Consider the following 53,709-nt stretch of genomic DNA (forward strand, 5'->3'; position numbering starts at 1 on the left):
TGGGGTTGACCTTCATGATGTTTCCTGTTCGCTGTCTTCGTACCGCCCCGATGCCGAGGCAGGCCGTTACTTCTCGACCGGTTAGCGGTAGCGGTAGACGATACGGCCGCGGGTGAGGTCGTAGGGGCTGAGCTCCACGACCACGCGGTCTTCGGGGATGATACGGATGTAGTTCTGCCGCATCTTGCCGGAGATCGTTGCCAGGACCTTGTGTCCGTTGCTGAGCTCAACGCGGAACATCGCGTTGGGCAGTGCTTCGGAGATCACGCCCTCGATCTCGATGACACCGTCTTTCTTAGCCATAGCCTCGCTGACGCTTCTGCAGACCGGTCGATCTGCGGTGGGTGAATGGATTGTGGTGCTGCGCCGCCGGACACGCCGAATCAAGGCACAAAGCACCAAAGATCTATATTAGACGCTCCGGAGCCATCCGGCAACTTGAGCGCCGGCGAACCAGCGGGGTCAGCCGATGAGATCGGTGAGCTTCTTGAGATCCGCGGAATCCTGCAGATTCAAGCGCGTGCCGTTGACGTCGACCGTCGGCGTGCCGTTGATGTCATTGGACTTGGCCTGCGCGACGCCGAACTTGCGGTATGTCTCGTCGTTGATGCACGACACGGCGTCGTCCGCACCGACCTGCGTCGCGAAGTCGGCGAGCTGCTCGTTGGTCAGCCCCGACGAGTTCTCCGCCGGCTGGTTGGCGAACAGCGTCTTGGCGTAGTCCAGGTACAGGTCCGGGTTCGACTCTGCGACGCAGACTGCAGCGCCTGCGGAGCGAGAGGAGAAATCGGTCCCCTGCGAGAAGCGGTCCAGGATCGCGATCGGGTGATACTCGAGAGTGATACGCCCGTCCGCCGCGGCTGCCTCCAGCTGCGGACCGAACTGGTCTTCGAAGCTCTTGCAGACCGGGCACTGGAAGTCGACGAACACCGCCACGGTGTCCTCGCCATCACCGAACGAGATGGCGCCCGTGTCCGCGTTGAACGCCTCGTTGCTGCTGGGCGCGACGCCGGGAGCGGTGGCCTGGTTGTTCAGGAACACCACGAGTCCACCCAGGACCACCAGTACGACGACCACGGCGGCGGAGACGCCGATCGCGAACCAGTTGGTGTTGCTCTTCGCCGCTGCCATTGTGTTCCGTTTCTCTCGGTCTCGCCGCACATCATGCAGGCGCATGTACCTTTTGATTTTGCCGTATCAGCCTATGCAGTTCGTGTGAGGGACGCGCGGCGGATCAGGGCACGGGAACGGGAACGATGCCGAACGGCGCGAGACCGGCCGCTCCACCGTCCACGGCAGTCAGCACCCAGATGCCGTCCGCATGACGTGCGACGCTGTGCTCCCAGTGCGAGCCGTCCGTGCCGTCGACGGTGGTGACGGTCCAGTCGTCGTCCTCGATGTAGGTCGCCTCGCCGCCCGCGGTCACCATCGGCTCGATCGCCAGGACGAGACCGTCCTTGATCTCGGGGCCAGGGTCCGGCGTGCGGTAGTTGAAGACGCTCGGAGCCTCGTGCATCTTGCGTCCGATGCCGTGGCCGACGTATTCGCGGAGGATGCCGTAGGTCTCCCCCGACACGGCCGACGGGCCCTGCGCCTCGATGTACTCCTGGATGGCGGCGCCGATCTCGCCGATGTGGGTTGCCGTGGCCATGGCCGCGATACCGGCCCACAGGGAGCCCTCCGTGACGCGCGAGAGCTCCTCACGACGGGAGACGAGCTCCGGCCGCTCCGGGTCGGGCACCACGAACGTCACGGCGCTGTCGCCGTTCCACCCCTCGAACTGCGCACCGCAGTCCACGGACACGATGTCACCCGGCTGCAGCACCAGGTCACCGGGGATGCCGTGGACGACCTGCGCGTTCACCGACACGCAGATCGTGTGGTGGTAGCCGCGCACGAGCTGGAAGTTGGACTCCGCGCCGCGCCCGATGATCACGCGATTGGCGGCCTGATCGAGCTCGAGCGTCGTGACGCCGGGCTTGATCAGGGGCCGGACCGCATCCAGTGCTGCCGCGGTGATGAGCCCCGGCTCGACCATGGCTCGCAACTGAGCCGGGGTCTTGTAGATCGACCGGCGGAACATGCTCGGCCCCTCAGGCTGCGAGACGCAGACCGCGAGCGGTCAGCGCGGCGAAGACACGAGAGGTGATCTCCTCGAGCGAGCCGACGCCGTCGATGCGGTCGACGATGCCCTTGGCGCCGTACACCTCGATGATCGGAGCAGTCTCGCGCTCGTAGATGTCCAGACGGTGACCGATGGCCTCGGGGGTGTCATCCGAACGCCCCTGCTCCGTCGCACGCAGCGTGAGCCGGGACAGGCTCTCCTCACGCGGGACGTCGAGCAGGATCACGGCGTCGAGGGCCTCGCCGCGCTCGGCCAGGAACGCCTCGAGGTGCGCCACCTGCGCCGTGTTGCGCGGGTAGCCGTCGAGCAGGAAGCCGTTCGCGGCATCCTCCTGCGACAGACGGTCGCGCACGATCTCGCTGGTCAGCTCGTCCGGCACCAGATCGCCCTTGTCGAGGATCGCCGTGACCTGCTGGCCGAGCGGCGTCCCCTCCTTGATGTTCGCGCGGAAGATGTCTCCCGTCGACACCACGGGGATGCCGTACGACTCGGCGATGCGCACACCCTGCGTGCCCTTGCCGGAGCCCTGAGGGCCGACGATCAGGAGGCGTGCGGATGCTGTCATCGAAGAAGCCCTTCGTAGTGGCGCTGCTGCAGCTGCGCGTCGATCTGCTTGACCGTCTCGAGACCCACACCCACGATGATCAGGATCGAGGCGCCACCGAACGGGAAGTTCTGGTTGGCGCCGACGGTGGCGAGAGCGATGAGCGGAATCAGCGCGATGAGACCCAGGTAGATGGAACCGGGGAGCGTGATACGTGTGAGCACGTAGTCGAGGTACTCGGCGGTCGGGCGTCCGGCACGGATGCCCGGGATGAAGCCGCCGTACTTCTTCATGTTGTCGGCGACCTCGACCGGGTTGAACGTGATCGCGACATAGAAGTACGTGAAGCCGATGATGAGCAGGAAGTACACGGCCATGTAGACCGGGTGGTTTCCCGTGGTGAAGTTCGCGCTGATCCAGGAGACCCATGCCGGCGGCGTCGAGCCGTCCTGCGGGGTGTTGAACTGAGCGATCAGCGCCGGGATGTACAGCAGCGACGACGCGAAGATCACGGGGATCACACCCGCCATGTTCACCTTGATCGGGATGTAGGTGTTCGTTCCGCCGTATGTCCGGCGTCCGACCATGCGCTTGGCGTACTGCACCGGGATGCGTCGCTGGGACTGCTCGACGAACACGACGAGCCCCATCACGATGATGCCGACCAGCAGCACGAGCAGGAAGACCTCGAAGCCCTTGCTCTCCCAGATCATCCACATCGCTCCGGGGAACGTGGCGGAGATCGAGGTGAAGATCAGCAGGGACATGCCGTTGCCGATGCCGCGCTCGGTAACGAGCTCAGCGAACCACATGATGAGGCCGGTACCGGCGGTCATCGCCATGATGATGAGCAGCTGCGCCCACCACACGTCATTCGTCAGCAGGTTCTGGCAGGCCGCGACATCCGTCGTGCCGAACAGCTGGCCGCTGCGGGCGACCGTGACCAGCGTGGTCGACTGCAGCAGCGCGAGGGCGATCGTGAGGTACCGCGTGTACTGGGTGAGGCGGGCCTGACCGGCCTGCCCTTCCTTGTGCAGCGCCTCGAAGTGCGGGATGACGACGCGCAGAAGCTGCGTGATGATCGTCGCGGTGATGTACGGCATGACGCCGAGCGCGAAGATCGACAGCTGCAGGAGCGCACCGCCGGAGAAGAGGTTGACCAGACCGAGCAGTCCGTCGGTGCCCGCATTCTGAGCGAGGCACTCCTCGACGTTCGGGAAATGCACGAACGGAGCCGGGACATTGGAACCGAGCCGGTAGATGGCGACGATCGCCAGAGTGAAACCGATCTTCCGACGCAGGTCGGGCGTGCGGAAGATCCGCGCGATGGCGCTAAACAAGGACGTTCCTCCTGAAAGGGTTGCCGAATCCCGAAGGGCGGCTGAAAGACCAGGGTAACCTACCCGGACGAGCCGGAGAGACTAACCACAAGAGGGGCCGGAGAATCTCCGGCCCCTCTTGCGTAGTGGTTACTTGACGGATCCGCCCGCGGCCACGATCTTCTGCTCGGCAGAACCCGAGACCTTGTCGACCGAAACAGTGAGCTTCACGGCGATGTCGCCGTTTCCGAGAACCTTGACCTTCTCGTTCTTGCGAACGGCACCCTTGGCGACGAGGTCGCTGATGGTGACGTCGCCACCCTTCGGGTACAGCTCCGCGAGCTTCTCCAGGTTCACGACCTGGTACTCCACGCGGAACGGGTTCTTGAACCCGCGCAGCTTCGGGGTGCGCATGTGCAGAGGCATCTGCCCACCCTCGAAGCCGACGCGAACGGTGTTGCGAGCCTTGGTGCCCTTGGTACCACGACCAGCGGTCTTACCCTTGGAGCCCTCACCACGACCGACACGGGTCTTCGCGGTGTTGGCGCCGGGGACCGGACGCAGGTGGTGCACCTTCAGCACGCCGGGGCGGGACGCCGGAGCATCCTTCTTCGGCGCAGCCTTCTTGGCAGCGGGCTTCTTGGCCGGAGCCTCAGCCTTGGCGTCGGAGGCGGCGGCCTTGGCCGGTGCCTTCTTCGCTGCGGGCTTCTTCTCGGCGGCAGCCTTGGGAGCGGCAGCCTTCTTCGGGGCCTTCTCGGCCTCGACGGCGTCGTTCTTCTCAGCCATTAGTCGATCTCCTCAACCTTGACGAGGTGGGCGACGGTCTTGACGTAACCGCGCGTCTGCGCGTCGTCGGGGCGAACGGTGCTGTCGCCGATTCGCTTGAGACCGAGGCTGCGCAGCGTGTCACGCTGGTTCTGCTTCTCACTCACCTTGGACTTGACCTGCGTGACCTTGAGGCGCGAAGCCATCAGGCACCTACCTTCTGTGCGGCGATGGCCTCGGCCTCCGCGCGGACGAGACGCGCCGGAGCCACCTGGTCGAACTCGAGGCCACGACGTGCGGCGACCGCACGGGGCTCCTCGAGCTGCTTCAGGGCAGCGACGGTCGCGTGCACGATGTTGATCGTGTTCGACGAGCCGAGGGACTTCGACAGGACGTCGTGGATACCGGCGCACTCGAGCACGGCGCGGACGGGACCACCGGCGATAACACCGGTACCACCCGCGGCCGGACGGAGCAGAACCACACCGGCGGCCGCTTCACCCTGCACCGGGTGCGGGATCGTGCTGCCGACGCGCGGAACGCGGAAGAAGTTGCGCTTGGCCTCTTCGACACCCTTCGAGATCGCGAGGGGAACCTCACGAGCCTTGCCGTATCCGACGCCGACCAGACCGTTGCCGTCACCGACGACCACGAGGGCGGTGAAGCTGAAGCGACGTCCACCCTTCACGACCTTCGAGACACGGTTGATGGTGACCACGCGCTCGAGGAACTGGTTGTCCCCACGGTCGCGCGAGTTGCGGTCACGGCCGCCACCCTGGTTGCGATCGCGACCGCCGCCACGGCGGCCCTCGCGAGCCGGCTCGGCCTGGGTCGTACCGGCGGCCGTCTCAGAGACGACCGCGGCCGTCTCAGGAGCGGCAGCAGCCGTTTCGGTCACTTCGTTCTCCTTGTTGTCACTCACAGTGCCAGCCCCCCTTCGCGGGCGCCATCGGCGATGGCTGCGACACGACCGGCGTAGCGGTTGCCGCCACGGTCGAACACTGCCTCGGAAACGCCGGCAGCCTTCGCGCGCTCGGCGAGAAGCTCGCCGACCTTGCGGGCCTTGGCGGTCTTGTCACCCTCGAGCGAGCGCAGGTCGGTCTCGAGCGTCGAAGCCGACGCGACGGTGTGACCCTTGCTGTCGTCGACGAGCTGCACGAAGACGTGGCGAGCCGAACGGTTGACGACGAGGCGCGGACGCACCTCGGTGCCGACGACCTTCTTGCGAAGGCGGGCGTGACGACGCGCGCGGGCGTCAGACTTTGACTTGAGAGCCATGGTTACTTACCACTCTTTCCGGCCTTGCGACGCACGTTCTCGCCGGCGTAGCGCACACCCTTGCCCTTGTACGGCTCAGGCTTGCGGATCTTGCGGATGTTGGCAGCTGCCTCGCCGACAGCCTGCTTGTCGATTCCGCTGACGGTGAGCTTGTTGTTGCCCTCGACCGTGAGCGTGATCCCGGCGGGCGGGTCGATCAGGACCGGGTGCGAGAAGCCGAGTGCGAACTCGACCGAGCTGCCCTTCTGAGCGACGCGGTAACCGGTTCCGACGACCTCGAGACCCTTGGTGTAGCCCTGGGTCACGCCGATGATGTTGTTGTTGATGAGCGTGCGGGTCAGGCCGTGAAGCGACCGCGACGCGCGCTCGTCGTCGGGGCGGGAGACCAGAACCTGGTTCTCCTCGACCGCGACCTCGATGGGGCTGGCCACCGTGAGGGTGAGTTCACCCTTGGGGCCCTTCACCGCGACCTCACGGCCGTCAACCGAAACGGTGACGCCCGCAGGCACGTCGATGGGAAGTCGTCCAATACGCGACATTTCGAATTACCACACGTAGGCGAGAACTTCTCCGCCCACGCCCTTCTGCTCTGCCTGACGGTCGGTGAGAAGACCGGAGGAGGTGGACAGGATGGCCACGCCGAGGCCGCCGAGGACCGTGGGGAGCTCCGTGGACTTCGCGTACACGCGGAGGCCGGGCTTCGAGACACGCTTGATGCCTGCGATCGACCGCTCACGGTTCGGGCCGTACTTCAGCGTCAGCGTCAGGTTCTTTCCGACGCGAGCGTCAGAGGTCTCCCAGCCGGCGATGTAGCCCTCCTGCTGGAGGATGGCGGCGATGTTCGTCTTCAGCTTGCTCGACGGCAGGGTCACGGAATCGTGGTGCGCCGAGTTCGCGTTACGCAGACGGGTCAGCAGATCTGCGACCGGGTCTGTCATTGTCATGGTTTTGTTCCTTTGTTCATGAGGTTCCGGCTGCCGTTACACGACAGACGGCCTGCGATGAGCACGCAATCTTCAATTGTACGTGCACATTGGCGATGAGTTCGACAGGCTCAGAAACCCGAGGGTTCCTGAGCCTGTCGAAGCATCACGCCTGTGCGTCTTCCGAGCGGAACGGGAAGCCGAGGTGACGGAGAAGTGCCCGACCCTCGTCATCCGTCTTCGCGGTGGTGACGACGGTGATGTCGAAGCCGCGAACCCGGTCGATGCGGTCCTGATCGATCTCGTGGAACACGCTCTGCTCCTGGAGACCGAAGGTGTAGTTGCCGTTGCCGTCGAACTGCTTGCCCGAGAGGCCGCGGAAGTCGCGGATACGGGGCAGTGCGAGCGAGACGAGGCGGTCGACGAACTCCCACGCGCGGTCACCACGGAGGGTGACGTGCGCGCCGATGGCCTGACCCTCGCGCAGCTTGAACTGCGCGATGGACTTGCGAGCCTTCGTGACGATCGGCTTCTGGCCGGTGATCTTGGTGAGGTCGTCGACCGCGCCATCGATCACCTTGCTGTCGCGAGCTGCCTCGCCGACACCGGTGTTCACGACGACCTTGACCAGTCCGGGGATCTGCATGACGTTCGCGTAGCCGAACTCTTCCTGCATCGCCTTCTTGATCTCGGCGTTGTACTTCGCCTTCAGGCGGGGCTGGATCTTGCCAGCCACCGCGGCATCGGTGCTTGCCATCAGAGGTCCTTACCTGACTTCTTCGCGAAACGCACGCGGACGTTGCGCTTGACGCCGTCCTTCACCTGCTCCTCGACCCGGTGGCCGACCTTGGTCGGCTTCTTGGTCGAAGGGTCGACGAGTGCGACGTTCGAGATGTGGATGGGGGCCTCGACAGTCTCGAGGCCACCCGTCTTGGTGCCACGCTGCGTCTGACCGACGCGCGTGTGCTTGGTGACGTAGTTCACGCCCTCGACGATGATGCGGTTGCGCTCGGACAGGATCTCGAGGACCTTGCCCTGCTTGCCGCGGTCTCCGCCGCGCTCCTGCTTGGCTCCGGTGATGACCTGAACCAGGTCACCCTTCTTGATCTTCGCCATGATTAGATGACCTCCGGCGCCAGCGACACGATCTTCATGAACTTCTTGTCACGAAGCTCACGACCGACCGGTCCGAAGATACGGGTGCCGCGGGGCTCCCCGTCGTTCTTCAGGATCACTGCGGCGTTCTCGTCGAACTTGATGTAGGAGCCGTCCGGACGACGGACCTCCTTCTTGGTGCGGACGATGACCGCCTTGACGACGTCGCCCTTCTTGACGTTTCCACCGGGGATCGCGTCCTTGACGGTCGCGACGATGGTGTCGCCCAGGCCGGCGTAACGACGCTTGGAGCCACCGAGCACACGGATGGTGAGCAGCTCCTTGGCACCGGTGTTGTCGGCGACCTTGAGTCGGGATTCCTGCTGAATCACTTGGCCTTCTCCAGAATCTCCACCAGACGCCAGCGCTTCGTGGCGCTCAGCGGGCGGGTCTCGTTGATGAGGACCAGGTCGCCGATGCCGGCAGAGTTCGCCTCATCGTGCGCCTTGACCTTCGAGGTGCGGCGGATGACCTTGCCGTAAAGCGGGTGCTTCACGCGGTCCTCGACCTCGACCACGATGGTCTTGTCCATCTTGTCGCTGACGACGTAGCCACGACGCGCCTTGCGGTACCCACGGGCATCCGCATCGCGGACGTCGTGAGCGGCGTGCTCAACCTCGACGGCTGCTTCCTTCTTGGTGGCCATCACTCAGCCTCTTCCTTCACGGCGTCGTCGGCGGAGTCCGCCTTCTTCGCCTTCGACTTGGTCGCCTTCTTCGCCGGGACCTCGACCGGAGCGGGCGTCGCACGGATGCCCAGCTCGCGTTCACGGATCACGGTGTAGAGACGCGCGATGTCGCGCTTGACGGCGCGGATGCGGCCGTGGCTCTCCAGCTGGCCGGTGGCCGACTGGAAACGGAGGTTGAACAGCTCCTCCTTGGCCTTACGCAGCTCCTCGACGAGGCGCTGGTCTTCGAACGTGTCGAGCTCTGTAGGAGCGAGCTCCTTGGTGCCGATCGCCATTACGCGTCGCCCTCCTCGCGCTTGATGATGCGTGCCTTGAGAGGCAGCTTGTGAATGGCACGGGTCAGTGCCTCGCGAGCGAGTTCCTCGCTCACGCCGGCGACCTCGAAGAGGACGCGACCCGGCTTGACGTTGGCGACCCACCACTCCGGCGAACCCTTACCGGAACCCATGCGGGTCTCAGCAGGCTTCTTCGTGAGCGGACGGTCAGGGTAGATGTTGATCCACACCTTGCCGCCACGCTTGATGTGACGGGTCATGGCGATACGAGCGGACTCGATCTGACGGTTCGTCACGTAAGCGGGCGTGAGCGCCTGGATGCCGAAGTCTCCGAAGGAGACCTTCGTGCCACCAGTAGCCTGACCCGAACGACCGGGGTGGTGCTGCTTGCGGAACTTGACCTTACGGGGGATGAGCATTATGCCGACGCTCCTTCTGCAACAGGTGCCTCGTTACGCGGCGCGCGGCGGCGGTCGCCACCACGGTCGTCGCGACGGGCCTTCGGTGCGTTGGCCTGCTCGCGAGCGAGCTCCTTCGCGGTGAGGTCGCCCTTGTAGATCCAGACCTTCACGCCGATGCGGCCGAAGGTGGTCTTCGCCTCGTAGAAGCCGTAGTCGATGTTCGCGCGCAGCGTGTGCAGCGGCACACGACCCTCGCGGTAGAACTCCGAACGGCTCATCTCAGCGCCGCCGAGGCGGCCGGAGACCTGGATGCGGATGCCCTTGGCACCAGCGCGCTGCGCGCCCTGGAGACCCTTGCGCATCGCACGACGGAACGCCACACGAGCAGAGAGCTGCTCGGCGATGCCCTGCGCGACGAGCTGAGCGTCAGCCTCGGGGTTCTTGACCTCGAGGATGTTCAGCTGGATCTGCTTGCCCGAGAGCTTCTCGAGGTCGCCACGGATACGCTCTGCCTCTGCACCACGGCGACCGATCACGATGCCCGGACGGGCGGTGTGGATGTCGACGCGGACGCGGTCACGGGTGCGCTCGATCTCGATGTTCGAGACACCGGCGCGGTCGAGCTGCGTCTTCAGCAGGTTGCGGATCTTGATGTCCTCGGCGACGTAGTCGGCGTAGCGCTGACCCTTCTTCGTCGAGTCCGAGAACCAGCGCGACACGTGGTCCGTGGTGATACCGAGACGGAAGCCGTACGGGTTTACCTTCTGTCCCATTACTTGCTCGCCTTCTTGTTGCTGTCGCCCGTTGCGGCCGGAGCTGCTGCAGGCGTGGAGAGCACGACCGTGATGTGGCTCGTGCGCTTCTTGATCTGGAAAGCGCGACCCTGTGCACGGGGCTGGAAACGCTTGAGCGTCGTGCCCTCGTCTACGTACGCGTTAGCCACGTACAGGTCCTGCTCGTCGAGGAACTCGCCGTCGCGATCTGCCTTGACCTGCGCGTTGGCCATGGCCGACGCGACAAGCTTGTAGATCGGCTCACTGGCGCTCTGCTGTGCGAACTTCAGGATCGCCAGAGCCTCCTGGGCCTGCTTGCCCTTGATGAGCGCGACGACACGACGAGCCTTCTGAGGGGTCACGCGGATGTGTCGCACGCGTGCGATCGATTCGACCATTAGCGGCGCCGCCCCTTCTTGTCGTCCTTCTCGTGGCCGCGGAAGGTGCGGGTGGGCGCGAACTCGCCCAGCTTGTGACCGACCATGGTCTCGGACACAAACACAGGGATGTGCTTGCGACCGTCGTGGACCGCGATCGTGTGACCCAGCATGGCCGGGATGATCATGGACCGGCGAGACCAGGTCTTGATGACGTTCTTCGTGCCCTTTTCGTTCTGACCGATCACCTTGCGAAGCAGGTGCTCGTCGACGAAGGGGCCCTTCTTAAGACTGCGAGGCATCTTCTCTTACTCCTACTTACGCTTCTTGCCGGCGTTACGACGACGCACGATGTACTTGTCGCTTTCCTTGTTGGCGTGACGGGTACGCCCCTCAGCCTGGCCCCAGGGGGAGACGGGGTGACGACCACCGGAGGTCTTACCCTCACCACCACCGTGCGGGTGGTCGACCGGGTTCATCGCGACACCACGGACGGTCGGGCGGACGCCCTTCCAGCGCATGCGGCCGGCCTTACCCCAGTTGATGTTCGACTGCTCGGCGTTGCCGACCTCGCCGATGGTCGCGCGGCAGCGCGCATCGACGTTGCGGATCTCGCCCGAGGGCAGACGCAGCTGGGCGTAGGGGCCATCCTTGGCGACGAGACGGACGGAGACTCCGGCCGAACGTGCCATCTTCGCGCCGCCACCGGGGCGGAGCTCGATTGCGTGGATGACGGTACCCGTCGGGATGTTCTTCAGCGGGAGGTTGTTGCCCGGCTTGATGTCAGCCCCGGCGCCCGACTCGACGATGTCGCCCTGCTTCAGCTTGTTCGGCGCGATGATGTAGCGCTTCTCGCCGTCGAAGTAGTGCAGCAGCGCGATGCGTGCGGTGCGGTTGGGGTCGTACTCGATGTGAGCGACCTTGGCGTTGACGCCGTCCTTGTCATTGCGACGGAAGTCGATGACGCGGTACTGGCGCTTGTGGCCACCACCGATGTGACGGGTCGTGATGCGGCCCTGGTTGTTACGACCACCGGTCTTCGAGAGCGGGCGCAGCAGCGACTTCTCCGGCGTCGATCGAGTGATCTCGGCGAAGTCAGCCACCGACGAGCCGCGACGGCCCGGGGTCGTGGGCTTGTACTTGCGAATAGCCATTATTGTCCTTATCCCCCGGATCAGCCGATTGCCGTGAAGATGTCGATGGTGCCCGACTTCAGGGTGACGATGGCGCGCTTGGTGTCCTTGCGCTTGCCGGTTCCGAAGCGGGTGCGACGAGCCTTGCCGACGCGGTTGAGGGTGTTGACCCCAGCGACCTTGACGCCGAAGATCTTCTCGATGGCGAGCTTGATCTCGGTCTTCGAAGCGCGCGGGTCGACGAGGAAGGTGTACTTACCCTCATCGATGAGACCGTAGCTCTTCTCGGACACGACCGGCTTCAGGATGATGTCGCGCGGGTCCTTGTTCAGGGCCGTCTGGAGAACAGATGCCTGCTCGCTCATGCGGAGACCTCCTGGTTGGCGCCGGACTTCGAGGCGATGAAGCCCTCGAGCGCGGCCTGGGTGAAGACGATGTCGTCGGAGACGAGCACGTCGTAGGCGTTGAGCTGGTCGAACGTCAGCACGTGCAGGTTCGACAGGTTGCGGATGCTCTTCAGCGTCACGTCGTCGTTGCGCTCGATGACGACGAGCACGTTCTTCGACGAGACGACGTTGGTGAGGAAGCTCACCGCGGACTTGGTCGAAGGCGTGCCGTCGATCCCGAAGGACTCGATGGCGTGGATGCGGTCACCACGGAAGCGGTCGCTGAGCGCACCCAGGAGGGCGGCGGCGATCATCTTCTTGGGGGTGCGCTGCGAGTAGTCACGCGGCTTCGGTCCGTGGACGATGCCACCACCGGTCATGTGCGGCGCGCGGATGGAACCCTGACGGGCGTTACCCGTGCCCTTCTGCTTGAAGGGCTTGCGGCCGGCACCGGAGACCTCGCCACGACGCTTGGTCGAGTGCGTGCCCTGGCGTGCCGCCGCGAGCTGCGCGACGACGACCTGGTGGATGAGCGGGATGTTCGTCTTGGCGTCGAACAGCGCGGCGGGAAGCTCGATCGAGCCTGCCTTCTTGCCGTCTGCCTTGAGGACGTCGAGCGCGAGAGTGGAGTCAGCCATGTTCAGGCACCCTTCACTGCGTTGCGGACATAGACGATGCGGCCACGAGCACCGGGGACGGCGCCCTTGACGAGCAGCAGACCCTTCTCGATGTCGACGGCGTGCACCGTGAGGTTGAGGACGGTCACGCGCTCGCCACCCATACGGCCGGCCATGCGCATGCCCTTGAAGACGCGGCTCGGGGTCGACGATGCGCCGATGGAGCCGGGCTTGCGGTGGTTGCGGTGCGAACCGTGCGATGCCGAGACGCCCTTGAAGTTGTGACGCTTCATGACACCGGCGAAGCCCTTGCCCTTGCTCGTGCCGACGACGTCGACGAGCTGACCGGCTTCGAACGTGCCGTCGACCGTGAGCTCCTGACCGAGTGAGTAGTCAGCAGCATCCGCGGTGCGGATCTCGGTCACGTGGCGACGCGGCGTGACGCCGGCTGCCTCGAAGTGAGCCGTGAGGGGCTTGTTCACCTTGCGCGGGTCGATCTGGCCGTACGCGATCTGCACGGCGTTGTAGCCGTCCTTCTCGGGGGTACGAACCTGAGTCACCACGTTGGGTGCGAGTTCGATGACGGTGACGGGGATGAGCTTGCCGCTCTCGTTCCACACCTGGGTCATACCGAGCTTCGTGCCCAGCATGCCCTTGGAAATCTTTGCGTTGATGTCAGCCATGTCGAACCTCAGAGCTTGATCTCGATGTTGACATCGGCCGGGAGGTCGAGACGCATCAGCGAGTCGACGGCCTTGGGCGTCGGGTCGACGATGTCGATCAGACGCTTGTGGGTGCGCATCTCGAAGTGCTCGCGGCTGTCCTTGTACTTGTGGGGCGACCGGATGACGCACACGACGTTCTTCTCGGTCGGAAGCGGCACGGGGCCGACGACGGTCGCGCCCGCACGGGTCACGGTGTCGACGATCTTGCGTGCCGACGAGTCGATGACCTCGTGGTCATACGACTTCAGGCGAATGCGGATTTTCTGTCCCGCCATTGTCTGCTCACTCTCTTTAAGCGTCTTACCGACCTGGGCCGGGTGACCCAGGGGCATTGGACGCACGTCGGCGCTGTTCGCGCCTCGGCACTCGAACGGCTCTCGCGAGTCGATCTGCTGCACCACTGTTCTTCTGTCAGCCCGGACACCTCTCAGCGACCGGGATGCCGACGTCTGCCGCACATGGCGGAGCCCTCATCATGAAGGTGTCGGGGGTTGTGTTCTGCTACCCGCGGCCTAGAACCCTGCACTCTCCCGGAGGAGAAGCCGCCTATGCACTGCCCTGGTAGTGATCCGGCAACGCACAGCGCGCCGAAATGTCGAACCTGTCTATTCTGCCATGCCTGATTTCACTTGCGCAAACCCGGGCGTGTCGCGCTCCGGATCCGCGTCCGGGAAGGGGCGCAGGAAGCGCGTCAGACTGCAGGAGATAGCGGGGCGAGGCATCCCCATGCCTCGCCCCGCTTGGGGAGGGCGTTCAGTGCGAGGGGGCACACCGAACGCGAGGAATCCGGCGTGAAGGGACGCCAGGATCCTCGTTCGAGGGCGCGACGGAGGACCCGCCGCGCAAGCGGGACGGAACGGCGGCGCACAGACGGCGCGCAACGCACGATGATCCCCAAAATCAATTCCCCAGTTGTGAGCACGGCCACAGCCGTGCAGCTTCGATACTTCGAACCCCTTCGAAGTACCAGGTCGCAAGATCCCCAGGCGACTCAACACAGTCTACGGGTTCGACATCCCGGATGCGAGCATCCCGAGCCACGATTCTCCTGCAAGAATGCCGAAACGGCGACCCACCGCAGTGGATCGCCGCTTCTGTGACGCGCTGTCGTGCGCCTACTCGTTGCCGACGGCCTTGTCGGCGCCGTCGCGGATCTCGTCGATCTTGTCCGCCGCACCCGGAGCGATCTTCTTGGCGAAGTCGGCGACGCCATCGAGCACCTTGTCGCTGATGTCCTCGGCCTGGTCGCTCTTGACGGCCTCGGCGATCTTGTCCTTGTTCTGCTCGAAGAGATCCTTGCCCTTGTTGACGGCGTCCTCGATACCCATGGTGTTCCCCTTCAGAGGTGTGTGCTGACGACCGGTGCGGTCGATCACCCTCATTGTGCAGGTCTGCGCTGGCGAACGGAACCCTCAGACGTGATTGATACCGCAGAAGTCCCCGCAGAACGTGCGTTAACGACAGAAGGGCCGGACCCGAAGGTCCGACCCCACTGCGAGAAAGCAGCTGCTTACTTGATGATCTTCGTGACCGTACCGGCGCCCACGGTGCGTCCACCCTCACGGATGGCGAAGCCGAGGCCCTCTTCCATGGCGATCGGCTGGATCAGCTCGACCGTCACGTCGGTGGTGTCGCCGGGCATGACCATCTCGGTGCCCTCGGGCAGCGTGATGACGCCGGTGACGTCGGTGGTGCGGAAGTAGAACTGCGGGCGGTAGTTCGTGTAGAACGGGTTGTGACGCCCACCCTCATCCTTGGACAGGATGTACGCGGTGCCAGCGAAGTCGGTGTGCGGCGTGACCGAACCCGGCTTGACGATGACCTGACCGCGCTCGACGTCCTCGCGCTTCGTGCCACGGAGCAGGAGACCGCAGTTCTCGCCGGCCCATGCCTCGTCGAGCTGCTTGTGGAACATCTCGATACCCGTGACCGTGGTCTTGACGGTCGGACGCAGTCCGACGATCTCGACCTCGGAGTTGATGGCCAGCGTGCCACGCTCGGCGCGGCCGGTGACGACGGTTCCACGACCGGTGATCGTGAAGACGTCCTCGACGGGCATCAGGAACGGCTTGTCCTTGTCGCGCACGGGGTCGGGAACGTTGTTGTCCACGGCCTCCATGAGGTCGAGGATCGACTGCGTCCACTTCTCGTCGCCCTCGAGGGCCTTGAGAGCGGAGACGCGGACGACAGGAGCGTCCTCAGCGAAGCCCTGCGAGGCGAGCAGCTCGGAGACCTCGAGCTCGACGAGCTCCAGGATCTCCTCGTCGTCGACCATGTCGGACTTGTTCAGCGCGACCAGCAGGTACGGCACGCCGACCTGCTTGGCGAGCAGCACGTGCTCACGCGTCTGAGCCATCGGGCCGTCGGTGGCGGCGACCACGAGGATCGCGCCGTCCATCTGAGCCGCACCGGTGATCATGTTCTTGACGTAGTCGGCGTGGCCGGGAGCGTCAACGTGCGCGTAGTGGCGCTTCGGGGTCTCGTACTCGATGTGCGAGATGTTGATGGTGATACCACGCTGGCGCTCTTCCGGCGCCGAGTCGATGGAAGCGAAGTCGCGCTGCACGTTGGTGTCAGACGGGAACTTGTCAGCAAGCACCTTCGAGATCGCTGCGGAGAGCGTGGTCTTGCCGTGGTCAACGTGACCGATGGTTCCGATGTTGACGTGCGGCTTGGTCCGCTCGAACTTGGCCTTAGCCACTGGGTCCTCCTCAGGACGTCATGTAGAGGTTGCCGGGCACTGGTTTGCGACCGGTTCTCTACGGGTGTGAATCTCAGTTTAGTAGAGAGGGAATGTGAAGTTGTAGGGGACCTGAGAGCCGGGCCGTAACCCGGCTCTCAGAAAGACGATTACTCGCCCTGGTTCTTCTGGACGATCTCGTCGGCCACCGCGCGGGGAACCTCAGCATAGCTGTGGAACTCCATCGAGTAGACGGCGCGACCCGAGGTCTTCGAGCGCAGGTCGCCGATGTAGCCGAACATTTCGGACAGCGGGACATGTGCACGGACGACCTTGACGCCAGCGGCGTCCTCCATCGACTGGATCTGACCGCGACGCGAGTTCAGGTCACCGATGACGTCACCCATGTACTCCTCGGGAGTACGCACCTCGACCGCCATCAGCGGCTCGAGGAGCACGGGGTTCGCCCGACGAAGAGCTTCCTTGAAGCCCATCGATCCGGCGATCTTGAACGCCATCTCCGAGGAGTCGACGTCGTGAGCGGCACCATCGACGATGGTGGCCTTCACACCGACGATCGGGTAGCCGGCGAGCACGCCGACGTTCATCCCGTCCTGGAAACCGGCATCGATCGATCCGATGTACTCACGAGGGATGCGACCACCGGTGACGGCGTTCACGAACTCGTAGGTCTTGTCGCCGTCGAGGTCGAGAGGCTCGATGTTGAACTGGATCTTGGCGAACTGACCCGATCCACCCGTCTGCTTCTTGTGGGTGTAGTCGTACTTCTCGACGGCCTTCTTGATCGTCTCGCGGTACGCGACCTGGGGCTTTCCGACGTTCGCCTCGACGTTGAACTCGCGCTTCATGCGGTCGACGAGGATGTCGAGGTGCAGCTCGCCCATTCCCTTGATGGTCGTCTGACCGGTCTCGGGGTTGAGCTCCGTGCGGAAGGTCGGGTCCTCTTCAGCGAGCTTCTGGATGGCGACACCCAGCTTCTCCTGGTCGGCCTTGGTCTTCGGCTCGATGGCGACCTCGATGACCGGCTCCGGGAACGTCATCGACTCGAGGACGACCGGTGCTGCGGGGTCGGTGAGGGTGTCACCCGTGGTCGTGTCCTTCAGACCGATGACCGCGTAGATGTTTCCTGCGGTGACCGAGGGGACCGGGATCTCCTTGTTGGCGTGCATCTGGAAGATCTTCCCGATGCGCTCCTTCTTGCCCTTGGTCGAGTTGATGACCGCGGAGCCGGACTCGAGGTGACCCGAGTAGACGCGCACGTAGGTGAGGCGACCGAAGAACGGGTGCACCGCGACCTTGAACGCGAGGGCTGCGAACGGGTCGTTGGCGTCGGGGTGACGCTCGATGATCGTGTCGTAGTCCTTGGGGTCGTGCGCCTCGATGGAACCCACGTCGAGCGGGTTCGGCAGGTAGTCGACGACCGCGTCGAGCATCGGCTGGACGCCGCGGTTCTTGAACGCGGAGCCGCACAGCACCGGGTAGATCTCGGAGGCGACGGTCAGCTTGCGGATCGCGCCCTTGATCTCGGCGACGGTGAGCTCCTCGCCACCGAAGAACTTCTCGAGCAGAGCGTCGTCGGTCTCGGCGACGGTCTCGAGGAGAGCCTGACGGTACTCGTCAGCCTTCTCCTTGAGGTCGGCCGGGATCTCCTGGACCTCGTAGGAGGCGCCCATGGTGACGTCACCCTTGGAGTCTCCGGCCCAGACGAGTGCACGCATCTCGACGAGGTCGATCACACCGAGGAAGTCGTTCTCCGCACCGATCGGCAGCTGGATGACCAGCGGCTTGGCACCGAGGCGGTTGATGATCGTGTCGACCGTGAAGTAGAAGTCCGCGCCGAGCTTGTCCATCTTGTTGACGAAGCAGATGCGGGGGACGTTGTACTTGTCAGCCTGACGCCACACGGTCTCGGACTGGGGCTCGACGCCCTCCTTGCCGTCGAACACGGCGACAGCACCGTCGAGGACGCGGAGCGAGCGCTCCACCTCGACCGTGAAGTCCACGTGACCGGGGGTGTCGATGATGTTGATCTGGTTCTTATTCCAGTAGCAGGTCACGGCGGCAGACGTGATCGTGATGCCGCGCTCCTTCTCCTGTTCCATCCAGTCGGTGGTCGAGGCGCCATCGTGCGTCTCGCCGAGCTTGTGGTTGACGCCCGTGTAGAACAGGATGCGCTCGGTCGTCGTGGTCTTGCCGGCATCGATGTGCGCCATGATGCCGATGTTGCGGACCTTGCTCAGGTCGGTGAGCACGTCTTGTGCCACAGGAGTGTCCTTATCTGTCGAGCAGTCGTACTGCGAAGAGTGGGTGCCCGCCCCCGACGAGTGGCCGGGGACGGGCGAAGCTGTTTACCAGCGGTAGTGAGCGAACGCGCGGTTCGACTCGGCCATCTTGTGAGTGTCTTCACGGCGCTTGACCGCGGCACCCAGGCCGTTCGACGCGTCCAGGATCTCGTTCTGGAGACGCTCGGTCATCGTCTTCTCACGACGACCCTTGGCGTAGCTCACGAGCCAGCGCAGCGCGAGGGTGTTCGCGCGGTGCGGCTTGACCTCGACCGGAACCTGGTAGGTCGAGCCACCGACGCGGCGGCTGCGGACCTCGAGGGTCGGGCGCACGTTGTCGAGCGCCTTCTTGAGGGTGGCGACGGCATCCTGACCGTTCTTCGCCTCGACGCCGCGGAGGGCGCCGTAGACGATCGACTCGGCCAGCGACTTCTTGCCGTCGACGAGGATCTTGTTCACCAGCGAGGTGACGATCGGAGCGCCGTATACCGGGTCGTTGACGACGGGGCGCTTAGGGGCGGGACCCTTACGAGGCATCTAACTCAACCCTTCTTCGCGCCGTAGCGGGAACGAGCCTGCTTACGGTTCTTGACAGCCTGGGTGTCCAGGGCGCCACGGACGATCTTGTAACGCACACCGGGGAGGTCCTTGACACGACCGCCACGGACGAGCACCAGGGAGTGCTCCTGCAGGTTGTGGCCCTCACCGGGGATGTACGCGGTGACCTCGGTGCCGTTGCGGAGCTTCACACGAGCGACCTTGCGCATCGCCGAGTTCGGCTTCTTCGGGGTGGTGGTGTAGACGCGGGTGCAGACCCCGGCCTGCTGCGGGTTCGACTTCAGGGCGGGCGCCTTGGTCTTGGTGACCTTGGGCGAGCGACCCTTGCGAACCAACTGCTGAATGGTTGGCACGTTCTCTCCTCATAGTGCTGCACGGTGACAGCGTGATGGGTTTCACATCATGACCCACCGGCACGCCGGAATCGACGCGCTTTGTGGTGTGGTGGGTATGCCGTGGAGGCGGACCGGCAAGGTGCCGACGCCCAGCGCACACGTCAAGACGTGCACACACCTGATCAAGTGTAATGGCGCGTAACGTGACGGTCAAATGGGAGCGGGCACCGCCCGCACCGCGGGTCAGGGCATGTCGGGGTCGAACGGCGAGTCGAGTGACTGCGTCAGCTCGGCCAGGAGTGCTTCGATCTGCGGCTCGACGTGCTGGGAGATCGCCGCCTGGATGGAGAGTCGGTGCCGCAGCAGCAGCCCGCAGACCTCGCGCCCCACCATGTTCGCGTACTCGTCGGCGAGGCCGACCTCCTGGCGCAGCGCAGCCTTGGCCTCGTCGGACAGCGGAGGCAGCGGCGGGAGTTCCGCCGAGGCGTCGTCAGCGAGCCCCGCGATCGTGAACAGGAAGGGAGCTCCCGCGACGGGTTCCGGATCGAGCGGGAGACCGTCGAACTCGGGATCGAGATTCTCGTTCGGCCGGTACGCGCGGGCACGGTTGCGCGCGGCCTGCTGATCGAGCTCGCGCTGCAGTGTCGGCAGGTTCCGCGCGGTGTACTCGGCGACCGCGTGATCCACGATCGTCTTGATCCTGGTCGAAAGCCCGTGCTGCACGCCGTGCGGGACATCGGCCCCGATCCCGGCGGCGGAGAGGATCGGCGAGCCGAGGCAGCGGCGGCACGGAGCGACGCGCCCGCGGTGGGTGGCCGGCTCCCAGCGCGGCACCCAGCGCAACCAGGACTCGACGGCCTGGTCGACCTGCGCCTCCAATGAACGCTCCACAACGACAGCGTACGGCGCTGACGCCGCCGGCGCGCCTATTTCTGCGGTGACGGCGGGGCGTCACTCCTCTTCATCGCGCTCCCAGCGCCAGCGCGGCCGCGCAGACCGGGTGCGCCGCAGCGCAATGCCCGACCAGGCCGCGATCGCGGCAGCGACGATCAAGGCCACGCTGGGGCCGCCGCGGACCAGATCGCCGGCCACCGCGGTCGCAGTGACCAGCCCGCCAGTGCCGATGAGGACCGCAGTCCAGACGCCGACCAGATGCCCGAGAGCCGTGGACAGCGAGATCGCGAGGGAGGCGACGTACGCGGGGTGCGGCCGACGCAGCGTGAGCCCCAGCATCACGGCGAACACCATGAGGGCGATCAGCATCCCGGTCACGCCAGGTCCCTGGCCGAGGCCGGGGACGGAGATGATGTCGGTGTCGGTCGCCACACTCACCGCACCGAGCCCGAACACCGCGAGCGCGAAGAATCCCGTGGTCGCGAGGACCAGCGCCAGGACAGCCGAAACCCCCGCGGACTCGGGTCCGCGGGGGTTCGGCGTGGTGGCGTTCGTGATTATCTCGCCAGCGTCGGGCCGGCCTCGAGCGTGCGCTCGTACTCGCGCTGCGCCTCGGCGTTCAGCTCGGTCTTGCGTGCGCCGCTACGGGCGACCCAGGCACCGAACCAGATGGTGAGCTCGCGGGCGAAGATGAAGGCTGCGATCGCGAGGGGGGCGAGCAGCTGCTCGCCGACGAGTTCGGATGCGGCGGACGGGGTGAGCGTGAGGATGCCCGCCTCGAAGATCTGGCCGAGGATGTGCCCGCCGTAGGCGATGGCGCCCACGATGATGCCGAACACGACCCACAGGCCCCAGCGGCCGCGGTTGATGATCGCGCCCAAGAGCCAGAAGCCGACGAAGAAGACGACGACGGGCGTCCAGAACCCCCAGGTCGCGAGCGGCGCGAGCGCGGACTGACCGATGTTCTCTCCGGTCACATCTCCCGCGAGGGCACCGAGGCCCAGCGTCGTACCGAGGTACAGCACCGCGAAGACGAGGGTGGCGAGCAGGCCGATCGCGCCCGCGGTACCCCGGTTGCCGCGGTCGCGCGGCGGTTCCGGCGCCTGCACGAAGATCGGCTGCGGGAGCTGCGGGGATGCCGCGGCGACGAGCAGGGGCTCCGAGGGGACGATCTGCGTCTCAGCGGAGTTGTACGCGGGAGCGTAGGCGGCGTCTGCCACCGACGGCTCCTCGGCGTAGGAGACCGGGGCGGCGAAGACGGCGGTCGCGTCGGCATCGGTCTCGGTGCTGACGACGGGCGGCGGAGCGGCGGCGGCCGCGGCGGGCGGCGCGAAAGTGCCGGGATAGGACCTCTCGGCCTCCTCGAAGGCGGCGAGATCGGGGTCGACGACCTTCTCGTCGACGGATTCCGGAACGGCGCCGGGGACGTCGGCGCCCGCTGCGGCCGCAGCGTCCAGGCCGGCGTTCGCGCTGCCGACGACGTCGTCGACGTCTGCCGGCTTCTCGGGCTGGGGAACGTCGGGGTCACTCATGGGGTGCGCCTCTCATCGGATGTCTGCATTGCGAGGGTACCGCCGGGTGCGCGGGCGCTCAGGGAGGCGTGCCGACGTGTCGCCCAGACGCTCGGCTCGCGAGAGGCAGGGAGAGTCAGGGCAATGTGTTCCGCAGCGCCGCACCGGCGAACTCGGCGAGCAGGGGAAGCATCGGGAGCGAGAACCAGAGCAGAGCGAGGATCACACCGGTGCAGAACACACCGGCGATCCAGCTCAGCGTCAGATTGCGCCCCGCGACCCGTGCCATGCCCCCACCGTACGATGACGCGCATGCGTGTCGCGCGCGCAACGCCGAGGCGCGCGCGTCACGGCGTCAGCGCACCGCGCGCCCGCGCAGTCGCCAGAGCAACCAGAGGCCGGACGCCGGGATGAGCACGAATCCGAGCGCGATCACTCCGAACCAGATGAAGTCGTACCAGGCGGGCAGCAGCGGATTCGCGATCGGCGGGGGCGTCCCCGTGCCGGAGGAGCTGCCGGTGGCGGTGGCGACGGAGAACCCCTGCATCGTCGTGATGAGGATGGCCGTGAGGAGGAACACGCTGAAGGGCACCACGATCGCCACGACCTTCTCCCACGTCCTCCACAGCGGGCTCAGGACCACCAGCACTGCGCCGACGAACCAGCCGACGACGGGCACGACGATCCCGCCGAAGCTCAACGTCAGCGCCGCTGTGAGCGCGAAGCCGCGGGTCGACGTGGTCGGCGGGCGAGGCGCTTCCGGGGCGGGAATCGGCGCGGCGACGACGAAGGGAGGGGCGGCGGGTGTCTCGTCCTGCGCCTCGCGGGCGATCGCGACAGGGTCGCCCAGCTGTGCGATCCGCGCTGCCACCGAGGAGGCATCCAGGCCCTGCAGCTCCTCGGCGATGCCACCGCGGATGTCAGCGGCGACGCCGTGCGGAAGTCCGCGCATGGCCTCGTCGAGTCGGGCGAGGTAGTCCTCGCGCAGATCCTCAGCAGTGGTCTCGGTCATGCTCATCCCTCTCCGACGATGCCCGTGACGACACGGGCGAACGGGGCCCACTGCGCGCGGAACCGGGCGAGCTGCTCGATTCCGGCGTCCGTGAGCCGATAGTACTTGCGCACCGGCCCGCTCTCCGAGGGGAGATCGAACGTGCTGACCCAGCCGTTGTCCCTCAGCCTCCCCAGCAACGGATAGAGCGTGCCGATGCTGGCGATCAGCCCCGCATGCGTGAGCGCGTCGGCCAGCTGCCAGCCGTACATCGGTTCGCGCGAGAGCAGCCCGAGCACGCAGTACTCGACCACTCCCTTGCGCATCTGCGCTCCGATATCAGCTGTCATGCATGACAAGGTAGCATGCGAGGCACGTTACTGCCATCGCGCGCACCAGCGCAACGGCCGGGCGCTCATGACCCCGCAGTGCTCGACCACCCGGCGTCGCGCACTCCGGTGAGACCACGAGCGACGCCACGCGGCGATGCCGACGCGGTCGACGACTGTCGCTTCGGTAGCATTCGGAGCACCGCCCACGATCGTGAGGACCCCGTGCCCACTCCCCCGACAGGTACCAGCGTCGTCCGCGCCATCAACGCGCGCGCGGCGCTGCGGCTGCTGCTCGACGAGGGGCCGCAGAGCCGGCCGGACATCGCCGCACGCCTCCTCGTGTCGAAGCCGACAGCCTCACACCTGCTCGCGCAGCTTCGCGACGACGGACTGGTGCTGAGCGACGGGAACCGCGATGACGGGACGGTCGGGCGGGCTGCCGAGATGTTCCGCGTGAACGCGAGCGCCGCGTACACGGCCGCCATCGACGTGACGCCGGAACGGATCGCGACGGCGGTCGTCGACCTGATCGGCACCCGTGTCGGCGAGTACGTGCTGGCGACTCCGGCGAGCGACGACACCGATGCGGTCGAACGGGTGCACGACGCGCTCTCCGGTGCCTGCGCACAGGCCGGCATTCCGCTGTCGGCACTGCACCTCGTGGTGATCGGCGTGCAGGGGGCCATCGACCCCGCGTCCGACCGGCTTCGCTTTGCCGCGCACCTGCCCGGATGGCAGGGCGATTCCCTCACCGCCGCCCTCACGGAGCGGCTCCGGCTGCCGGTGATGATCGAGAACGACGTGAACCTCGCCGCGATCGCCGAACGAGCGCATGGCGTCGCCGCCGATCATGACAGCGTCGCCGTGCTGTGGATCTCGGACGGCATCGGCATGGGTCTGATGTTCGGCGGCCGCGTGCACCGGGGCCTCACGGGCGGAGCCGGTGAGATCGCCGACCTCCCCGTACCGGGCGCCCCCACTCCCCAGGACTCGCCCGAGTTCGGAACAGGCGGGATGCAGGCGCTGGCCGGAGGTCCCGCGCTCGGCCGCATACTCGCGGAACAGGGATTCGTTCAGGCCACGCCGATCGAGGCCCTGCGCGCGGCGGCGGCATCCGACGACGACAACGCAGACCGTGCGCTCGACGAGATCGCACGACGCCTGGTGCTCGGCCTCACCGCCGTCATCGCGATCGTCGACCCCGAGCTCATCGTGCTCGCGGGAGATCTCGCGCTGGCGGGAGGAGAGCGCCTCCGCTCCCGCGTCGAGGCGGGGCTTCGCGCCGCCGTCGTGGCGCGCCCGCTCGTGCTCCTGACCACCCTCGAGGAGAACGCCGTGCTCGACGGCGGCCTCCGACTCGCACTGGGTCGCGTGCAGGACCAGGTGCTCGAGACGGTCAGCGGCGGACAGAGGACCGCCGGCTGACCCTCCCGCATCAGCCCTTGGTGGCACCCGCCGTGAGACCGCCGACGATGTACTTCTGCAGGAACAGGAACAGGATCATCACCGGGATCGCTGCCATCACCGCCCCCGCGGAGAAGGCCGACCAGTCCGCGTAGCGCGGGTTCGCGACCAGCTTGGTCAGACCGACAACCAGCGTCTGCTGCTCCGGCTCGATCAGGATGACGCTCGCGATCACGTACTCGTTGACCGTGCCGATGAACGACAGCAGCCCGACGACCGCGAGGATCGGAGCGACCAGGCGCAGGATGATCGTGAAGAAGATGCGGGCGTGACCGGCGCCGTCGATGCGCGCGGCCTCGTCGAGCTCCTTCGGGATCGTGTTGAAGAAGCCGTACATCAGGTAGGTGTTCACGCCCAGCGCACCACCGAGGTAGACCAGGATCAGGCCGGTGTGCGTGTTCAGCCCGATCGCGGGGAACCAGTCCCCCAGCGTCGACAGCAGCAGGAAGATCGCGACCACGGCGAGGAGCTGCGGGAACATCTGCACGACGACGATCGTCACGAGTCCCACCCGACGCCCGGCGAACCGCATGCGCGAGAACGCATATGCGGCGCAGGCGCCGATGAAGACCGTGACCGCGCCGGTCACCAGCGCGATCAGGAGCGTGTTCCCGAACCAGCGCAGGTAGGGGTTCTGCGGATCGGTGAGGATGCGCACGTAGCTGTCGATGCCGATCGCGGAGAAGAGCTGGTTGGACCCGGTCAGCGTGCCCTTCGGGTTCAGCGATGCCGAGACGACGTAGAGCAGCGGGAACAGCGCGAACGCGCTCACCACGACGGCGACGACGTGACGCCATCCGGTGTCGGCGAACCAGGCTCCGAAGCTGCGTCGGCGCACGGGGGTGTCGATGGTGCTCATCAGTTCAGCTCCTCGAGGGCCTTTGTCTTGCGGAAGCTGATGATCGAGATCGTCGCCACCACGATGAAGATCAGGATCGTGAACGCGGAGGCGAGACCGTAGTCACGCGTCTGCCCGGTGAAGGCCACCTTGTAGACCATCGAGATCAGGATGTCGGTGTGCCCGACCGGGATCGACACATCGCTGAAGCGAGGGCCTCCGTTGGTCAGCATGTAGATCAGGTTGAAGTTGTTGAAGTTGAACGCGAACGACGAGATCAGCAGCGGCGCGACCGTCACCAGCAGCAGGGGCAGCTTGATCCGTCGGAACACCTGCCAGGGGTTCGCACCGTCCATCACGGCCGCCTCGTTCACGTCCTCGGGGATGCCCTGCAGCGCTCCCATGCAGACCAGGAACATGTAGGGGAACCCGAGCCACAGGTTCACGATGAGGATCGAGACCTTCGCGAGCGTGGGGTCGGTGAGCCACGAGATGTCCGCTCCCCCGAAGATGACCTGGTTGATGAATCCGAAGCTCTCATTCATCATTCCTGCCCAGACCAGCGCGGAGAGGAAGGCCGGGAACGCGTACGGGAGGATCAGGATGATCCGGTAGCCGTTGCGGAATCGCATCCGGGTGTTGTTGAACACCAGGGCAAGGAGCAGACCGAGGAAGAACGTGGTCGCGACCGAGATGATCGCGAACACGAACGTCCAGATCGTCACCGAGATCAGCGGTCCGCGGATGGTCTCATCGGTCACGGCGCGCACGAAGTTGTCGAAGCCGACCGTGACCTGCCAGCCGGGCAGGAGCTGCTCGCCGTCTTCAGACGTGAAGGCACCGGCGCCGGTGTCGGTGTAGACCGTTCCGGTGCGGGTGTCGGTGATCGCATCCGCTTCGGCATCGAAATCGAGCGTCGAGACGTACAGGTATCCGCTCTGCCCGTCCGGCGCGCGGAGGCTGCCGTCGTTGGGGTCGTCGCTGAACGGCACGGCGAGGTTCTCGAGCTGCTCGGAGAGCGTGAAGACCGTGGCGAGCGGGAGCGTCGTCCAGCCGTCGACCGCGACCGCCTTGCCGCCCTCGAACTCGGCCTGCACCTGCTGCAGCGGCTGCTCGGCTGTCCCCAGCAGCGCATCGCCGGAATCAGGATCGGTCACCAGCAGCCCGTAAGTGCCGAACTGCTCGACGACCGTCACCGGGTAGGTCGGGGAATCCTCCACGCGCTCCTGCGAAGACGCCAGCAGCGAGGAGATGGCCTGCTCCTTGGACCCGTTGTGTCCCGTCCCGTAGTTCGTGAAGCCGATGTACCCCGTGTACAGCAGGGTGAAGACCTGGAACACGACCAGGAAGATGATGCCCGGCGTGAGGTACTTCGCCGGCACGCGCCGGCGGGAGAAGTAGATGTAGTTGACGAAGACCGTGACCGCGACCACCAGGGCGAGGATCAGCCACTCCTGGTGCATGTACAGCACGAACGCCGCGTAGACCGCGATGGCGTCGACGACGGCCAGCAGCAGGATCTTCAGCAGCAGCCAGCCGATCGGGCCTGACGCCGCTTCGGCGATCTTCGCGGCCTGTCGCTGGCGCTTGGTCGGAGGAGCCGTGGGCTCGACGGTGTCTGTCATCTCGTCCTCGTCAAGGTTCTGCCGGGGCGGGCACGGAAGGCCCGCCCCGGCAGGGTCGGTACGTGAGGTGTTACTTGATCGCGGCGGTCACGTCGTCGACGAGCTTCTGCCACGTCGACGTCGGGTCCTCGCCGTTGATGATCGCGGCCTCGGCCACGCCCCAGTACTGCCAGACCGCACCCATGGCCGGGATCGCGGGCATCGGCACCGCGTCGGCACCGACGGCCTGGAAACCGGCGATGATCGGGTCGGATGCCGCGGAGTCCGCCGCCGCGGTGAGGGCGGGAAGCACGTTGCCCGCCTTGAACAGCTCGAGCTGGACCTCTTCGGTGCCGAGGTAGTTCACGAGGAAGTCGTTCGCCGCGACCTTGTTCTTGGATTCGGAGCTGACGAAGAAGCCCTTCACACCGGCGAACGGCGACGCCGTCTCACCCGTGGGGCTCGGAACGGGATCGATCGCGACATTGATGCCTGCGTCCTCGGCTGCTCCGACGTTCCACGGACCGGTCAGCCAGAATGCCGCGGTGCCGTCGAGGAACTGCTGCTTGGCGATCTCACCGTCGATGTCGGTGTTCAGCGTGCCCGCTGCGCCCTGCGCGGCGAGCCAGTCGGCGAAGGCGAAGCCGCCCTCGCTGCCCAGCTGGAGGTCGGAGGAGTCGTAGCTGCCGGACTCGTCGGTGCCGAAGACGGGGGCACCGAAAGCGGTCTGGAACGGGTACAGGTGGTACGGGTTGCCCTCTGCGCCCTGCTCGACCACGAACGTGCCCTTCGACACCATGTCGTCGAAGCTCGTGGGTGCGCTCGGGACGAGGTCGGCGTTGCGCAGGACCGCGATGTTCTCGACCGCGTACGGAAGCATGTAGACCGTGCCGTCGTAGGTGGCGGCCTGCAGTGCCACCGGCAGGTAGTCCGCGGAGCTGTCGCCGAGCTCGATCGGCGCCACGACGCCGTTGGTCGAGAGCTCGCCCAGCCAGTCGTGGGCGCCCATGACGACGTCGGGGCCCTTGCCGGTCGGAACCTGCTGGATGAAGTCATCCTTCATGTCGTCGACCGACTTGCCGACGAGCTCGACCTTGACGCCGGTCTTCTCCTTGTAGGAGTCGGCTGCGCCCTGCAGCGCATCCACGCGCTCGGCGTCGACCCAGACGGTCAGCGTGCTGGCGCTGCCGCTGTCGGAGGTGTCGTCACCGCTGGTCCCGGTGGAGCAGCCGGCAAGCGACAGAGTGGAAACGATGGCGATGGCGCCTGCGGCGACGATGCCCCTCTTGTTCACCTTCATTGGTGTGTGCCTCTCTCAGTGCTGAAGGCCTGCGATACTGCAAGCGCTTACAGTATGCATCGAGATCGACTGGAATCGCAACGGAGGATTCCTTCGATATCAAGCTGTGATGGGGATCGGCGCAGCATCGTTGCATGAAAGCGTTTCCAGACAGGCACCGCTTCGTCAGGCTCGGTACACTGCCTGTATGGCTGACAGTTCCTTTGACATCGTCTCGAAAGTCGACCACCAGGAGGCGGAGAACGCCCTGAACCAGGCCCGCAAGGAGATCGAGCAGCGCTACGACTTCAAGGGCACCGGGGCATCGATCGCATGGAGCGGCGAGCAGATCCTGATCATCGCCAACTCCGAGGAGCGCGCCAAGGCAGTGCTCGACGTCTTCCAGTCGAAGCTCATCAAGCGGAGCATCTCGCTGAAGAGCCTCGAGTCGGGGGACCCCTTCGCCAGCGGCAAGGAGTTCCGGATCGTCTCGACGATCAAGGACGGCATCTCCTCCGAGAACGCGAAGAAGATCAACAAGATCATCCGCGACGAGGGCCCCAAGGGCGTGAAGAGCCAGATCCAGGGCGATGAACTGCGTGTGCAGTCCAAGAGCCGCGACGACCTCCAGGCCGTGATCGCCCTGCTCAAGGGCTCCGACCTCGACGTCGACCTGCAGTTCATCAACTACCGGTAGAGCTGCCCGCTGAGCTGCGGGCTTCGGATCCGATCGGCGGCGGCTTCCCTCACGGTCATTAACCGGGCACGGCGCTGAACGACACCCGCACCGTCGAGGGCTCCGCTCCCGCCCCGGACAGCACTTCGCCTCCCGCACGCATCAGCGAGCGGGAGGCGAAGAAGGCTCTGCTCAGTCGACGAGAGGTCGAGTGTAGGGCACCGTGAGAACGGCGTCTGCGTACCCCGGCGCGGAGAAGCGGATGGTGTAGACACCGTCATATTCGGCGCCACCGCCGACCGGCGTCTCCTCGCCGTACATGATCGCCTTCGTCGTGTCACCGTCGTATCGAGAGACGACAGGTACCTGCGCGGTACCGGCGGCTGCAGTGGTCTGAAGGGCGACGACAGGGTAGAGCCCGTCATCCGGGGCTCCCAGCACGAAGGTCCAGCCGTCGAGACCGCCGTTGTTGCCTCCGTAGACCCAGATGCCGTCAGCGCCGGCGTTGGCGCCCACACCTTGCCAGGTGAAGGTCACGGTGACGTCCGTCGCCGACACCGGGGGCACCGAGAAGACGACCTGACCGCTCAGCACGAGCTCGGAGCTGCCGCTCACCAGGGGGCCTGTGGAATCAGGGAAACTCCACACCACGCCGCTCGCATCGAGCGCGAGCGCCTCGCTGGCCGCGTGCAGAGGCACGGCGACAGCGGCCGCGACCACCGGAATCGACCAGGCGCCAGCGGTGAGGACCGTGCGGCGCGAAAGCGAGGGGTGGGAAGAACGAGCGGGGACGACAGATTCTTCGGGCACGGAACATCCTTCACGATGCGATCTGAGCAGAGCCGAAGTCGGATCGCTTCGGAAGCGCGCTCAGCCTAGCAGCGCGTCGGGACGCGGCCCCGACCTGTTTCAGCCTCCCCGGCCCACCCCGGAACTGGGGGATTTCGTGACGCCACCCGCTGCTTCTTCCCTCTTCGCCGAATTGCATACCGATATACGGGTTGAGATCACCAAGAATGTATGAGGCCGCAACCGGAGGCGGCCGACGACGCGGGCGCCGCATGCTCCGCTGCCACACATCGATTTCGCGGTCTCGGGATCACGAGAACGACCCTGTGGGGAACGGGTACTCGGCAGTCGCATGCCTTCGCGTCGTCCGTGGCCGGCGGGTGCCTCACGCGCCCACCGGCCACAGAGCGGTCACGCACCCCCGGGCGTCTCACCGTTCGGGTATTGGCACTGCACACGACTTCATGATGTAGTTGCCGTCCCGGGCGAAGAATCATGGGGTGCTCGGGAACAGAAGGACAAACTGGGGGCAGTTCCATGAGCGTCACGGAATCCAAGAACATCGGCGAGAGCAAGCAGCTGTTGGCTGACGAGGTCTTCCACCACATCGGGCAGCAGATCATCGACGGTGTGCTGCCGCCGCAGCATCGGATCCGCGACGTCGATGTCGCCGAGGAGTTCCATGTGTCGCGCACACCGGTGCGCGAGGCACTGCAGCGCCTCGAGCGGCTCGGCCTCGTCATGATGTACCCCAGCAGATACACCGAGGTCACGACGGTGACAGGGGAGATCATCGACCAGACCCGCGTGTTCGCGGGCTATCAGGCCGGGATCTCAGCCCGGATGGGTGTTCCTCGGATCACGGCGACGCAGCGAACGCACCTCGCGAAGCTCGTCGACGACATGCACATCGCGCTGGAGGCCGACGAAGGCACCACCGAGAGCAGATGGGCGGTGTTCTCGTATCTGAGCGACCACAGCGGCAACACGCAACACGTATCCCTGATGCACGATGCCGAGGTCGCCGTGTTCCGCAACCTGCGCGACTGGCGGGTACCCCGCGCCGATCACGAACGCATGCACACGACGTATGCGAGCTTCCGCGCGGCCATCCTGCGCGGCGATGCCGACGAGGCCGAGGGCCTCTCCCGAGCGATGTACTACGTGTGAGCGACGCTCACCAGGTCGCTCGCCATCCCGTCGTCCAGGCACCGAGCCGCCGATAGGCGTCTTCACGCGCCTCGTGCCGCGAAAGGAAGACGTCGTGGAGCGCGCCGTCGATACGTTGCACGGTCACGGTCGACCCGAGCTTGAGTGACGCCCGTGCGATGTCGTCGACCACGAGCACCGAGTCCGTCCGCGTGAGATCGTCGGACCAGCGGGTGGGTGTCGCCGAGCGCGCGGAGAGCAGCACGCACACCGGCGCGGAGATCGAAAGTCCTGCGGCGACCGTGTTGTGCCCGGAGAGGATCGCACTGAGCCATCCGGCGTACACCGCCATGCTCTGCACAGGACGCCACGCCAGGTTGACCTCCATCGGATCATCCGGATCGACGACCTCCTGCTGGGCCCGAGTGTAGAAGCCGAGGTCCACCTGGGGCGCGACCTCCAGCGGACGCAGCCGCGCCGTGAGCTCGACCATCGGCGCGATCGCCGAGCGCACCGATGCGAACTGGAACTCGAGCCACGGGCTGTTCAGGATCACGGCGTCCGCCGCATCCGGATGCCGCGACGCCCACAGGCTCAGCGTCAATCCCCCGGTCGAATGGCCGAAGAGCACGAGCTTCCGCGTCGATGCCTCGCCCTCCTCGCCCCGCCCCATGCCGTCGAGCGCCGCGGCGATGTCCTCGTCGTAGGTGCGGAGGTCGGTGATGTACCCCGGAGTCTGCCCCTCACGCAGGCTGCGTCCGTACTTGCGCAGATCGAGGGCGAAGAACCGCGCACCGCGCGACGTCCAGAAGCGCGCCAACCGCTTCTGGAAGAAGTAGTCCGACCACCCGTGCACGTACAGCACATCGACGTTCTCGAGCGGACGCGGGACACCCGTGACACGCTCCCACCAGCTCTTCGGCGTCGGCAGCGCCCGCACGAGCGTCGCGACCACCGGGCCCTGATCGTCTTCTCCGAGGTCGAGCGTCAGCTGCTCGAACTCGTCGCCGAGCACATCCGGAGTCCAATCGACCATGCCGCCAGGCTAGCCGAGGCACGCCCACCGAGAGGGCAGCATGCCCGATCGGAACGGTTCTTCACTCTCCGCGGGAGACGCGGACCATCTCGTCGCGCGGCACGACCTTGACGCGCGCGCGCTCCGCCGGCGCACCGAGAGCGATCTCGTGCTCGTCGAGTCGGTGCCAGCCGTCGAGGTCGGTCCACTTGACGTCGCGCTCCTGCAGGAGCGCGGGGATCGCCTCTTCGGAGGGATCCTCCGGATGCCACCAGGAGCCCTGGTCGTTGATGATGTGGCGCACGGTCTCCATCGCGTCGGACTTGGTGTGTCCGATGAGTCCGACCGGGCCGCGCTTGATCCATCCGGTGGCGTAGATGCCGGGGACCTGCTGATTCGAGTCCTTCGCGAGCACCTGACCCTCGCGGTTCGGGATGACACCGTGCTTCTTGTCGAACGGCACGTCGGGCAGCGGCGAACCGAAGTACCCGATCGCGCGGTACAGCGCCTGGATCGGCACCTCGCGCATCTCGCCGGTGCCGACGGCTCCGCCCTGACCGTCGGGCTGAGTGCGCTCGTACACGAGTGCCGCGACCCGACCGGCGTCATCCTTGCGGACCTCGACGGGGCGCGCCCAGAAGTGCAGGTGCAAGCGGCGTGAGGCCGTGCCGCCGGCATTGTTGACCGAGTCGCGCTTGCGCCACGACTGCAGCACACGGTCGATGACCATGACCTGCTTGTTGCTGGCGACGGCATCCTTCGATGCCTCGTCGTAATCGAAGTCCTCGTCGTAGACGACCATGTCGACATCGCGCAGCTCGCCGAGCTCGCGCAGCTCGAGCGGGGTGAACTTCACCTGTGCCGGACCGCGGCGGCCGAACACGTGGACGTCGGTCACCTCGCTGGCCTGGAGACCCTCGTAGACGTTGGCCGGGACCTCGGTGACGAGCAGGTCCTCTGCATGCTTCGCGAGCATGCGGGCGACGTCGAGCGCGACGTTGCCGTTGCCCAGGACGGCGACGGAGGCGGCATCCAGCGGCCACTCGCGCGGGACGTCGGGGTGGCCGTCGAACCAGCTCACGTAGTCGGCAGCCCCGTAGGAGGCGACCGCGTCGATTCCGGGGATGTCGAGAGAGGTGTCGCGGATCGCGCCTGTTGCGAAGATCACCGCGTTGTAGTGGCGCTTGAGGTCTTCGAGGGTGATGTCCTCACCGAAACGCACATTGCCGAACAGACGGATGTCTCCCCGGTCGAGCACATCGCGGAGGGCCGTGATGATGCCCTTGATGCGCGGGTGGTCGGGGGCGACGCCGTAGCGGACCAGCCCGTACGGCGCGGGGAGCTGCTCGAAGAGGTCGATGGAGACGTCGAACTTGCGCTCGGCCTTCAGCAGGATGTCGGCGGCGTAGATGCCGGCGGGCCCTGCTCCGACGATGGCCAGTCTGAGCTTGGTCATAGGGGGTCCTTTCGTATGCCGTCGCATCCGGTGCGCGCAGCCGAGGAGGCCGCGCAGCGGTCAGCTGGAGCGTTCGACGAGGGTCTCTGCGAAACGGGTGAGCGCGTCGCGCACGGTGCCGCGCGGGAGCGGAGCGAGCGCGTCGATCGCATCCTGTGTCCAGGTGTGCGCGAGCGCGAGCGTCTTCTGCGTGCCCGCGTGGTCGCGCAGTTCGGTGAGCGGCCCGTCCAGGATCGCGGGATCGGCGCCCTCGGCGATGCGAGCGACGCCGTCGTCGATGCGTGCGGCGAGCTCGACCGATGCGGCATCCGGCTCGGCCTTCAGCAGCAGGTAGGGCATGGTCGGCACACCGGCACGCAGGTCGGTTCCCGGCACCTTGCCCGTGTCCTCGGGCTTGGCCGACAGGTCGATCACGTCGTCGAGGAGCTGGAACGCGACCCCGATCTTCTCGCCGTAGACGCGCAGCGGCTCTTCGTATTCCGCGGGTGCGTTCGAGAAGATCACGCCACCCTGAGTGGCAGCGGCGATCAGCGAACCGGTCTTGTCGGCCAGCACCTGGATGTAGAACTCGATCGGGTCGTCATCCGGCTGCGCCCCGAGGGTCTCGTGCATCTGGCCGAGCACCAGGCGTTCGAAGGTGTCGGCCTGCAGGCGGATCGCCCGCTCGCCGAGACGCGACATGAGCTGGCTCGCGCGAGAGAACAGGATGTCTCCCGTGAGGATGGCGATGTTGTTGCCCCACACCGCATGCGCGGCGGGAACGCCACGACGGCGGTCCGCACCGTCCATCACATCATCGTGGTACAGCGAGCCGAGATGCGTGATCTCCAGCGCCTTGGCGACATCGATCACGGCCTCGGTGTTGCCGTCGCCGAGCTGCGCGGCGAGAAGCGTGAGCACCGGTCGGATGCGCTTGCCCCCGGCCTCGTAGAGATAGCGGCTGGCAGCGTCGGCGAGCGGATCGGCGACGCGGACGTCTTCCGCCAGTCCTGTCTCGACGAGCTCCAGTCCGTCTTCGATGGACTGGGCGATTCGCCGTGCGGCAGGACCGATGAAGACACGGTCGCTGAAACCGAGACGGCTCGCCAGTCGCGAACCCGGGGCAACGCGGCTCGAAGTCACGACCCCAGCCTACCGTCGTCGCGCAGAGGTGATACGTCCACGCGACTACTCCGGCTTACGGGCGCGGTGCAGGGCGACGATGCCGAAGGTGAGGTTGCGGTAAGCGACATCGGTCCAGCCCGCATCGCGGATCCATGCCGACAGCTTCTTCTGGTCGGGCCAGTCACGGATCGACTCGTTCAGATAGTCGTAGGCGTCACCGTTCGTGCCGGCGACGCGCGCGACCCGCGGGAGGACCTTGTCGTTGTAGAACCGGTAGGCGCCGCGGAACAGCGTGCCCGGCGGGGTCGAGAACTCGTTGATCACGAGGCGTCCACCAGGCTTGGTGACGCGGAACAGCTCGCGCAGCGCCTTCTGGGGATCGCTGACGTTGCGCAGTGCGTACGACATCGTGACGGCGTCGAACTCGGCATCCCCGAACGGCAGGTTCGTGGCGTCTGCCTCGACGAACGAGAGGTTGCGCATCGCCCCGTGGCGTCGCTGACCCTCGGCCAGCATGCCCGGCGAGAAGTCGGCCGCGACGACCTGGGCGCCGCTGCGGGCGAGCGATGCGGACGACGAGGCGGTGCCGGCCCCCAGATCGAGGATCCGCTCCCCCGGCTTCGGGGCGACGGCGCGAGTGGTCGCGGCACGCCACAGCGCATCGTTGCCGAAGGTCATCGCCGTGTTGGTGCGGTCGTATCCGGCCGCGACCTGGTCGAACATGCCGCTGACGCGGGCGGGGTCCTTGCCGAGATCGGCGCGATTGGGCTCGTTCGAGGTCACCTGACCCAGTGTAGATGTCACGACCTGGGGGCGAGCCGCAGGGCCTCGAGTCGATCGAGCCAGATGTCGGCCGTCGCGTCGTCGAAAGGAGCGACCTGTCGGCGGACCCGGTCCTCCAGGTCGAGCGCGAGAGCTTCCAGGCGCGACATCACCTCAGTGGGATAGCCGTAGCGGATGCTGTGCTCCGCCCACTCGTCGCGGTCGTCGACCCAGGTTCCGCGCTCCCCCTCGACGCGCACGACATCGAGGTCCATGTCGATGCCGGTCGCGAGCAGCGGGTCATCCGACCACCGCACCTCCCACCCGAGGTCGATGTAGATGCGCATGCCGTGAGGATGGTTCCGGTTGACGGTGAGAGCGAAGTCGCCCTCGGGCGCGACGAGAGTGACGTTGGGCCCGGCCGCGATAAAGGCGGCACCGGGACGGGCGCTGCGCCATCCCACCGGCTGCCCGAGCCAGTCGCCCCACTCGTCGGCGCCGAGGTACACGCACTCGTGCCGCCAGTGCGGCGAGCCGTCCCACTTGCGCCACTGGAAGATCATCTCGGCACCTGCTGCGGGACGTGCGTCACTCATGCGCCCACCCTAAGGCGACGCGCTGTGCGCGATGGCGTCCCGCCCACAGCGCCGAGTCTTAGGCTGGAGCAGTGAGCAGCACGCTGGTCGTGGAGACCCGAGAGATCGATCCGGTCGAGGATCTTCTGGCCGCGGCAGACCCCGCACGGCCGCTGGCCTGGCTGCGTCGCGGTGACGGCATCGTCGCGGTGGGCGAGCCGCTGCGAGAGCTCCGCGCATCTGCCGGCTCCACCGGGCTGCGCAGTTCCGCCCTCGCGACGGCGTGGCGCTACCTGGCATCCGGAGCGCGGATCGACGACCCGGTCGGCCTGCCAGGCACCGGCCTGGTCGCCTTCGGTGCGCTGGCCTTCGACGAGAAGTCCGCCTCCGACAGCGTGCTCGTGATCCCCTCGCAGGTCATCGGGCGACACGGCCACACGTTCTGGCGCACGACGATCCGACTCGCTGAGGCAGACGTTCCGGCCGCCACGGACGAACAGCCGTACGGACCGCACTGGGCCGGCACGGTCGGTCCGGGCGCGCAGAGCCCGCAGGGTTACCAGGACTCGGTGCGACAGGCGCTGGGGCGCATCGCCCAGGGCGAGCTGAGCAAGGTCGTGCTCGCGCGCGACCTCACCGGCACGATCCCGGCCGGTTCCGACCTGCGGCGCCTGGTGCGCGCTCTCTCGACCGGCTACCCCGACACCTGGGCTTTCGCGGTCGACGGACTCATCGGCGCGAGCCCCGAGACTCTGGTCACGGTGCAGAACCGCACCGTCACGGCGCGCGTGCTCGCCGGCACGGTCGGGCGCGGAGCGGATGCCGATGCCGATACGGCCGCGTCGGCAGCGCTGGCCTCCAGCACCAAGGATCTCGACGAGCACCAGTACGCCGTGCAGAGCGTGCTCGCCTCGCTCCGACCGCACACGCGGGCCCTCGCCGCGAGCGAACAGCCGTTCCTGCTCAAGCTGCCGAACCTGTTCCACCTCGCGACCGATGTCGAGGGAGAACTCGCAGAGGGCGAGTCGGCCCTCGACCTGATCGGCGCCCTGCATCCGACCGCCGCGGTCGCCGGAACCCCGACCACCATCGCGATCGGTGTGATCCGCGAGCTCGAGCCCTTCGACCGCGGCCGCTACGCCGGGCCGGTCGGCTGGGTCGACGCGGCGGGCAACGGCGAGTGGGCGATCGCTCTGCGGTGTGCGCAGTTCGAGGCCGGAGACGACGACATCCGCGTCACCGCCTACGCCGGCGCAGGGATCGTCGCCGGTTCCGACCCGGAGTCGGAGCTGCTCGAGACGCGTGTGAAGTTCCGCCCGCTGGTCGACGCGCTGGCCTGAGCCGCGAGACCGACGGTCAGCTCGCGTCGAGACGCTTCTTCTCGGCCTCGACGTCGAACTCCGCGACCGGCCACTGCGGATCGATGTCCTCCAACGCCGCGAGCAGGAGCTCCTGCACGGCCAGCCGCGCGTACCACTTGCTGTTCGCCGGGATCACGTGCCACGGCGCCGCCTGGGTCGAGGTACGGTCGAAGACGGTCTGATACGCGTCCATGTAGTGCGGCCACAGCAGACGCTCGTCGACATCGCCGGGGTTGTACTTCCAGTGCTTGTCCGGCCGCTCGAGACGCTCGCGCAGACGTGCCTTCTGCTCGTCGGGCGAGATGTGCAGCATGACCTTGATGATGCGCACGCCGGATGCCGCGACCTGCGCCTCGAACGCGTTGATGGCCTCGTAGCGGCGCTCGATCTCGGACGCGTCGGCGAGTGCGCGGACCTTGCCGATCAGCACGTCCTCGTAGTGCGAGCGATCGAACACGCCGATGAACCCCGGCTCGGGGAGGCGTTTCTCGATGCGCCACAGGAAATCGTGCTCCCGCTCCTCGGGCGTCGGGGCCTTGAACGCCGCGAGCGCCACGCCCTGCGGATCAACACCCCCGACGACGTGCCGCACGATGCCGCCCTTGCCCGCCGAGTCCATCGCCTGCAGCACCAGCAGCACGGCGTCCTGCGCGACACCGGCGCGGCTCTCGGCGAACAGCCGTTCCTGCAGGGTGTTCAGCGACACGAGCCCCTCCTCGAGGTCGAGTTTGCCGTTCGCCTTGCCGTGCTCGTAGCCGGGAGTGCTCGCGGGGTCGACGTCGGCGAGACGGAACCCGTCGTCGACACGGAGGGTGTCTGCCCAGCGGTGCGCGTTCATCATGTGCTCATCCTGCCCACTCTCGGCCGGTTCCGCACCTGCGGACGTCAGCGCGGCAGCGGGACCTCGATGAGCTGACGACCGCCGGCGGGTGTCGTGAGCACCTGGTCGAGCGCCGTGCGGGTGGTGACTCGCTGGTACTCCCAGCCGTAGGCGAGGGCCAGGTGCTCCAGTCGCACCGTGTGCGGCGTGTAGAAGGCGCGATCGAGATCCGCCGGCAGTGCGGAGCCCGCGACCTCGAGCGAGTCGAAGATCGTGCCGCCCCCGTCGTTGCCGACGATGACCTGCAGCCGCGGCTCGGTCTCGTCCGGCGGAAGGAGGAGGGATCCGACGTCGTGCAGGAAGGTGAGGTCGCCCAGCAGCACGCGGGTGACGCCGGGAGCACCGCCCGCCTGACTCGCGAGCGCGATGCCCGTGGCGGTGGCGATCGTGCCGTCGATGCCTGCGAGACCGCGGTTGGCGTGCACCGGCACCTTCTTGCCGCCGAGGACGGCGTCTGCCACGCGCACGAGCCGCGATGACCCGAACATCAGGCGGTCGTGCGGCCACGTGGCACGCCACACGGAATCGACGAGCAGTTCCCGATCGAGCGGCCGGCGCACCGCATCGAGCTCGGCGCGCACGGCCTCGCGTCGAGCGGCGAAGTGCGTTGACGAGAGTCCGTCCTGGTCGGGCGCCGCCTCACTGAGATCGACGGCCGCCGCCGCCGACGCTTCGAGCCACGCGCCGAGCCACTCCCGGTCGGGGGCACCATCGGCGACGGCCACGGATCCCACCGCGGTCGTGCGGTGGTTCAGGTCGAGTTCCTCGCCGCCTCGCCGCACCGCCACGACATCGATGTCCGCGCGGGAGAGCAGTGCCGTGACCTCCCGGCTCAGCGTGGGATGCCCGAGCACGACGGCACGCTGGATGCGGCCGCCCAGCTCATCGACGCGGAGAAGCCCTCGGTAGCCGTGCACGATCTGGCGTCCGAACCGCGCTCCGCTGACGATCTCGGCGATCAGGGGCCAGGCTCCGGCGTGGGCGATCTCCTCGGCCGTCGCTCCGGCATCCGCACCGGCGATGACGACCGTGCGAGGTCCTCGTTCCAGCACGAACGGCTCACCGGTCACGATCGCAGGTGCCGCGCCAGGGATCACCTCGCGCGGAGAGGCGCCGCCCGACAGCGGCTCGCGCGACGGCAGGTTGAGGTGCACAGGGCCGGCCACCCCGGCATGACCATGTGCGGCGTCGGCGCCGAGCGCGCGAGAGACGACGCGAGCTGCCAGCCCCGACCATTCGTCGCCGACCATCGGCACCGGGGCATCGATCTCTTCGCGCGCCCACGAGGAGAACATCCCCGGCTGCGTGGTGGCCTGGTTCGCCCCGACGCCGCGCAGCTCCGGCGGGCGGTCAGCCGTCAGCAGCAGCAGCGGCACGCCGGAGTGGAAGGCTTCCATGGCCGCGGGCAGGAGATTCGCCGCTGCGGTGCCCGAGGTGCAGACCACGGCGGCCGGGAGTCCGGTCTCGCGCGCTATGCCCAGCGCGGTGAATCCGGCGACGCGCTCGTCGATGCGCACGTGCACGCGCAGCAGACCCTCATCGGCCCGACGGACCGCGGCGAGCGCGAGCGCCTGAGAACGCGAACCCGGCGAGAGCACGAGGTCGCGCACACCATGCGCGATCAGTTCGGCGATCAGCGAAGCCGCCGCGTCGGAGGCGGGCGACGAGGTCACGCGCGAGGTTCCGGCGCCGGACCTTCGTCGGTCTCGTCGTCCAGGCGTGCGAGCTCCTCTTCGAGGCGGCGGATGCGCGCATCCTGCTCGGTCTTGCTGATGCTGCGCAGGAACGCGGGATCGTCGTCGGGAGCGAGCACCCGTGCGACGCCCTGGTCGTTGGCGCGGCGGCGTCCGATCACGAACCAGAGGATCCCGCCGATGACCGGAATGAGGATCACGATGGCCAACCACACGGGCTTTCGCACGCCACGATGCCGCGTCGCCGGCTGCACAGCGCAGTCGACGATGCTGAACACCCAGAACACGGCGGCGAGGAAGCCGCCGACGATCAGTAGTCTCGCCACCCTTCCAGTGTAAGCCGGTCGGCAGGAGCCGGGTCCGCCTCCCGATCCGCACCGAAGCGCCGTTGCTAGACTGCGCGGGAAATGCCGCCCTCGATGTCGTCTCCGCCGCTGCGAGTGCGGACCGAGCAGATGCTGCTGGCGAAGATCGTCACGGCCCTCGGTCTCGCGCTCCTGCTCGTCGTGGGCGCCTGGTCGACTTCGCGCGGCGATGCCGATGTGCATGCGGCTCTCTGCCTCGCTCCCGGAGTGTCAGCTCCCGCTGCCACCGCATCCGCCGAGCACCATGACGAGGTCGCCGCGGTCGATGTGCTGTCGTCGGATGCTGCGCTCTGCGTGATCGCCGTGCTCTGCGGCGTCGCGCTCGTGCTCCTGCTGCGCCGCCTGCTCGCAGGCACCCGTGGCGTTCCGGCCCGAAGATCACCCCGGACGGCACAGCCGGCGCGTGCGGGCCCGCACCGGGTCCCCTCCGCTCTCAGCCTCATCCAGCTCTCCATCTCCCGCACCTGAACGACAGCGCGTCGAACGAGCCGCTGCGCGCGGCCCCCTTCCCCTGTCGTTGCACCTGTACCTGGAGACCCCTATGAAAACCTCTGTCAAGGCGACCCTGATCGCCATCGCCGTCGCCGTCGTCCTGTTGATCGTCGGCATCGTCTTCGCCATCACGCAGCGCGCCGCCACACCGGAGCCGCAGGCCGGAGAGAAGCTGCAGACCGTCCGCTCCGACTCGCACGTGCTCGACCAGGGTGGCGCGGATGCCGTCACGGTCGTCGAGTTCCTCGACTTCGAGTGCGAGGCATGCGGCGCGTTCTACCCGATCGTGGAGGAGCTCCGCGCGACCTATGCGGGAGACATCACCTACGTGGTGCGCTACTTCCCGCTCCCCGGGCACATCAACTCGACCCAGGCCGCACTCGCCGCCGAAGCCGCCGCTCGACAGGACCGGTTCGAGGACATGTACCACCGCCTGTTCGAGACCCAGGCGCAGTGGGGTGAGGGATCCGAGGAGACCCCGGCGGTGTTCCGCGCCTTCGCCGAGGACCTCGGGCTCGACATGGAGGCGTACGACGCCGCGATCGCCGACCCCGCCACGTTGCAGCGCGTGGAGTCGGACAAGGCCGACGGCGAGAAGCTGGGGGTGAGCAGCACGCCCTCGTTCTTCATCGACGGCCAAGCCGTGGTGCTGCAGGAGTGGGACGACCTCGAGCAGGCGATCGAGAAGGCAGTGAACGGCTGACGCCGGCCTCCCTGTCGGTGCCCGCTCCGGCACCGACAGGGTTCACGTCGCATCCTGCTGCCCCCGATACGCTGAGGGCACACCGTGGAAAGGACCCGATGACGATGGATCTGACCTCTGTTCTGGCCGTGACGCACAACTCGCGTGAGCTGTCGGGCTTGCCGACCTCGGACGGCGGGACTCTGGCCTCCGGCATCCTCTTCCGCTCGGATGCGCTGGGCGCTCTCACCGACGAGGGGCTGCAGGGACTGGTCGATCTCGGAATCGGGACGGTCATCGATCTGCGCACGGAGGGCGAGCGCTCCCGGTCGGCCGATCGACTGCCGGCCGATGGCAGCATCACGCTGATCCCGCTGTCGGTGCAGGGCGGAGCCATGGACGAAATGGTGCAGAAGCTGCTGCCGGCCACCGACGGCACCCCGCTCTCCGACACGCAGCTCGCCGAGGTGCTCGACCGGGTGCCGACACTGGAGGATCTGTACACCGCGATCCTCGGGGGCAGTGCCACGCAGTTCGCGACCGTCGCCCGCGCCGTGATCACCGCATCCGGCACTGATCGGCCCGGAGTGCTGTTCCACTGCACCGCCGGCAAGGACCGCACCGGTCTCGCGGCTGCACTTCTGCTGCAGGTCGCCGGTGTGCCGCGCGCAGCCATCGTCGAGGACTACACCCGGACCGGAACGAACCTCGCACGCGGTTTCGCCGAGGCGCTGACGGGCCTCATCACCGCGATCGGCATACCGCTCACCCCGCGCCTGAAGACGCTCGCCACCGAATCGCCGGCCTCGGCCATCGAAGCCGCGCTCGACTGGATCGAGAGCGAGCACGGCGATGCGGCCGGGTACCTGCGCAGCGGCGGCCTGACCGACGACGAGATCACCGCGCTGCGGCGGGTGCTGCGCGGCGCATAGCCCACAGGCCGAGATCAGCCGACGTCGAGTCGCAGGATCCGGTCGTCGCCATCTGCCGGATCGCCCCGACCGTCGGTGTTGTTCGTGACGATCCAGAGCGAGCCATCAGGGGCGACGACCGCGTCGCGCAGACGGCCGACCTCTCCGCGGAACCACTCGGATGACGTCGCCAGGTCGTCGAGCGGCACGACCCGCAGCCGCTCACCGCGCAGGTTCGCGATCACGATCCGGTCGCCCAGCACCGCGATGCCGCTCGGGCTGGCGTCCGACGGCGCCCACTGCTGGACGGGGTCGATGTAGTCCTCGTCACCGGCGATGCCCTCGACGGCGGGCCACCCATAGTTGCCCCCCGCCTCGATCACGTTCAGCTCGTCCCACGTGTCCTGCCCGAACTCGCTCGCGTACATCGTCCCCGCCGCATCCCAGGCGATGCCCTGCGGGTTCCGGTGACCGTAGCTGTACACGGGCGAGCCGTCGAACGGGTTGTCGTCCGGCACGTCACCGTCGGGCGTGAGCCGCAGGATCTTTCCCGACAGGGCATCGCGATCCTGTGCGCTGTCGCGGTCCCCCGCATCGCCCGCCGTGACGTACAGCATGCCGTCCGGTCCGAAGGCGATGCGGCCGCCGTTGTGAGTGCCGGCCGAGGGGATGCCGTCGAACACGGTCGTGGGTGGGCCGAGCGCGAGCGCTCCTGGATCGCCGAGGATCTCACGGCTCTCGATGCGGTTCCCGTCGGCGGCCGTGAAGTACGTATAGAGGTCGCCGCCGTGCACCGCGAGCCCGAGGAGCCCGCCCTCGCCCCCGCCGGCCACACCATCGATGACGGCGACCTCGCGGACTGCGCCGTCGTCGCCGAGCTCGAGCACGCGGCCACTGTCGCGTTCGCTCACGAGCGGGATACCGTCGTGGAACACGATCGACCACGGCGCCTCCAGCCCCTCGGCGACGACCTCGGATGACGGCTCTGGATCGTTTCCGGCAGGGGCGGATCCCGGCTGCGGCGTGCATGCGGCGAGCGCCAGCATCGCGACGGTCATCGCCGCGAGCATCCCGCCCCGCCTCATCGCCATGAATCCTCCCTCCTCCATCCCACACCGAACGACGCTTTCGGGGAAGGGCGGATGTGCGCGCGCCGCCGCCCTCGCTACGCTGAGCGCATGACCGAGGCGCGAACGCATACGCCGAACCCCGTGCTCTCCGTGATGAGGCGCATCCCGGCGACGCTGTCGATGGTGCTGCTGATCCTCGTGGTGGGCGTGGTCTGGCACGGACTGTGGACCCCGTTCGAGGACACGGCGCTGTTCCGCACCGTGGCCTACGGCCTGCCGAATCTCGCTGACGGCAAGTGGTGGACCCCGCTGACGGGCACGTTCTTCGTCAACCAGCCCTGGGTGTACATCTTCACGATCACCGGCTTCTGGGGCATGGCGTACCTGGAGTTCCGGCGCGGATCGCGCGTGGCACTCGCGTACTACTGGATCGGCCAGCTCTTCGCGATCTTCGCCACCGCGCTTCTCCTGCTCGCGCTCTCGCAGTTCCCCTGGGCGTGGGCGACGGCGCAGGCGCAGGCGCTCGACGTCGGAGCCTCCGGCGGCACGATGGCCTGCATCGCGGCAGCGGTCGGCCTCTTCCGCCCGCCGTGGCGGGTGCGCGGCTGGCTGATCCTGCTCGGCTTCGTGTTCATCGCGATGCTGTTCTGGGGCAAGCTCGCCGACCTCGAGCACCTGCTGGCAGTCCTGCTCATCCTGGTCGTCGACCGGTCGCTCCGGGTGCGGCACACCACCGTGCGGGAGCAGCGGCTCATCGCCGTCGTGGCGATCCTCGTGCTCGGAGCTGTCGAGATCATCACGACCTTCGTGGCGACCGACGGCCCGTTCGGCCCGACCGACCCCGCCTCGGGTGGGTTCATCGATCTCGCGATCGACCTCGTCGTGATCCTCGTGCTGGTGAACGGTCTGCGTCGGGGCCGGCGCTTCGCCTGGGTGCTCGCGATCCTGCTGGGTCTGTACAACCTGCTGGGTGCCGCGCTGGTTCTGACCCTCATCATCCTGACCAGCCAGGCGGAGCTCGATCTGCGCTGGGACGGCGAGACCGAGCTCGTGATGGCCAACGGCTTCCTCTGGCTGATCATGATCATCTATCTCGTATGGGTGCGCCGCGCCTTCCGGGCCAAGAGACGGTCGACCCTGGGCATCCAGCCGCCGCCCATGATCGACGACGTGAAGACAGAACTGCGCGCACACGGTGGGGGCACCCTGTCGTGGATGACCACGTGGGACGGCAACAGCTACGCGCGCGCCAACGGCGGCATCGTCGCCTATCAGCGGCGCAACGGCGTGGCGCTGGCTCTCGCCGATCCGATCGGCCCCGCCCCGCTGCGGGCCACTGCCGTCGAGGAGTTCATCCGCGACGCCGAGCAGGCGGGCCTGGTGCCCTGCTTCTTCAGCGCGGACGAAGCCACCCGCGCCGCGGTGCCGGCGACCTGGCGCAGCATCGTGGTCGCCGACGACACGATCGTCGACCTGCCAGGTCTCACCTTCACCGGCAAGCGCTGGAACTCCGTGCGCACCTCGCTCAACAAGGCGGGCCGCGAGGACATGACCTTCCGGATGACGCACCTGAAGTCCGAATCATGGGGTGTGCAGCAGCAGTTGCGAGCGATCTCCGAGGCCTGGGTCGGCGACAAGGATCTGCCCGAGATGCGCTTCACGCTGGGCACGCTGGAGGAGGCGGAGGACCCCGAGGTGCGACTCGCCCTTGCCATCGCACCCAACGGCGACGTCGACGGCTTCCTCTCCTGGCTCCCGGTGTACGGCGAGGGCGGCACGGTGCACGGCTGGACCCTCGACCTGATGCGGCGGCGCGATGGCGGCTTCGGGCCGGTGATGGAGTACCTGATCGGATCATCGGCGCAACAGTTCTCGGAAGAGGGCGCCGCGATCATGTCACTGTCGGGGGCGCCGCTCGCGCACGACTACCCGCCGGACGCCGGAGTGATCGCGGCGCTGAGCGATCGGCTCGCCGAGGCACTCGAGCCCGTCTACGGTTTCGGCTCGCTGCACCGGTTCAAGCAGAAGTTCCACCCGCGCTACGAGACCATGTACCTGCTGTTCCGCGACGAGAGCGACCTCACCCGGATCGGTGGGGCGCTGACGCGGGCGTTCCTGCCGGATGCGACGCTGCGGCAGTTCGCGGGTGCCGGGCTGGAGCTGGTGCGCGGCGGCGACAAGGACTGACCGCGACAGGTCCGGGTGAGCGGGGCTGTGTGCTGCGGCGCCCGCGACGTGCAGGAAGAAGTGCGAGGTGCAGGAGCATCCGCCGTGGTTTTCTCCTGCACGTCGCGGATGGTCCTGCACGTCGCGCCCGGAACGGGCGGGTGTGACGCGTCCGGATGCCGGCCTCAGGAGTCGCGGGGGCGCTGACGCAGCTGCTTGACGTCTGTGCGCCGCTGCTTCGCCTTCAGACGACGCTCCTTCGAGCCGCGACTCGGCTTCGTGGCTCTGCGCGGCGGAGCCGGAGGACGCAGTGCCTCACTCACCAGCGCCACGAGTCGTTCCCGCGCGGCATCCCTGTTGCGCAGCTGCGCGCGATGCTCGGAGGCCGCGATCGTCAGCACGCCGTCGACCAGACGACCACCGAGGCGCTCGAGAAGCCGCTCGCGCTGCGCCGGAGACAGCGCGGTCGAGGCGGCGGCGTCCCACACGAGCTCCGCCCGGGAATCGGCGGTGTTCACGCCCTGACCGCCGGGCCCGGACGACCGCGAGAATCGCCACGACAGCTCGGACTCGGGGATCGTGACCCCGGCCGAGACGCGAAGACCGGGGCGGTGGGCGGAGGGCATGCTTCCATCATCCTCCGCCCACGCCCCCGGGGCGAGTGCGGCGTCAGGCGAGGGCTTCCACCTGGTCGACTGGAGTCTGGTCCGGTGCGGCCTTCGCCGTGTTGGCGATGTGCGCACGGGCGACCACGATCGCAGCGACCACCATGAGCGCAGCACCGAGCCAGTACGGAGCCGCATGGCTGACGGTGACGTACAGCGCTCCGGCGATCAGCGGGGCCGCGGTGTTCATGGCGGCGGCGAGGGACTGCGTCGCCCCGCCGAGCCAGCCCTGCTCGTCGTCGCCGACGGCGTTGGACATCGCCCCGTCCATCGCGGCGGTCGACGCGCCCTGACCCGCGGCGAGCATGAGCGCGCCGACGATGAACACCCACGGCTGGGCGAAGACCGAGGCGACGATGGCGAGACCGATGAGACCGATCATCTGCGCGATGATGGCGCTCACGATCACCCCGCGTTCGCCGATGCGCGGGAGCAGGATGCCGAGCAGCACGCCCTGGATCAGGATGTCGATGATGCCGACAGCCGCCGTCAACAGACCGATCTGCGTCGGGCCCCACTGGATCGCGTCGAAGGCGAGCACGCTGAAGTTGTTCACGAAGAAGCCGAACGGCAGCGCGAGCACGCCGAACGCGATCATCAGGCCGCGCAGCTCCTTGCGCCCGAACGCTTCCTTGAAGACGCCGAAAGGCTGGATCTCGCGCAGGGCGATCCGCGGGATGCGGTTCTCCGGCTTGAGGCTCTCGGGGAGCAGGAAGATGCTGAGGATCGCGATCACGAGACCGACGCCGGCAGTGACGAAGACCGGGAGCTGGATGCTCACCGCCGCGAGGAGACCGCCGACGGCCGGGCCGATCATCATGCCGATGCCGGTGAGGGCTCCGAGCAGACCGAACCGCCGGGCGCGCTGCTCAGGAGGCGTGATGTCGGCGAGGTAGGCGAACAGTGCCGGCAGGTCACCGGCGGTCAGCCCCTGGATGACGCGCGCGAGCACCAGCACCCAGAGCGCACCGCCGATGCCGAAGAGCGCCATGGCGAATGCGGCACCGAACGCGGCGCCGATGATGACCGGGCGACGGCCGAAGCGGTCGGAGAGCCGACCGAGGAACGGCGCGACGAGGAAGGCGCACAGGCCGTTGACCGCCTCGAGGATGCCGACCCAGATCGCGAGGTCCTTCTCCTCCGACACGTACTGCAGCACGACGAAGGGAAGGACGGGGAGGACGACCGTCATCCCGATGACGGTGAGCATCGTCAGCACGACGAGCATGATCCAGGCGCGGTTCACGTCGCGCAGAGAGGAAATGAGTGAAGTCATACCGAAAGTGTAGTGATACCAGTTTTGGTGTCAAGCCAGTATTGTATCGAGTGCACGATAGGCTGGAATCATGACGAGCACCGAGCCGATGGGGCGCCGCGAGCGGAAGAAGGCGGCGACCCGCAAAGCGATCTCCGATGTCGCGACGATGATGTTCCTCGAGCGCGGCTTCGACAACGTGAGCATCCGGGAGGTCGCGGATGCCGCCGACGTCTCCCCCACCACCGTCTTCGCGCACTTCCCACAGAAGGAGGCACTGGTCTTCGACGAGGATGACGAGCAGCGGGACCGGCTCGTCTCCGCCGTGCGCGATCGCCCTTCTGGGAGCACGATCAACCGCGCGATCCACGACTTCTACGCCACGGAGCTCCGCGCCAACGTCGACGAGCACGGCGACGACGTCACCCGCATCTTCATGAAATTCCTGAATGAGACCCCGGCGCTGCGCGACTACGCGGCGCGCATGTGGCTCCGCCACGAAGACGCTCTCTCGGATGCGATCGCCGATGAGCTCGGCCTGTCGGAGCCGACCGCCGAGGTCCGCGTCTACGCGCGCTTCATCCTGCAGATACAGCTCCTCGTCAACGACTCGGACGACCAGCTCGGCACACTCGACGCCGGGTTCGCGATCCTGGACAGCGGATGGTCGCCGATCGAGGCACGATTGGCGAGCGCGAGCGACGAAGCACGATGAACGCGTACCGGCAGGATGACTGGGACGCGAGCCCGGAGCATCCGTCGACCGTGGTCGCGCCGTATCTGATGGGGACAGGTGTCGTCACCGGAGACGACACCGGCACCCGCCCGCTCTCCCCTCCGCACTCCCACGCCGACGCGATGCTCGCCTGGTGCTACCGCGGCACCGTGTGGGTGCACCTGCAGGACGCGATGTGGCGCCTCGCTCCCGGCCAGGGCGTCTGGATCCCCGCACGGACGCCGCACACGGCACACCACGAGCGGGACTCCGTCGGCTGCTACACCTATCTGCCCGCGACATCCGCGATCGCACCGATCGATGACATCACCCGGGTCCTCGTGCCGCGGGCCGTGCAGGAGATGCTGCTGCATCTCGGCATCAACGACATGCCCACCGACCTGCGCGTCCGTATCCAGTCCACGCTGATCGAGATGCTGCAGCAGCCGGCTCCTGAGGCACTCGACGGCTGGGGCGAGGTCCCGCTGCCCACCGACGAGCGCGTGCGCGCCCTGGTGCAGGCGGTGCTGGACGATCCGGGCGACCAGCGCAGCGCCGGCGAGCTCTTCCTCGCCCACGGCCTGCACGAGCGCACCGTCCTGCGCATCTTCCAGAACGACGTCGGCATGACGTTCGGCCGGTGGCGCACCGGCGTGCGGATGACCCTCGGCGCCCGCCTGATCGTCGACGGCACCCCGATCGGCGCTGCCGCCCACCGCTGCGGCTACGCCACGACCAGCGCCTTCTCCGCGAGCTTCAAGGAGCGGTTCGGACTCACGCCGCGTCAACACGTCGCCCGCGTGCAGGCCGACTCCGCGCACCACCTCTACTGGCGCTGACTCTCGCGCCCATCCGACGCAATCTGTCCGTTTCGCGACACAAGTCGTCCGTCGATCGACACTGGCCAGGGCATCCGCGTTCTAGCATCGTTCTGTTAGGGCATGCTTACCTAACTTCTCGCCGCGTTGACGCGGCACTCCCCTCCCCATCTCTCTGAAGGAGAACCATGTCGCACGCTCTCGCGCGCCCGAAGATCCGGCGAGGCTCCGCGCTCGTCGCCGCGGCCATCGCCGCCGCTCTCACCCTGGCCGGGTGCTCGACCACCGGCGACAGCGCCGAATCCGCCCCGTCGTCGACATCCACCGACGGCGTGGTCATCGAGCACGGCCACGGCGAGACCGTGATCCCCGAGAAGCCCCAGCGCGTCGTCGCCCTCGGCTGGATGACGCCCGACATCGTCGCCGCCCTCGGCACCAACCCCGTCGGCATCGAAGAGGTCTGGGGCGCCGGCGAGAGCGGCTACCAGCCCTGGTTCGAGGACTTCGTCACCGAAGAGTACGGCGAGACCCCCGAGATCATCCCGTTCACCGAGGACGGCCCCAACTACGAGGCGATCAAGGCCCTCAAGCCCGACCTGATCCTCAGCCTGTACTCCGGCGTGAGCGACATCGAGTACGAGCGCCTCAGCGAGATCGCGCCGACCGTGCCCTACATCGAAGGCCCCTGGAACCCCGGCACCTGGGAGGGCATGACGCGCACCGTCGGCAAGGCGCTGTCGGAGGATGCCAAGGCCGAAGAGCTGATCGCCGAGACCGAGGAGCAGATCACCACCCTCGCCGGCGAGCATCCCGAGTTCCAGGACAAGACCTTCGTCTGGGGCCTGACCCTGAACGAGGGCGGCACCGACCTCGGCGTCTACCTGGAGTACGACCCCCGTGTACGCATCACCGAGGCGCTCGGCTTCACCTCCACCTCCTCGATGGACAGCTTCCTCGCGAGCGCCGAGGGCGACAACTGGTACACCGGCGTCAGCCTGGAGAAGCTCTACGACGTGCAGGCCGATCTGTTCGCCGCCTGGGGCAGCACCGCAGCCGAGGGCGAGTACACAGTCGAGAACAAGGTCGTCTCGCGCTGGAACCCGATCGCCAACGGTTCCTACGTGATCTACGCGGATGCCGCAGAGGCCTCCGCGATCAGCGCCCCGACCGTGCTGTCGCTGAAGTACATCCTCCCGAAGTACGTCGACGACCTCGCAGCCGCGCTGCAGGGCGAGCCGACCATCGCAGGAGAGTGACCACCGAGATGTCCCTGGCGACGAAAGACGGCACGGACGTCTCGAACACAGGTGCGGGGAGTCGTGCACACGGCTCCCCGCACCGGCGCGGGACGATGGTGGTGGGACTGATCGTCTCGGCAGTGGTGCTGGTGCTCGCCGCCATCGCCTCGCTCGCCGTCGGCAACCGCGCGATCGATCCTGTGACCGTGCTGCGGTCCCTCTTCGCCTACGACGATGAGAACGCGCTGCACCTCATGGTCATGGAGCTGCGTGTTCCCCGCACGCTGCTCGGCATCGTCGTCGGCGCCGCTCTGGCCGTGTGCGGCGGTCTCATCCAGGCCTTCACCCGCAATCCCCTGGCCGATCCCGGCATCCTCGGTGTCAACGCCGGTGCGTCCTTCGCCGTCACCTTCGCGGTCGGCGTGCTCGGGCTCACCACCCCCGGCGCCTATGTGCCCTTCGCGCTGGCCGGCGCCTTCGTGCTCACCATCCTCGTGTACGCTCTGGGCTCGTTCGGAGCCTCCGGCGCGACTCCGATGAAGCTGACGCTCGCCGGGGTCGCCCTCGGCGCGGCGTTCACGGGCCTCACCACCGCGATCGTGCTGCGCGACCTGGGCACTCTTCAGGTCATGCGCTTCTGGGGCGTCGGCTCGATCGGCGGACGCACCCTCGACCAGCTCGCCTGGGCCGCGCCGCTGATCATCGCCGGTCTCCTTATCGGGCTGCTCTGCGCCCGTTCGCTGAACGCGCTGGCGCTCGGCGACGACCTGGCGCAGGCGTTGGGCGCCCGGGTGCGCGTCACCCGCGTGCTCGTGATCATCGCGGTCACCCTGCTGGCCGGCACGAGTGTCGCCGCCGCCGGCCCCATCGCCTTCGTGGGGCTGATGATCCCCCACATCGTCCGCTGGTTCACGGGCCCGGATCAGCGCTGGGTGCTGACGTACTCGATGATCATCGGCCCCGCCTTCCTGCTGCTCGCCGACATCCTGGGCCGCATCGTGCTCCCCAGCGGCGAGCTGCGCGTCGGGATCGTCACGGCTCTGCTGGGCGCTCCCATCCTGATCGCGCTCGTGCGCCGCAAGCGGGTGAGCGGACTGTGAGCGTAGATCAGCGTCCCGCGGCTCCCGCCACCGCCCCGGACGGCACGGAGTTCACCCCGGTCGATCACGGACGCCGTCAGCTCCGGATCGACACCGCCCGCATCGCGACACTCATCCCGGTGCGCTCGATCATCGTCTGCGTCGCGCTCGCCGTCGTGATCATCGCCGCGGGTCTCGCGTCGATGACGATCGGCGCCTACGAGGTGGACTTCGGCTCGGTCATCCGGGCCATCGTCGACCCGTCCGCCGACCCCGACATCCGCCAGGTTGTGTTCGAGTGGCGCCTGCCGCGCGTGCTGTTCGCTGTGCTGTGCGGGGCGGCCCTCGCCCTCGCCGGCGGCATCTTCCAGTCGCTCACCCGCAATCCGCTCGGATCCCCCGACATCATCGGCTTCGGCATCGGCGCGCAGTTCGGGGTGACGCTCATGATGGTCGTGCTGGAGCTGAACACCTACATGTTCAAGGCGGTCGGTGCGCTCATCGGCGGTCTGCTCACCGCCCTGCTCGTCTACGTGCTGGCGAGCAAGAACACCCTGTCGTCGTTCCGCCTGATCATCGTCGGTATCGGCGTCTCGGCCGGACTCGGATCGCTCACCTCCTGGATCCTGATCTCGGTGAGTGTCGAGAAAGCGATGATGGCCGCCACCTGGGGTGCGGGTTCACTCGCCTCGCTCGGCTTCGACCAGCTGATCCCCGCCTCGATCGTGTTCGCGATCGTCACCCTGCTGTCGCTCCCGCTGAACCGCACGCTGCCGGTGCTCGAGATGGGAGACGACGCGGCGACCGCTCTGGGCGTCAGCCCCGGTCGCACACGACTCGCGGCGATGGTGTTCGGCGTCGCCCTGGTCGCACTGGTGACGGCGGCGGCCGGCCCCATCTCGTTCATCGCGCTCGCAGCTCCGCAGATCTCGCAGCGCCTCACCCGTTCGAACACCCCGATGGGGACAGTGCCCGTGATGCTCACCGGTGCCGCTCTCGTCGTCGTGTCCGATGCCGTCGCCCAGCTCGTCGCCGTGCCCGTCGGCGTCGTCACGGTCTCGGTCGGCGGCATCTATCTCGCCTGGCTGCTGGCCGCCCAGTACGCGCGCCGCACTTGAAAGGAACACGCATGACCGCTTCGCTGCTGGCCCGCGACATCACGCTGGGCTACGGGGAGACCCCGATCATCTCCGACCTGTCTCTCGAGGTGCCCGACAACTCGTTCACGATCATCATCGGGCCGAACGCGTGCGGCAAGTCGACCCTGCTCCGAGGGTTCGCCCGGCTGCTGCGTCCGACCACCGGGGCCGTCCTCCTCGACGGCGCGGAACTGCGCTCCCTCAAGCCGAAGGAGGCGGCCCGCAAGCTCGGGCTCCTCCCCCAGTCGTCGATCGCCCCCGACGGGATCACGGTCGCCGACCTCGTCGGGCGCGGCCGGTTCCCGCACCAGAGCGCGATGCGCACCTGGAGCAGCGCCGATGAGCGCGCTGTCTCCGAGGCGATGGCTGCGACCGGGGTGACCGATCTGTCGCGTCGCCTGGTCGACGAGCTCTCGGGCGGCCAGCGGCAGCGAGTGTGGGTGGCGATGGCCCTCGCTCAGCAGACCAAGCACCTACTGCTCGACGAGCCGACGACCTTCCTCGACATCGCGCATCAGATCGACCTGATGGAGCTGTTCGCGGATCTGCATCGCGACGGCACCACGCTCGTCGCGGTCCTGCACGATCTCAACCACGCCGCCCGCTACGCGACCCATCTCGTGGCGATGCGCGACGGAGCCATCGTGGCGCAGGGCGACCCGCGCGAGATCATCACGGCCGAGCTCGTGCAGGCCGTGTACGACCTGCCCTGCAAGGTCATCACCGATCCCGTCTCGGGCACCCCGCTCGTTCTCCCGCTCGGCCGGAGGACGCCGTGACGAACACCCCGCGGCGGCTCTTCGGGATCGCGCTGAGGACGGAGGGACGCGGCATCGCCCTCGCCGGTGCGACGGCGCTGCTCATCGTGCACGCGCTGGCCGAGGCCACGATCCCCGTCATCATCGGTGCGACGATCGACCGCGCGGTGCTCCCCGCCGACGCCGTGGCGCTCGCGATCTGGCTCGGCGTGCTGGTCGCGACGTTCCTCGTGTTGACCGTGAGCTACCAGTCGGCATCCCGCCTGATGGTCTCGATCTACGGGTATGGCGAGCAGGCGCTGCGCCACCTCGCCCTGTCGCGAATGCTGCGCCCCCGGCTCTCCCGCCGCACGGTGACCCCGGGTGAGGCGTTGACCTACGTGACCTCCGACACCTATCGCGTGGCCGGTGTGGCCTGGTCCGTGGCGCAGCAGTGCTCCACGATCGCCGCGATCCTGGGAGCAGGGCTCGCGATGCTGGTCATCTCGCCCGTCGCGACCCTCGTCGTGTTCGGCTCCACGATCGCGATGATGTTCGTGATGCAGGTCGTCTCGCGTCCCCTCGAGCGTCGGGGGTTCGCTGAGCAGCACGCGGCCACCGAGGCCGGAGCCGTCGCCGCGGA

At 67.3% G+C, this 53,709-nt stretch carries 67 protein-coding genes (2 of these 67 running past the window's edge); 15 read left to right on the plus strand and 52 right to left on the minus strand.

Going from position 1 to position 53,709, the window contains the following annotated elements; translation table 11 throughout:
- The 37 genes from rpmJ to MRBLWO12_RS10985 form a co-directional block, all read right to left on the minus strand.
- On the minus strand, window positions 1-16 hold the 5' portion of the coding sequence (gene rpmJ, locus MRBLWO12_RS10805; protein WP_005050492.1) for a 50S ribosomal protein L36. 101 nt of this gene lie to the left of the window's left edge; only the first 16 of its 117 coding nucleotides appear in the window; the start codon lies at window positions 14-16; its stop codon lies beyond the left edge, outside the window.
- A 65-nt stretch (window positions 17-81) separates the two neighbouring features.
- Window positions 82-303: a translation initiation factor IF-1 gene (gene infA / locus MRBLWO12_RS10810; protein WP_017201569.1), complete on the minus strand. Its 222-nt coding sequence runs from the start codon at window positions 301-303 to the stop codon at window positions 82-84.
- Between the two features lie 159 nt (window positions 304-462).
- Window positions 463-1,131 (minus strand): DsbA family protein, encoded by a 669-nt coding sequence (locus MRBLWO12_RS10815; protein WP_363555332.1) that lies wholly within the window; start codon window positions 1,129-1,131, stop codon window positions 463-465.
- Window positions 1,132-1,234: 103 nt separating this feature from the next.
- Window positions 1,235-2,083 (minus strand): type I methionyl aminopeptidase, encoded by an 849-nt coding sequence (gene map / locus MRBLWO12_RS10820; protein ID WP_363555334.1) that lies wholly within the window; start codon window positions 2,081-2,083, stop codon window positions 1,235-1,237.
- Between the two features lie 10 nt (window positions 2,084-2,093).
- Window positions 2,094-2,690, minus strand: coding sequence for an adenylate kinase (locus tag MRBLWO12_RS10825; RefSeq protein ID WP_363555336.1), 597 nt, complete (start codon window positions 2,688-2,690; stop codon window positions 2,094-2,096).
- The gene (gene secY, locus MRBLWO12_RS10830; protein ID WP_363555338.1) at window positions 2,687-4,009 is read right to left on the minus strand and encodes a preprotein translocase subunit SecY; all 1,323 of its coding nucleotides are present in this window, start codon (window positions 4,007-4,009) and stop codon (window positions 2,687-2,689) included. Before secY ends, MRBLWO12_RS10825 begins: the two co-directional genes overlap by 4 nt.
- Window positions 4,010-4,138: 129 nt before the next feature.
- On the minus strand, window positions 4,139-4,774 hold the full coding sequence (gene rplO, locus MRBLWO12_RS10835) for a 50S ribosomal protein L15 (protein ID WP_363555340.1): 636 nt from the start codon (window positions 4,772-4,774) through the stop codon (window positions 4,139-4,141).
- On the minus strand, window positions 4,774-4,959 hold the full coding sequence (gene rpmD, locus MRBLWO12_RS10840; RefSeq protein WP_046013417.1) for a 50S ribosomal protein L30: 186 nt from the start codon (window positions 4,957-4,959) through the stop codon (window positions 4,774-4,776). Before rpmD ends, rplO begins: the two co-directional genes overlap by 1 nt.
- Window positions 4,959-5,675 carry a 30S ribosomal protein S5 gene (gene rpsE / locus MRBLWO12_RS10845; RefSeq protein ID WP_141870968.1) on the minus strand — a complete coding sequence of 239 codons (717 nt, stop codon included), beginning with the start codon at window positions 5,673-5,675 and terminating at the stop codon, window positions 4,959-4,961. Before rpsE ends, rpmD begins: the two co-directional genes overlap by 1 nt.
- Window positions 5,672-6,031 (minus strand): 50S ribosomal protein L18, encoded by a 360-nt coding sequence (gene rplR, locus MRBLWO12_RS10850; RefSeq protein WP_029260926.1) that lies wholly within the window; start codon window positions 6,029-6,031, stop codon window positions 5,672-5,674. Before rplR ends, rpsE begins: the two co-directional genes overlap by 4 nt.
- A gap of 2 nt (window positions 6,032-6,033) precedes the next feature.
- On the minus strand, window positions 6,034-6,570 hold the full coding sequence (gene rplF / locus MRBLWO12_RS10855; RefSeq protein ID WP_141870967.1) for a 50S ribosomal protein L6: 537 nt from the start codon (window positions 6,568-6,570) through the stop codon (window positions 6,034-6,036).
- Window positions 6,571-6,576: 6 nt separating this feature from the next.
- Window positions 6,577-6,975 (minus strand): 30S ribosomal protein S8, encoded by a 399-nt coding sequence (gene rpsH / locus MRBLWO12_RS10860; RefSeq protein ID WP_141870966.1) that lies wholly within the window; start codon window positions 6,973-6,975, stop codon window positions 6,577-6,579.
- Window positions 6,976-7,120: 145 nt separating this feature from the next.
- Window positions 7,121-7,711 carry a 50S ribosomal protein L5 gene (gene rplE, locus MRBLWO12_RS10865; protein WP_141870965.1) on the minus strand — a complete coding sequence of 197 codons (591 nt, stop codon included), beginning with the start codon at window positions 7,709-7,711 and terminating at the stop codon, window positions 7,121-7,123.
- Window positions 7,711-8,070 (minus strand): 50S ribosomal protein L24, encoded by a 360-nt coding sequence (rplX, locus tag MRBLWO12_RS10870; protein WP_141870964.1) that lies wholly within the window; start codon window positions 8,068-8,070, stop codon window positions 7,711-7,713. Before rplX ends, rplE begins: the two co-directional genes overlap by 1 nt.
- 2 nt (window positions 8,071-8,072) lie before the next feature.
- Complete coding sequence (gene rplN, locus MRBLWO12_RS10875; RefSeq protein WP_017201583.1) at window positions 8,073-8,441, minus strand: 50S ribosomal protein L14; 369 nt, start codon at window positions 8,439-8,441, stop codon at window positions 8,073-8,075.
- Complete coding sequence (rpsQ, locus tag MRBLWO12_RS10880) at window positions 8,438-8,755, minus strand: 30S ribosomal protein S17 (protein ID WP_363555345.1); 318 nt, start codon at window positions 8,753-8,755, stop codon at window positions 8,438-8,440. The genes rplN and rpsQ overlap by 4 nt, the downstream gene beginning before the upstream one ends.
- Entirely contained in the window at window positions 8,755-9,072 is a 318-nt protein-coding gene (gene rpmC / locus MRBLWO12_RS10885; RefSeq protein ID WP_105526205.1) for a 50S ribosomal protein L29, read from the minus strand. The genes rpsQ and rpmC overlap by 1 nt, the downstream gene beginning before the upstream one ends.
- Window positions 9,072-9,491 carry a 50S ribosomal protein L16 gene (gene rplP / locus MRBLWO12_RS10890; RefSeq protein ID WP_136055200.1) on the minus strand — a complete coding sequence of 140 codons (420 nt, stop codon included), beginning with the start codon at window positions 9,489-9,491 and terminating at the stop codon, window positions 9,072-9,074. Before rplP ends, rpmC begins: the two co-directional genes overlap by 1 nt.
- Entirely contained in the window at window positions 9,491-10,246 is a 756-nt protein-coding gene (gene rpsC / locus MRBLWO12_RS10895) for a 30S ribosomal protein S3 (RefSeq protein WP_363555348.1), read from the minus strand. Before rpsC ends, rplP begins: the two co-directional genes overlap by 1 nt.
- Window positions 10,246-10,644 carry a 50S ribosomal protein L22 gene (rplV, locus tag MRBLWO12_RS10900; protein ID WP_363555350.1) on the minus strand — a complete coding sequence of 133 codons (399 nt, stop codon included), beginning with the start codon at window positions 10,642-10,644 and terminating at the stop codon, window positions 10,246-10,248. The genes rpsC and rplV overlap by 1 nt, the downstream gene beginning before the upstream one ends.
- Window positions 10,644-10,925, minus strand: a complete 282-nt coding sequence (rpsS, locus tag MRBLWO12_RS10905; protein ID WP_045278750.1) for a 30S ribosomal protein S19 — start codon at window positions 10,923-10,925, stop codon at window positions 10,644-10,646. The genes rplV and rpsS overlap by 1 nt, the downstream gene beginning before the upstream one ends.
- Window positions 10,926-10,937: 12 nt before the next feature.
- Window positions 10,938-11,777: a 50S ribosomal protein L2 gene (rplB, locus tag MRBLWO12_RS10910; protein ID WP_141870961.1), complete on the minus strand. Its 840-nt coding sequence runs from the start codon at window positions 11,775-11,777 to the stop codon at window positions 10,938-10,940.
- 20 nt (window positions 11,778-11,797) lie between these two features.
- A complete protein-coding gene (gene rplW, locus MRBLWO12_RS10915; protein ID WP_017829206.1) occupies window positions 11,798-12,121 on the minus strand; it encodes a 50S ribosomal protein L23 in 324 nt (107 codons plus the stop codon).
- Entirely contained in the window at window positions 12,118-12,780 is a 663-nt protein-coding gene (gene rplD / locus MRBLWO12_RS10920; protein WP_363555353.1) for a 50S ribosomal protein L4, read from the minus strand. Before rplD ends, rplW begins: the two co-directional genes overlap by 4 nt.
- A 2-nt stretch (window positions 12,781-12,782) precedes the next feature.
- Window positions 12,783-13,442 carry a 50S ribosomal protein L3 gene (gene rplC / locus MRBLWO12_RS10925; protein ID WP_363555355.1) on the minus strand — a complete coding sequence of 220 codons (660 nt, stop codon included), beginning with the start codon at window positions 13,440-13,442 and terminating at the stop codon, window positions 12,783-12,785.
- Between the two features lie 8 nt (window positions 13,443-13,450).
- Entirely contained in the window at window positions 13,451-13,759 is a 309-nt protein-coding gene (rpsJ, locus tag MRBLWO12_RS10930; protein WP_030147986.1) for a 30S ribosomal protein S10, read from the minus strand.
- 840 nt (window positions 13,760-14,599) lie between these two features.
- Window positions 14,600-14,812 (minus strand): hypothetical protein, encoded by a 213-nt coding sequence (locus tag MRBLWO12_RS10935; protein ID WP_363555357.1) that lies wholly within the window; start codon window positions 14,810-14,812, stop codon window positions 14,600-14,602.
- A gap of 182 nt (window positions 14,813-14,994) precedes the next feature.
- On the minus strand, window positions 14,995-16,185 hold the full coding sequence (gene tuf / locus MRBLWO12_RS10940; protein ID WP_045278755.1) for an elongation factor Tu: 1,191 nt from the start codon (window positions 16,183-16,185) through the stop codon (window positions 14,995-14,997).
- Window positions 16,186-16,334: 149 nt separating this feature from the next.
- Window positions 16,335-18,449, minus strand: coding sequence for an elongation factor G (fusA, locus tag MRBLWO12_RS10945; protein WP_363555359.1), 2,115 nt, complete (start codon window positions 18,447-18,449; stop codon window positions 16,335-16,337).
- Between the two features lie 84 nt (window positions 18,450-18,533).
- Window positions 18,534-19,004, minus strand: a complete 471-nt coding sequence (rpsG, locus tag MRBLWO12_RS10950) for a 30S ribosomal protein S7 (protein ID WP_017201608.1) — start codon at window positions 19,002-19,004, stop codon at window positions 18,534-18,536.
- 5 nt (window positions 19,005-19,009) lie between these two features.
- Entirely contained in the window at window positions 19,010-19,378 is a 369-nt protein-coding gene (gene rpsL / locus MRBLWO12_RS10955) for a 30S ribosomal protein S12 (RefSeq protein ID WP_017201609.1), read from the minus strand.
- A 225-nt stretch (window positions 19,379-19,603) separates the two neighbouring features.
- Entirely contained in the window at window positions 19,604-20,251 is a 648-nt protein-coding gene (locus MRBLWO12_RS10960) for a spermidine/putrescine ABC transporter substrate-binding protein (protein WP_363555361.1), read from the minus strand.
- 60 nt (window positions 20,252-20,311) lie between these two features.
- Entirely contained in the window at window positions 20,312-20,692 is a 381-nt protein-coding gene (locus MRBLWO12_RS10965; RefSeq protein ID WP_363555363.1) for a hypothetical protein, read from the minus strand.
- 119 nt (window positions 20,693-20,811) lie between these two features.
- On the minus strand, window positions 20,812-21,786 hold the full coding sequence (locus MRBLWO12_RS10970) for an ABC transporter (RefSeq protein WP_363555365.1): 975 nt from the start codon (window positions 21,784-21,786) through the stop codon (window positions 20,812-20,814).
- 115 nt (window positions 21,787-21,901) lie between these two features.
- Window positions 21,902-22,054: a hypothetical protein gene (locus MRBLWO12_RS10975; RefSeq protein WP_363555367.1), complete on the minus strand. Its 153-nt coding sequence runs from the start codon at window positions 22,052-22,054 to the stop codon at window positions 21,902-21,904.
- A 66-nt stretch (window positions 22,055-22,120) separates the two neighbouring features.
- On the minus strand, window positions 22,121-22,777 hold the full coding sequence (locus MRBLWO12_RS10980; RefSeq protein WP_363555369.1) for an HAAS signaling domain-containing protein: 657 nt from the start codon (window positions 22,775-22,777) through the stop codon (window positions 22,121-22,123).
- Between the two features lie 2 nt (window positions 22,778-22,779).
- Window positions 22,780-23,106 (minus strand): PadR family transcriptional regulator, encoded by a 327-nt coding sequence (locus MRBLWO12_RS10985; RefSeq protein ID WP_170198028.1) that lies wholly within the window; start codon window positions 23,104-23,106, stop codon window positions 22,780-22,782.
- Window positions 23,107-23,310: 204 nt separating this feature from the next.
- On the opposite strand from MRBLWO12_RS10985, the gene MRBLWO12_RS10990 reads away from it, so the two are divergent.
- Window positions 23,311-24,513, plus strand: coding sequence for an ROK family transcriptional regulator (locus tag MRBLWO12_RS10990; RefSeq protein WP_363555371.1), 1,203 nt, complete (start codon window positions 23,311-23,313; stop codon window positions 24,511-24,513).
- 10 nt (window positions 24,514-24,523) lie between these two features.
- Here MRBLWO12_RS10990 and MRBLWO12_RS10995 read toward each other — a convergent pair whose 3' ends face one another.
- From MRBLWO12_RS10995 to MRBLWO12_RS11005, 3 genes are all read right to left on the minus strand, one after another.
- Entirely contained in the window at window positions 24,524-25,411 is an 888-nt protein-coding gene (locus tag MRBLWO12_RS10995; RefSeq protein ID WP_363555373.1) for a sugar ABC transporter permease, read from the minus strand.
- A complete protein-coding gene (gene malF / locus MRBLWO12_RS11000) occupies window positions 25,411-27,015 on the minus strand; it encodes a maltose ABC transporter permease MalF (protein ID WP_363555375.1) in 1,605 nt (534 codons plus the stop codon). The genes MRBLWO12_RS10995 and malF overlap by 1 nt, the downstream gene beginning before the upstream one ends.
- 70 nt (window positions 27,016-27,085) lie before the next feature.
- On the minus strand, window positions 27,086-28,294 hold the full coding sequence (locus MRBLWO12_RS11005) for a sugar ABC transporter substrate-binding protein (RefSeq protein WP_363555377.1): 1,209 nt from the start codon (window positions 28,292-28,294) through the stop codon (window positions 27,086-27,088).
- Between the two features lie 187 nt (window positions 28,295-28,481).
- Here MRBLWO12_RS11005 and MRBLWO12_RS11010 point away from each other — a divergent pair, with 187 nt between their 5' ends.
- Window positions 28,482-28,970 (plus strand): YajQ family cyclic di-GMP-binding protein, encoded by a 489-nt coding sequence (locus MRBLWO12_RS11010; RefSeq protein ID WP_363555379.1) that lies wholly within the window; start codon window positions 28,482-28,484, stop codon window positions 28,968-28,970.
- Between the two features lie 171 nt (window positions 28,971-29,141).
- Here MRBLWO12_RS11010 and MRBLWO12_RS11015 read toward each other — a convergent pair whose 3' ends face one another.
- Window positions 29,142-29,759, minus strand: coding sequence for a hypothetical protein (locus MRBLWO12_RS11015; RefSeq protein ID WP_363555381.1), 618 nt, complete (start codon window positions 29,757-29,759; stop codon window positions 29,142-29,144).
- Between the two features lie 516 nt (window positions 29,760-30,275).
- Between MRBLWO12_RS11015 and MRBLWO12_RS11020 the strand changes: the two genes are divergently transcribed.
- Window positions 30,276-30,908 (plus strand): GntR family transcriptional regulator, encoded by a 633-nt coding sequence (locus MRBLWO12_RS11020; protein WP_363555383.1) that lies wholly within the window; start codon window positions 30,276-30,278, stop codon window positions 30,906-30,908.
- 7 nt (window positions 30,909-30,915) lie between these two features.
- Here MRBLWO12_RS11020 and MRBLWO12_RS11025 read toward each other — a convergent pair whose 3' ends face one another.
- From MRBLWO12_RS11025 to MRBLWO12_RS11045, 5 genes are all read right to left on the minus strand, one after another.
- The gene (locus MRBLWO12_RS11025; protein ID WP_363555385.1) at window positions 30,916-31,923 is read right to left on the minus strand and encodes an alpha/beta hydrolase; all 1,008 of its coding nucleotides are present in this window, start codon (window positions 31,921-31,923) and stop codon (window positions 30,916-30,918) included.
- A 61-nt stretch (window positions 31,924-31,984) separates the two neighbouring features.
- Complete coding sequence (locus MRBLWO12_RS11030; RefSeq protein ID WP_363555387.1) at window positions 31,985-33,358, minus strand: FAD-dependent oxidoreductase; 1,374 nt, start codon at window positions 33,356-33,358, stop codon at window positions 31,985-31,987.
- Window positions 33,359-33,418: 60 nt separating this feature from the next.
- Window positions 33,419-34,480: a polyprenyl synthetase family protein gene (locus MRBLWO12_RS11035; RefSeq protein ID WP_363555389.1), complete on the minus strand. Its 1,062-nt coding sequence runs from the start codon at window positions 34,478-34,480 to the stop codon at window positions 33,419-33,421.
- Between the two features lie 45 nt (window positions 34,481-34,525).
- Window positions 34,526-35,245 (minus strand): class I SAM-dependent methyltransferase, encoded by a 720-nt coding sequence (locus MRBLWO12_RS11040; protein ID WP_363555391.1) that lies wholly within the window; start codon window positions 35,243-35,245, stop codon window positions 34,526-34,528.
- A 17-nt stretch (window positions 35,246-35,262) separates the two neighbouring features.
- Window positions 35,263-35,820 (minus strand): hypothetical protein, encoded by a 558-nt coding sequence (locus MRBLWO12_RS11045; protein WP_363555393.1) that lies wholly within the window; start codon window positions 35,818-35,820, stop codon window positions 35,263-35,265.
- Between the two features lie 71 nt (window positions 35,821-35,891).
- Between MRBLWO12_RS11045 and MRBLWO12_RS11050 the strand changes: the two genes are divergently transcribed.
- Window positions 35,892-37,139: an isochorismate synthase gene (locus MRBLWO12_RS11050; RefSeq protein WP_363555395.1), complete on the plus strand. Its 1,248-nt coding sequence runs from the start codon at window positions 35,892-35,894 to the stop codon at window positions 37,137-37,139.
- 16 nt (window positions 37,140-37,155) lie between these two features.
- Here the strand turns inward: MRBLWO12_RS11050 and MRBLWO12_RS11055 are convergent, their stop codons facing one another.
- The 3 genes from MRBLWO12_RS11055 to MRBLWO12_RS11065 are packed head-to-tail and all read right to left on the minus strand — an operon-like array spanning window position 37,156 to window position 40,060.
- Window positions 37,156-38,001: a PPK2 family polyphosphate kinase gene (locus tag MRBLWO12_RS11055; protein ID WP_363555397.1), complete on the minus strand. Its 846-nt coding sequence runs from the start codon at window positions 37,999-38,001 to the stop codon at window positions 37,156-37,158.
- A 44-nt stretch (window positions 38,002-38,045) separates the two neighbouring features.
- On the minus strand, window positions 38,046-39,713 hold the full coding sequence (gene menD, locus MRBLWO12_RS11060) for a 2-succinyl-5-enolpyruvyl-6-hydroxy-3-cyclohexene-1-carboxylic-acid synthase (RefSeq protein ID WP_363555399.1): 1,668 nt from the start codon (window positions 39,711-39,713) through the stop codon (window positions 38,046-38,048).
- On the minus strand, window positions 39,710-40,060 hold the full coding sequence (locus MRBLWO12_RS11065; RefSeq protein ID WP_363555401.1) for a PLD nuclease N-terminal domain-containing protein: 351 nt from the start codon (window positions 40,058-40,060) through the stop codon (window positions 39,710-39,712). The genes menD and MRBLWO12_RS11065 overlap by 4 nt, the downstream gene beginning before the upstream one ends.
- A gap of 81 nt (window positions 40,061-40,141) precedes the next feature.
- On the opposite strand from MRBLWO12_RS11065, the gene MRBLWO12_RS11070 reads away from it, so the two are divergent.
- The 3 genes from MRBLWO12_RS11070 to MRBLWO12_RS11080 all read left to right on the plus strand — a co-directional run bounded on the left by MRBLWO12_RS11070 (window position 40,142) and on the right by MRBLWO12_RS11080 (window position 42,205).
- On the plus strand, window positions 40,142-40,567 hold the full coding sequence (locus tag MRBLWO12_RS11070) for a hypothetical protein (RefSeq protein WP_363555403.1): 426 nt from the start codon (window positions 40,142-40,144) through the stop codon (window positions 40,565-40,567).
- Window positions 40,568-40,640: 73 nt separating this feature from the next.
- Window positions 40,641-41,294 (plus strand): DsbA family protein, encoded by a 654-nt coding sequence (locus tag MRBLWO12_RS11075; RefSeq protein ID WP_363555405.1) that lies wholly within the window; start codon window positions 40,641-40,643, stop codon window positions 41,292-41,294.
- A gap of 104 nt (window positions 41,295-41,398) precedes the next feature.
- Window positions 41,399-42,205, plus strand: coding sequence for a tyrosine-protein phosphatase (locus MRBLWO12_RS11080; protein WP_363555407.1), 807 nt, complete (start codon window positions 41,399-41,401; stop codon window positions 42,203-42,205).
- A gap of 14 nt (window positions 42,206-42,219) precedes the next feature.
- Here MRBLWO12_RS11080 and MRBLWO12_RS11085 read toward each other — a convergent pair whose 3' ends face one another.
- Window positions 42,220-43,275 (minus strand): PQQ-dependent sugar dehydrogenase, encoded by a 1,056-nt coding sequence (locus tag MRBLWO12_RS11085; protein ID WP_414685475.1) that lies wholly within the window; start codon window positions 43,273-43,275, stop codon window positions 42,220-42,222.
- An 87-nt stretch (window positions 43,276-43,362) separates the two neighbouring features.
- Between MRBLWO12_RS11085 and MRBLWO12_RS11090 the strand changes: the two genes are divergently transcribed.
- Window positions 43,363-45,441, plus strand: a complete 2,079-nt coding sequence (locus MRBLWO12_RS11090; RefSeq protein ID WP_363555409.1) for a bifunctional lysylphosphatidylglycerol flippase/synthetase MprF — start codon at window positions 43,363-43,365, stop codon at window positions 45,439-45,441.
- A 164-nt stretch (window positions 45,442-45,605) separates the two neighbouring features.
- On the opposite strand, the gene arfB is transcribed toward MRBLWO12_RS11090, so the two are convergent.
- Together arfB and MRBLWO12_RS11100 are read right to left on the minus strand one after the other, a co-directional pair.
- Window positions 45,606-46,046 carry an alternative ribosome rescue aminoacyl-tRNA hydrolase ArfB gene (arfB, locus tag MRBLWO12_RS11095; protein ID WP_363555411.1) on the minus strand — a complete coding sequence of 147 codons (441 nt, stop codon included), beginning with the start codon at window positions 46,044-46,046 and terminating at the stop codon, window positions 45,606-45,608.
- A 43-nt stretch (window positions 46,047-46,089) separates the two neighbouring features.
- A complete protein-coding gene (locus MRBLWO12_RS11100; protein ID WP_363555413.1) occupies window positions 46,090-47,361 on the minus strand; it encodes an MFS transporter in 1,272 nt (423 codons plus the stop codon).
- A 70-nt stretch (window positions 47,362-47,431) separates the two neighbouring features.
- On the opposite strand from MRBLWO12_RS11100, the gene MRBLWO12_RS11105 reads away from it, so the two are divergent.
- From MRBLWO12_RS11105 to MRBLWO12_RS11135, 7 genes are all read left to right on the plus strand, one after another.
- On the plus strand, window positions 47,432-48,055 hold the full coding sequence (locus MRBLWO12_RS11105) for a TetR/AcrR family transcriptional regulator (protein ID WP_363555415.1): 624 nt from the start codon (window positions 47,432-47,434) through the stop codon (window positions 48,053-48,055).
- The gene (locus MRBLWO12_RS11110) at window positions 48,052-48,894 is read left to right on the plus strand and encodes a helix-turn-helix transcriptional regulator (RefSeq protein WP_363555417.1); all 843 of its coding nucleotides are present in this window, start codon (window positions 48,052-48,054) and stop codon (window positions 48,892-48,894) included. The genes MRBLWO12_RS11105 and MRBLWO12_RS11110 overlap by 4 nt, the downstream gene beginning before the upstream one ends.
- Before the next feature lie 167 nt (window positions 48,895-49,061).
- Window positions 49,062-50,129, plus strand: coding sequence for an ABC transporter substrate-binding protein (locus tag MRBLWO12_RS11115; protein WP_363555419.1), 1,068 nt, complete (start codon window positions 49,062-49,064; stop codon window positions 50,127-50,129).
- On the plus strand, window positions 50,126-51,211 hold the full coding sequence (locus tag MRBLWO12_RS11120) for a FecCD family ABC transporter permease (RefSeq protein ID WP_363555421.1): 1,086 nt from the start codon (window positions 50,126-50,128) through the stop codon (window positions 51,209-51,211). Before MRBLWO12_RS11115 ends, MRBLWO12_RS11120 begins: the two co-directional genes overlap by 4 nt.
- Window positions 51,208-52,308 carry a FecCD family ABC transporter permease gene (locus MRBLWO12_RS11125; protein ID WP_363555423.1) on the plus strand — a complete coding sequence of 367 codons (1,101 nt, stop codon included), beginning with the start codon at window positions 51,208-51,210 and terminating at the stop codon, window positions 52,306-52,308. The genes MRBLWO12_RS11120 and MRBLWO12_RS11125 overlap by 4 nt, the downstream gene beginning before the upstream one ends.
- Window positions 52,309-52,319: 11 nt before the next feature.
- A complete protein-coding gene (locus MRBLWO12_RS11130) occupies window positions 52,320-53,108 on the plus strand; it encodes an ABC transporter ATP-binding protein (RefSeq protein ID WP_363555425.1) in 789 nt (262 codons plus the stop codon).
- Window positions 53,105-53,709, plus strand: partial view of an ABC transporter ATP-binding protein gene (locus tag MRBLWO12_RS11135; RefSeq protein ID WP_363555427.1) — the beginning only. 1,036 nt of this gene lie beyond the right edge of the window; the window shows 605 of its 1,641 coding nt (coding positions 1-605); its start codon is at window positions 53,105-53,107; its stop codon lies beyond the right edge, outside the window. Before MRBLWO12_RS11130 ends, MRBLWO12_RS11135 begins: the two co-directional genes overlap by 4 nt.

This window comes from Microbacterium sp. LWO12-1.2 (genome assembly GCF_040675875.1).
Taxonomy (GTDB): domain Bacteria; phylum Actinomycetota; class Actinomycetes; order Actinomycetales; family Microbacteriaceae; genus Microbacterium.

Excerpts from the sequence above, each read along its gene's own strand:
- infA (WP_017201569.1), bottom strand. The coding sequence starts at position 303 with ATGGCTAAGAAAGACGGTGTCATCGAGATCGAGGGCGTGATCTCCGAA.
- MRBLWO12_RS10815 (WP_363555332.1), bottom strand. The coding sequence starts at position 1,131 with ATGGCAGCGGCGAAGAGCAACACCAACTGGTTCGCGATCGGCGTCTCC.
- map (WP_363555334.1), bottom strand. The coding sequence starts at position 2,083 with ATGTTCCGCCGGTCGATCTACAAGACCCCGGCTCAGTTGCGAGCCATG.
- MRBLWO12_RS10825 (WP_363555336.1), bottom strand. The coding sequence starts at position 2,690 with ATGACAGCATCCGCACGCCTCCTGATCGTCGGCCCTCAGGGCTCCGGC.
- rplO (WP_363555340.1), bottom strand. The coding sequence starts at position 4,774 with ATGGCTGAGAAGAACGACGCCGTCGAGGCCGAGAAGGCCCCGAAGAAG.
- rpmD (WP_046013417.1), bottom strand. The coding sequence starts at position 4,959 with ATGGCTTCGCGCCTCAAGGTCACGCAGGTCAAGTCCAAGGTGAGTGAG.
- rplR (WP_029260926.1), bottom strand. The coding sequence starts at position 6,031 with ATGGCTCTCAAGTCAAAGTCTGACGCCCGCGCGCGTCGTCACGCCCGC.
- rplF (WP_141870967.1), bottom strand. The coding sequence starts at position 6,570 with ATGTCGCGTATTGGACGACTTCCCATCGACGTGCCTGCGGGCGTCACC.
- rpsH (WP_141870966.1), bottom strand. The coding sequence starts at position 6,975 with ATGACAATGACAGACCCGGTCGCAGATCTGCTGACCCGTCTGCGTAAC.
- rplE (WP_141870965.1), bottom strand. The coding sequence starts at position 7,711 with ATGGCAAGCACCGATGCCGCGGTGGCTGGCAAGATCCAGCCCCGCCTG.
- rplX (WP_141870964.1), bottom strand. The coding sequence starts at position 8,070 with ATGGCGAAGATCAAGAAGGGTGACCTGGTTCAGGTCATCACCGGAGCC.
- rpsQ (WP_363555345.1), bottom strand. The coding sequence starts at position 8,755 with ATGGCCACCAAGAAGGAAGCAGCCGTCGAGGTTGAGCACGCCGCTCAC.
- rpmC (WP_105526205.1), bottom strand. The coding sequence starts at position 9,072 with ATGGCGATCGGCACCAAGGAGCTCGCTCCTACAGAGCTCGACACGTTC.
- rplP (WP_136055200.1), bottom strand. The coding sequence starts at position 9,491 with ATGCTCATCCCCCGTAAGGTCAAGTTCCGCAAGCAGCACCACCCCGGT.
- rpsC (WP_363555348.1), bottom strand. The coding sequence starts at position 10,246 with ATGGGACAGAAGGTAAACCCGTACGGCTTCCGTCTCGGTATCACCACG.
- rplV (WP_363555350.1), bottom strand. The coding sequence starts at position 10,644 with ATGGTCGAATCGATCGCACGCGTGCGACACATCCGCGTGACCCCTCAG.
- rpsS (WP_045278750.1), bottom strand. The coding sequence starts at position 10,925 with ATGCCTCGCAGTCTTAAGAAGGGCCCCTTCGTCGACGAGCACCTGCTT.
- rplB (WP_141870961.1), bottom strand. The coding sequence starts at position 11,777 with ATGGCTATTCGCAAGTACAAGCCCACGACCCCGGGCCGTCGCGGCTCG.
- rplW (WP_017829206.1), bottom strand. The coding sequence starts at position 12,121 with ATGAGCGAGCAGGCATCTGTTCTCCAGACGGCCCTGAACAAGGACCCG.
- rplD (WP_363555353.1), bottom strand. The coding sequence starts at position 12,780 with ATGGCTGACTCCACTCTCGCGCTCGACGTCCTCAAGGCAGACGGCAAG.
- rplC (WP_363555355.1), bottom strand. The coding sequence starts at position 13,442 with ATGGCTGACATCAACGCAAAGATTTCCAAGGGCATGCTGGGCACGAAG.
- rpsJ (WP_030147986.1), bottom strand. The coding sequence starts at position 13,759 with ATGGCGGGACAGAAAATCCGCATTCGCCTGAAGTCGTATGACCACGAG.
- MRBLWO12_RS10935 (WP_363555357.1), bottom strand. The coding sequence starts at position 14,812 with ATGGGTATCGAGGACGCCGTCAACAAGGGCAAGGATCTCTTCGAGCAG.
- rpsG (WP_017201608.1), bottom strand. The coding sequence starts at position 19,004 with ATGCCTCGTAAGGGTCCCGCCCCTAAGCGCCCCGTCGTCAACGACCCG.
- MRBLWO12_RS10970 (WP_363555365.1), bottom strand. The coding sequence starts at position 21,786 with ATGAGTGACCCCGACGTTCCCCAGCCCGAGAAGCCGGCAGACGTCGAC.
- MRBLWO12_RS10975 (WP_363555367.1), bottom strand. The coding sequence starts at position 22,054 with ATGGCACGGGTCGCGGGGCGCAATCTGACGCTGAGCTGGATCGCCGGT.
- MRBLWO12_RS10980 (WP_363555369.1), bottom strand. The coding sequence starts at position 22,777 with ATGACCGAGACCACTGCTGAGGATCTGCGCGAGGACTACCTCGCCCGA.
- MRBLWO12_RS10985 (WP_170198028.1), bottom strand. The coding sequence starts at position 23,106 with ATGACAGCTGATATCGGAGCGCAGATGCGCAAGGGAGTGGTCGAGTAC.
- MRBLWO12_RS10995 (WP_363555373.1), bottom strand. The coding sequence starts at position 25,411 with ATGAGCACCATCGACACCCCCGTGCGCCGACGCAGCTTCGGAGCCTGG.
- malF (WP_363555375.1), bottom strand. The coding sequence starts at position 27,015 with ATGACAGACACCGTCGAGCCCACGGCTCCTCCGACCAAGCGCCAGCGA.
- MRBLWO12_RS11005 (WP_363555377.1), bottom strand. The coding sequence starts at position 28,294 with ATGAAGGTGAACAAGAGGGGCATCGTCGCCGCAGGCGCCATCGCCATC.
- MRBLWO12_RS11010 (WP_363555379.1), top strand. The coding sequence starts at position 28,482 with ATGGCTGACAGTTCCTTTGACATCGTCTCGAAAGTCGACCACCAGGAG.
- MRBLWO12_RS11020 (WP_363555383.1), top strand. The coding sequence starts at position 30,276 with ATGAGCGTCACGGAATCCAAGAACATCGGCGAGAGCAAGCAGCTGTTG.
- MRBLWO12_RS11025 (WP_363555385.1), bottom strand. The coding sequence starts at position 31,923 with ATGGTCGATTGGACTCCGGATGTGCTCGGCGACGAGTTCGAGCAGCTG.
- MRBLWO12_RS11030 (WP_363555387.1), bottom strand. The coding sequence starts at position 33,358 with ATGACCAAGCTCAGACTGGCCATCGTCGGAGCAGGGCCCGCCGGCATC.
- MRBLWO12_RS11045 (WP_363555393.1), bottom strand. The coding sequence starts at position 35,820 with ATGAGTGACGCACGTCCCGCAGCAGGTGCCGAGATGATCTTCCAGTGG.
- MRBLWO12_RS11055 (WP_363555397.1), bottom strand. The coding sequence starts at position 38,001 with ATGATGAACGCGCACCGCTGGGCAGACACCCTCCGTGTCGACGACGGG.
- MRBLWO12_RS11070 (WP_363555403.1), top strand. The coding sequence starts at position 40,142 with ATGCCGCCCTCGATGTCGTCTCCGCCGCTGCGAGTGCGGACCGAGCAG.
- MRBLWO12_RS11075 (WP_363555405.1), top strand. The coding sequence starts at position 40,641 with ATGAAAACCTCTGTCAAGGCGACCCTGATCGCCATCGCCGTCGCCGTC.
- MRBLWO12_RS11080 (WP_363555407.1), top strand. The coding sequence starts at position 41,399 with ATGGATCTGACCTCTGTTCTGGCCGTGACGCACAACTCGCGTGAGCTG.
- MRBLWO12_RS11085 (WP_414685475.1), bottom strand. The coding sequence starts at position 43,275 with ATGGCGATGAGGCGGGGCGGGATGCTCGCGGCGATGACCGTCGCGATG.
- MRBLWO12_RS11090 (WP_363555409.1), top strand. The coding sequence starts at position 43,363 with ATGACCGAGGCGCGAACGCATACGCCGAACCCCGTGCTCTCCGTGATG.
- arfB (WP_363555411.1), bottom strand. The coding sequence starts at position 46,046 with ATGCCCTCCGCCCACCGCCCCGGTCTTCGCGTCTCGGCCGGGGTCACG.
- MRBLWO12_RS11100 (WP_363555413.1), bottom strand. The coding sequence starts at position 47,361 with ATGACTTCACTCATTTCCTCTCTGCGCGACGTGAACCGCGCCTGGATC.
- MRBLWO12_RS11105 (WP_363555415.1), top strand. The coding sequence starts at position 47,432 with ATGACGAGCACCGAGCCGATGGGGCGCCGCGAGCGGAAGAAGGCGGCG.
- MRBLWO12_RS11110 (WP_363555417.1), top strand. The coding sequence starts at position 48,052 with ATGAACGCGTACCGGCAGGATGACTGGGACGCGAGCCCGGAGCATCCG.
- MRBLWO12_RS11115 (WP_363555419.1), top strand. The coding sequence starts at position 49,062 with ATGTCGCACGCTCTCGCGCGCCCGAAGATCCGGCGAGGCTCCGCGCTC.
- MRBLWO12_RS11130 (WP_363555425.1), top strand. The coding sequence starts at position 52,320 with ATGACCGCTTCGCTGCTGGCCCGCGACATCACGCTGGGCTACGGGGAG.